58 protein-coding genes and 1 pseudogene (2 of these 59 running past the window's edge) are annotated in these 55,279 nt (G+C 62.6%); 11 read left to right on the top strand and 48 right to left on the bottom strand.

The genetic code is table 11. The features are described from left to right. Positions 1-1,263: the 5' portion of a potassium transporter Kup gene (locus ACTORR_RS20915; RefSeq protein ID WP_313365643.1), read on the bottom strand. It extends 648 nt beyond the left edge of the window; 1,263 of the gene's 1,911 nt are visible here — the first part of the coding sequence; it begins with the start codon at positions 1,261-1,263; its stop codon lies beyond the left edge, outside the window. Between the two features lie 233 nt (positions 1,264-1,496). Between ACTORR_RS20915 and rimO the strand changes: the two genes are divergently transcribed. Further along, a complete protein-coding gene (rimO, locus tag ACTORR_RS20910; protein WP_054883416.1) occupies positions 1,497-2,828 on the top strand; it encodes a 30S ribosomal protein S12 methylthiotransferase RimO in 1,332 nt (443 codons plus the stop codon). Positions 2,829-2,898: 70 nt separating this feature from the next. Here the strand turns inward: rimO and ACTORR_RS20905 are convergent, their stop codons facing one another. The 4 genes from ACTORR_RS20905 to ACTORR_RS20890 all read right to left on the bottom strand — a co-directional run bounded on the left by ACTORR_RS20905 (position 2,899) and on the right by ACTORR_RS20890 (position 6,913). Beyond that, complete coding sequence (locus ACTORR_RS20905; protein ID WP_441343847.1) at positions 2,899-3,648, bottom strand: hypothetical protein; 750 nt, start codon at positions 3,646-3,648, stop codon at positions 2,899-2,901. A gap of 54 nt (positions 3,649-3,702) precedes the next feature. Continuing rightward, entirely contained in the window at positions 3,703-5,265 is a 1,563-nt protein-coding gene (locus ACTORR_RS20900) for a DUF5666 domain-containing protein (RefSeq protein ID WP_313365645.1), read from the bottom strand. After that, positions 5,262-6,107, bottom strand: coding sequence for a DUF6502 family protein (locus tag ACTORR_RS20895; RefSeq protein WP_099814865.1), 846 nt, complete (start codon positions 6,105-6,107; stop codon positions 5,262-5,264). Before ACTORR_RS20895 ends, ACTORR_RS20900 begins: the two co-directional genes overlap by 4 nt. Before the next feature lie 182 nt (positions 6,108-6,289). Then, on the bottom strand, positions 6,290-6,913 hold the full coding sequence (locus ACTORR_RS20890) for a hypothetical protein (RefSeq protein WP_441344128.1): 624 nt from the start codon (positions 6,911-6,913) through the stop codon (positions 6,290-6,292). 208 nt (positions 6,914-7,121) lie between these two features. Between ACTORR_RS20890 and ACTORR_RS20885 the strand changes: the two genes are divergently transcribed. The 4 genes from ACTORR_RS20885 (at position 7,122) to tsaA (ending at position 9,618) form a co-directional block, all read left to right on the top strand. Beyond that, positions 7,122-7,577, top strand: a complete 456-nt coding sequence (locus tag ACTORR_RS20885) for a GNAT family N-acetyltransferase (RefSeq protein ID WP_054883421.1) — start codon at positions 7,122-7,124, stop codon at positions 7,575-7,577. Between the two features lie 119 nt (positions 7,578-7,696). Further along, on the top strand, positions 7,697-8,407 hold the full coding sequence (locus ACTORR_RS20880) for an rRNA pseudouridine synthase (RefSeq protein ID WP_313365479.1): 711 nt from the start codon (positions 7,697-7,699) through the stop codon (positions 8,405-8,407). Between the two features lie 47 nt (positions 8,408-8,454). Further along, positions 8,455-8,916: a DUF1456 family protein gene (locus ACTORR_RS20875; RefSeq protein WP_054883423.1), complete on the top strand. Its 462-nt coding sequence runs from the start codon at positions 8,455-8,457 to the stop codon at positions 8,914-8,916. A 6-nt stretch (positions 8,917-8,922) separates the two neighbouring features. Then, positions 8,923-9,618: a tRNA (N6-threonylcarbamoyladenosine(37)-N6)-methyltransferase TrmO gene (gene tsaA / locus ACTORR_RS20870; RefSeq protein ID WP_313365480.1), complete on the top strand. Its 696-nt coding sequence runs from the start codon at positions 8,923-8,925 to the stop codon at positions 9,616-9,618. A 69-nt stretch (positions 9,619-9,687) separates the two neighbouring features. Here tsaA and fpr read toward each other — a convergent pair whose 3' ends face one another. After that, positions 9,688-10,467, bottom strand: a complete 780-nt coding sequence (gene fpr, locus ACTORR_RS20865; protein ID WP_054883425.1) for a ferredoxin-NADP reductase — start codon at positions 10,465-10,467, stop codon at positions 9,688-9,690. A gap of 118 nt (positions 10,468-10,585) precedes the next feature. On the opposite strand from fpr, the gene finR reads away from it, so the two are divergent. Beyond that, positions 10,586-11,512, top strand: a complete 927-nt coding sequence (finR, locus tag ACTORR_RS20860) for a LysR family transcriptional regulator FinR (protein ID WP_176506524.1) — start codon at positions 10,586-10,588, stop codon at positions 11,510-11,512. Here the strand turns inward: finR and ACTORR_RS20855 are convergent. The 3 genes from ACTORR_RS20855 to ACTORR_RS20845 form a co-directional block, all read right to left on the bottom strand. Further along, complete coding sequence (locus tag ACTORR_RS20855) at positions 11,509-11,874, bottom strand: diacylglycerol kinase (protein WP_010952700.1); 366 nt, start codon at positions 11,872-11,874, stop codon at positions 11,509-11,511. The genes finR and ACTORR_RS20855 overlap by 4 nt on opposite strands. Positions 11,875-11,947: 73 nt before the next feature. Continuing rightward, the gene (erdR, locus tag ACTORR_RS20850; RefSeq protein ID WP_313365481.1) at positions 11,948-12,598 is read right to left on the bottom strand and encodes a response regulator transcription factor ErdR; all 651 of its coding nucleotides are present in this window, start codon (positions 12,596-12,598) and stop codon (positions 11,948-11,950) included. A gap of 179 nt (positions 12,599-12,777) precedes the next feature. Continuing rightward, complete coding sequence (locus tag ACTORR_RS20845) at positions 12,778-13,488, bottom strand: tRNA-uridine aminocarboxypropyltransferase (protein WP_313365482.1); 711 nt, start codon at positions 13,486-13,488, stop codon at positions 12,778-12,780. A gap of 225 nt (positions 13,489-13,713) precedes the next feature. Here ACTORR_RS20845 and ACTORR_RS20840 point away from each other — a divergent pair, with 225 nt between their 5' ends. Next, positions 13,714-14,133 (top strand): quorum-sensing-regulated virulence factor family protein, encoded by a 420-nt coding sequence (locus ACTORR_RS20840; protein WP_054883430.1) that lies wholly within the window; start codon positions 13,714-13,716, stop codon positions 14,131-14,133. On the opposite strand, the gene ACTORR_RS20835 is transcribed toward ACTORR_RS20840, so the two are convergent. Further along, the gene (locus ACTORR_RS20835; protein WP_054883431.1) at positions 14,134-14,337 is read right to left on the bottom strand and encodes a hypothetical protein; all 204 of its coding nucleotides are present in this window, start codon (positions 14,335-14,337) and stop codon (positions 14,134-14,136) included. Positions 14,338-14,629: 292 nt separating this feature from the next. Between ACTORR_RS20835 and ACTORR_RS20830 the strand changes: the two genes are divergently transcribed. Beyond that, positions 14,630-15,748, top strand: coding sequence for an LOG family protein (locus tag ACTORR_RS20830; RefSeq protein ID WP_054883432.1), 1,119 nt, complete (start codon positions 14,630-14,632; stop codon positions 15,746-15,748). Between the two features lie 64 nt (positions 15,749-15,812). Here ACTORR_RS20830 and recX read toward each other — a convergent pair whose 3' ends face one another. The 23 genes and pseudogenes from recX to ACTORR_RS20715 all read right to left on the bottom strand — a co-directional run bounded on the left by recX (position 15,813) and on the right by ACTORR_RS20715 (position 34,000). Continuing rightward, positions 15,813-16,283: a recombination regulator RecX gene (recX, locus tag ACTORR_RS20825; protein WP_054883433.1), complete on the bottom strand. Its 471-nt coding sequence runs from the start codon at positions 16,281-16,283 to the stop codon at positions 15,813-15,815. 11 nt (positions 16,284-16,294) lie between these two features. Beyond that, positions 16,295-17,362, bottom strand: coding sequence for a recombinase RecA (gene recA, locus ACTORR_RS20820; RefSeq protein WP_054883434.1), 1,068 nt, complete (start codon positions 17,360-17,362; stop codon positions 16,295-16,297). Between the two features lie 103 nt (positions 17,363-17,465). Continuing rightward, entirely contained in the window at positions 17,466-17,948 is a 483-nt protein-coding gene (locus tag ACTORR_RS20815; protein WP_054883435.1) for a CinA family protein, read from the bottom strand. Positions 17,949-18,514: 566 nt separating this feature from the next. After that, on the bottom strand, positions 18,515-18,997 hold the full coding sequence (locus ACTORR_RS20810) for a lysis system i-spanin subunit Rz (RefSeq protein WP_313365211.1): 483 nt from the start codon (positions 18,995-18,997) through the stop codon (positions 18,515-18,517). Further along, entirely contained in the window at positions 18,994-19,542 is a 549-nt protein-coding gene (locus ACTORR_RS20805) for a glycoside hydrolase family 19 protein (protein ID WP_262109419.1), read from the bottom strand. Before ACTORR_RS20805 ends, ACTORR_RS20810 begins: the two co-directional genes overlap by 4 nt. A 27-nt stretch (positions 19,543-19,569) precedes the next feature. Then, positions 19,570-20,604, bottom strand: a complete 1,035-nt coding sequence (locus ACTORR_RS20800) for a phage late control D family protein (protein WP_054885333.1) — start codon at positions 20,602-20,604, stop codon at positions 19,570-19,572. Between the two features lie 4 nt (positions 20,605-20,608). After that, a complete protein-coding gene (locus ACTORR_RS20795; RefSeq protein WP_262109417.1) occupies positions 20,609-20,815 on the bottom strand; it encodes a tail protein X in 207 nt (68 codons plus the stop codon). Then, positions 20,790-21,635, bottom strand: a complete 846-nt coding sequence (locus ACTORR_RS20790) for a phage tail protein (RefSeq protein WP_313365212.1) — start codon at positions 21,633-21,635, stop codon at positions 20,790-20,792. The genes ACTORR_RS20795 and ACTORR_RS20790 overlap by 26 nt, the downstream gene beginning before the upstream one ends. A gap of 9 nt (positions 21,636-21,644) precedes the next feature. Beyond that, positions 21,645-23,771, bottom strand: coding sequence for a hypothetical protein (locus tag ACTORR_RS20785; protein ID WP_313365213.1), 2,127 nt, complete (start codon positions 23,769-23,771; stop codon positions 21,645-21,647). Between the two features lie 125 nt (positions 23,772-23,896). Further along, positions 23,897-24,199, bottom strand: a complete 303-nt coding sequence (locus tag ACTORR_RS20780; RefSeq protein WP_099814868.1) for a phage tail assembly protein — start codon at positions 24,197-24,199, stop codon at positions 23,897-23,899. 10 nt (positions 24,200-24,209) lie between these two features. Then, positions 24,210-24,719 (bottom strand): phage major tail tube protein, encoded by a 510-nt coding sequence (locus tag ACTORR_RS20775; RefSeq protein WP_027920000.1) that lies wholly within the window; start codon positions 24,717-24,719, stop codon positions 24,210-24,212. Positions 24,720-24,732: 13 nt separating this feature from the next. Further along, positions 24,733-25,899: a phage tail sheath family protein gene (locus tag ACTORR_RS20770; RefSeq protein WP_313365214.1), complete on the bottom strand. Its 1,167-nt coding sequence runs from the start codon at positions 25,897-25,899 to the stop codon at positions 24,733-24,735. 96 nt (positions 25,900-25,995) lie between these two features. Next, positions 25,996-26,367, bottom strand: coding sequence for a phage tail assembly chaperone (locus tag ACTORR_RS20765; RefSeq protein WP_262109407.1), 372 nt, complete (start codon positions 26,365-26,367; stop codon positions 25,996-25,998). Positions 26,368-26,409: 42 nt separating this feature from the next. Further along, on the bottom strand, positions 26,410-27,075 hold the full coding sequence (locus ACTORR_RS20760; protein WP_441344127.1) for a glycine-rich domain-containing protein: 666 nt from the start codon (positions 27,073-27,075) through the stop codon (positions 26,410-26,412). 276 nt (positions 27,076-27,351) lie between these two features. Then, positions 27,352-28,387, bottom strand: a pseudogene (locus ACTORR_RS20755) (phage tail protein); the annotation flags it as partial. Next, positions 28,380-28,988 (bottom strand): phage tail protein I, encoded by a 609-nt coding sequence (locus ACTORR_RS20750; protein WP_313365216.1) that lies wholly within the window; start codon positions 28,986-28,988, stop codon positions 28,380-28,382. The pseudogene ACTORR_RS20755 and the gene ACTORR_RS20750, both read right to left, overlap by 8 nt. Position 28,989: 1 nt before the next feature. Beyond that, positions 28,990-29,871 carry a baseplate assembly protein gene (locus ACTORR_RS20745; RefSeq protein ID WP_262109404.1) on the bottom strand — a complete coding sequence of 294 codons (882 nt, stop codon included), beginning with the start codon at positions 29,869-29,871 and terminating at the stop codon, positions 28,990-28,992. Next, a complete protein-coding gene (locus ACTORR_RS20740; RefSeq protein ID WP_054885343.1) occupies positions 29,868-30,194 on the bottom strand; it encodes a GPW/gp25 family protein in 327 nt (108 codons plus the stop codon). Before ACTORR_RS20740 ends, ACTORR_RS20745 begins: the two co-directional genes overlap by 4 nt. A gap of 72 nt (positions 30,195-30,266) precedes the next feature. Beyond that, the gene (locus tag ACTORR_RS20735; RefSeq protein ID WP_313365217.1) at positions 30,267-30,827 is read right to left on the bottom strand and encodes a phage baseplate assembly protein V; all 561 of its coding nucleotides are present in this window, start codon (positions 30,825-30,827) and stop codon (positions 30,267-30,269) included. Beyond that, the gene (locus ACTORR_RS20730) at positions 30,824-31,321 is read right to left on the bottom strand and encodes a hypothetical protein (RefSeq protein ID WP_054885345.1); all 498 of its coding nucleotides are present in this window, start codon (positions 31,319-31,321) and stop codon (positions 30,824-30,826) included. The genes ACTORR_RS20735 and ACTORR_RS20730 overlap by 4 nt, the downstream gene beginning before the upstream one ends. 11 nt (positions 31,322-31,332) lie before the next feature. Then, positions 31,333-31,671, bottom strand: a complete 339-nt coding sequence (locus ACTORR_RS20725; protein WP_054885346.1) for a phage holin family protein — start codon at positions 31,669-31,671, stop codon at positions 31,333-31,335. Between the two features lie 479 nt (positions 31,672-32,150). Continuing rightward, the gene (locus ACTORR_RS20720) at positions 32,151-32,897 is read right to left on the bottom strand and encodes a LexA family transcriptional regulator (RefSeq protein ID WP_441343842.1); all 747 of its coding nucleotides are present in this window, start codon (positions 32,895-32,897) and stop codon (positions 32,151-32,153) included. Between the two features lie 35 nt (positions 32,898-32,932). Further along, complete coding sequence (locus ACTORR_RS20715) at positions 32,933-34,000, bottom strand: hypothetical protein (RefSeq protein WP_441343841.1); 1,068 nt, start codon at positions 33,998-34,000, stop codon at positions 32,933-32,935. Positions 34,001-34,162: 162 nt separating this feature from the next. Between ACTORR_RS20715 and mutS the strand changes: the two genes are divergently transcribed. Beyond that, the gene (mutS, locus tag ACTORR_RS20710; protein ID WP_099814877.1) at positions 34,163-36,736 is read left to right on the top strand and encodes a DNA mismatch repair protein MutS; all 2,574 of its coding nucleotides are present in this window, start codon (positions 34,163-34,165) and stop codon (positions 36,734-36,736) included. 140 nt (positions 36,737-36,876) lie between these two features. Next, positions 36,877-37,200 carry a ferredoxin FdxA gene (gene fdxA / locus ACTORR_RS20705; RefSeq protein WP_054885350.1) on the top strand — a complete coding sequence of 108 codons (324 nt, stop codon included), beginning with the start codon at positions 36,877-36,879 and terminating at the stop codon, positions 37,198-37,200. 610 nt (positions 37,201-37,810) lie between these two features. Here the strand turns inward: fdxA and rpoS are convergent. The 8 genes from rpoS to ACTORR_RS20665 form a co-directional block, all read right to left on the bottom strand. After that, a complete protein-coding gene (gene rpoS / locus ACTORR_RS20700; RefSeq protein ID WP_016392283.1) occupies positions 37,811-38,818 on the bottom strand; it encodes an RNA polymerase sigma factor RpoS in 1,008 nt (335 codons plus the stop codon). 109 nt (positions 38,819-38,927) lie between these two features. Next, entirely contained in the window at positions 38,928-39,791 is an 864-nt protein-coding gene (locus tag ACTORR_RS20695) for a peptidoglycan DD-metalloendopeptidase family protein (RefSeq protein ID WP_054885403.1), read from the bottom strand. A 160-nt stretch (positions 39,792-39,951) separates the two neighbouring features. After that, positions 39,952-40,590: a protein-L-isoaspartate(D-aspartate) O-methyltransferase gene (locus ACTORR_RS20690; protein ID WP_176506620.1), complete on the bottom strand. Its 639-nt coding sequence runs from the start codon at positions 40,588-40,590 to the stop codon at positions 39,952-39,954. A gap of 41 nt (positions 40,591-40,631) precedes the next feature. Further along, positions 40,632-41,381, bottom strand: a complete 750-nt coding sequence (gene surE / locus ACTORR_RS20685) for a 5'/3'-nucleotidase SurE (RefSeq protein ID WP_054885352.1) — start codon at positions 41,379-41,381, stop codon at positions 40,632-40,634. After that, the gene (gene truD, locus ACTORR_RS20680) at positions 41,369-42,427 is read right to left on the bottom strand and encodes a tRNA pseudouridine(13) synthase TruD (RefSeq protein WP_313364352.1); all 1,059 of its coding nucleotides are present in this window, start codon (positions 42,425-42,427) and stop codon (positions 41,369-41,371) included. The genes surE and truD overlap by 13 nt, the downstream gene beginning before the upstream one ends. After that, on the bottom strand, positions 42,424-42,897 hold the full coding sequence (gene ispF, locus ACTORR_RS20675; protein ID WP_054885354.1) for a 2-C-methyl-D-erythritol 2,4-cyclodiphosphate synthase: 474 nt from the start codon (positions 42,895-42,897) through the stop codon (positions 42,424-42,426). Before ispF ends, truD begins: the two co-directional genes overlap by 4 nt. Positions 42,898-43,072: 175 nt before the next feature. Then, positions 43,073-43,927, bottom strand: coding sequence for an S-formylglutathione hydrolase (fghA, locus tag ACTORR_RS20670; protein WP_313364351.1), 855 nt, complete (start codon positions 43,925-43,927; stop codon positions 43,073-43,075). 8 nt (positions 43,928-43,935) lie between these two features. Continuing rightward, positions 43,936-45,048, bottom strand: coding sequence for an S-(hydroxymethyl)glutathione dehydrogenase/class III alcohol dehydrogenase (locus tag ACTORR_RS20665; protein WP_054885356.1), 1,113 nt, complete (start codon positions 45,046-45,048; stop codon positions 43,936-43,938). Between the two features lie 108 nt (positions 45,049-45,156). On the opposite strand from ACTORR_RS20665, the gene ACTORR_RS20660 reads away from it, so the two are divergent. After that, the gene (locus tag ACTORR_RS20660; protein ID WP_054885357.1) at positions 45,157-46,053 is read left to right on the top strand and encodes a LysR substrate-binding domain-containing protein; all 897 of its coding nucleotides are present in this window, start codon (positions 45,157-45,159) and stop codon (positions 46,051-46,053) included. Between the two features lie 126 nt (positions 46,054-46,179). Here the strand turns inward: ACTORR_RS20660 and ispD are convergent, their stop codons facing one another. From ispD to dnaE, 7 genes are all read right to left on the bottom strand, one after another. Continuing rightward, positions 46,180-46,887, bottom strand: a complete 708-nt coding sequence (gene ispD / locus ACTORR_RS20655) for a 2-C-methyl-D-erythritol 4-phosphate cytidylyltransferase (protein WP_054885358.1) — start codon at positions 46,885-46,887, stop codon at positions 46,180-46,182. Then, complete coding sequence (ftsB, locus tag ACTORR_RS20650; protein WP_054885359.1) at positions 46,884-47,165, bottom strand: cell division protein FtsB; 282 nt, start codon at positions 47,163-47,165, stop codon at positions 46,884-46,886. The genes ispD and ftsB overlap by 4 nt, the downstream gene beginning before the upstream one ends. Positions 47,166-47,334: 169 nt before the next feature. Next, positions 47,335-48,624 (bottom strand): phosphopyruvate hydratase, encoded by a 1,290-nt coding sequence (gene eno, locus ACTORR_RS20645; RefSeq protein WP_054885360.1) that lies wholly within the window; start codon positions 48,622-48,624, stop codon positions 47,335-47,337. 200 nt (positions 48,625-48,824) lie between these two features. Then, positions 48,825-50,453, bottom strand: a complete 1,629-nt coding sequence (locus ACTORR_RS20640) for a CTP synthase (RefSeq protein WP_054885361.1) — start codon at positions 50,451-50,453, stop codon at positions 48,825-48,827. 269 nt (positions 50,454-50,722) lie between these two features. Continuing rightward, the gene (tilS, locus tag ACTORR_RS20635) at positions 50,723-52,006 is read right to left on the bottom strand and encodes a tRNA lysidine(34) synthetase TilS (protein ID WP_313366036.1); all 1,284 of its coding nucleotides are present in this window, start codon (positions 52,004-52,006) and stop codon (positions 50,723-50,725) included. Positions 52,007-52,147: 141 nt separating this feature from the next. Further along, positions 52,148-53,095, bottom strand: coding sequence for an acetyl-CoA carboxylase carboxyl transferase subunit alpha (accA, locus tag ACTORR_RS20630; protein ID WP_441343838.1), 948 nt, complete (start codon positions 53,093-53,095; stop codon positions 52,148-52,150). A gap of 105 nt (positions 53,096-53,200) precedes the next feature. Then, positions 53,201-55,279, bottom strand: partial view of a DNA polymerase III subunit alpha gene (gene dnaE, locus ACTORR_RS20625; RefSeq protein ID WP_262109397.1) — the 3' portion only. Its footprint extends 1,446 nt past the window's final position; 2,079 of the gene's 3,525 nt are visible here — the last part of the coding sequence; its start codon lies beyond the right edge, outside the window; its stop codon occupies positions 53,201-53,203.

Genomic DNA, 55,279 nt, shown 5'->3' with positions numbered 1-55,279 from the left:
GACCAACAGGAAACAGACCACCAGCGGCACCGCCAGCATCGGCGGCCACTTCCACAGCAGCAGCATCACCGCGGCCACCAGGATGGTGGTCATCAGCATGGTCCCAGTCACGGCCACACCGTAGGCCGCGGCCAGTGCGCCGGACGACTCGAAGCCGATCACCAGCAGCACCACGCCAACCATCAATGTCCAGTTAACTGCGCCGATGTAGATCTGCCCCTGCTCGTCGCTGGACGTGTGCTGGATCTGCATGCGGGGGATATAGCCAAGCTGGATGGCCTGACGGGTCAGCGAGAAGGCCCCCGAGATCACAGCCTGCGAGGCAATCACCGTGGCCATTGTCGCCAGCCCGACCATCGGCAGCAGGGCCCAGCCCGGCGCCAGCAGGTAGAACGGGTTGCGCGCCGCGTCCGGGTTCTGCAACAGCAGCGCGCCCTGGCCAAAATAGTTGAGTACCAGCGCCGGCAGCACCAGGGCAAACCAGGCACGGGCTATCGGTTTGCGGCCAAAGTGGCCCATGTCGGCGTACAGCGCCTCGGCGCCAGTCAGTGCCAGCACCACCGCACCGAGTATGGCCACCCCCATGCCGGGGTGAACGATGAAGAAATTGACCGCCCAGACCGGGTTGAACGCCTTGAGCACTTCCGGGCTCTGGCTGATGCCATGCACGCCCAGGACGGCCAGCGCCAGAAACCAGGTGACCATGATCGGGCCGAACAACTTGCCGATCTTCTCGGTGCCATGCTTCTGCGCCACGAACAGCGCCACCAGCACCACCAGCGAGATGGGCACCACCCAGTGGTCGATACCTTCGAACGCCAGGCCCATACCCTCCACCGCCGACAGCACCGACACGGCCGGGGTGATCATGCTGTCGCCGTAGAACAGCGAGGCGCCGATCAGCCCACAGATGAGCATCAGCGAACGCAACCGCGGGTACGCAGTCGTTGCCCTCAGGGCCAGGGCGGTGAGCGCCATGGTACCGCCCTCGCCCTGGTTGTCTGCGCGCAGGATGAACATCACGTACTTGAACGACACCACCCACAGCAGCGACCAGAGGATCAGCGAGAGGATCCCCAGCACACCGTCATGGTTGACCGGCACCCCATAGCCGCCAGTAAAGACCTCTTTCAGGGTATACAACGGGCTGGTACCGATATCGCCATACACCACCCCGACCGCTGCCACCAGCAGCCCCAGTGACCGTGTCGCGCCTTGCTTCCCCGCGTGCCCGCCTTCGGCGTGACTGCTTGCCTGAACCATCGAACACTCCCGCAGATGGCCTTGAAGGCCGGTAGAATTCACTCCTGCGTCAGGGACATGCAGTGCCCCCACGCAATGGCGCGAAGCATAGCGCAGCGTTCGTCGCTTTTCTGCTGGTCAAGCGACCGTGCGCTCGCTAGAATTGCGCACTTTTTGATCAGAGGCGCCAAAAGCGCCCGTCAAGATCGCCCCCTTCTGCTGCGGGCGAACTGCATTCAATACCGAGGTTAGTCATGTCCACCACTCCCGCCACCCCCAAGGTTGGTTTCGTCAGCCTGGGTTGCCCCAAGGCCCTGGTCGATTCCGAGCGCATCCTGACCCAGCTGCGCATGGAAGGCTATGAAGTCGTGCCCACCTACGAGGACGCCGATGTGGTGGTGGTCAACACCTGCGGCTTCATCGACAGCGCCAAGGCCGAGTCGCTTGAGGTGATCGGTGAAGCGATCAAGGAAAACGGCAAGGTCATCGTCACCGGCTGCATGGGTGTCGACGAAGGCAATATCCGTGACGTGCACCCAAGCGTGCTGTCGGTCACCGGCCCGCAGCAGTACGAGCAGGTGGTCAACGCCGTGCACGAAGTGGTGCCTCCCCGCCAGGACCACAACCCGCTGATTGACCTGGTGCCACCGCAGGGCGTCAAGCTGACCCCGCGCCACTACGCCTACCTGAAGATTTCCGAAGGCTGCAACCACAGCTGCAGCTTCTGCATCATCCCGTCGATGCGCGGCAAGCTGGTCAGCCGCCCGGTCGGTGAAGTGCTGAGCGAGGCCGAGCGCCTGGTCAAGGCCGGCGTCAAGGAAATCCTGGTCATTTCCCAGGACACCAGCGCCTACGGCGTCGACGTCAAGTACAAGACCGACTTCTGGAACGGCCGCCCGGTCAAGACCCGCATGCTCGAACTGTGCGAAGCGCTGAGCAGCCTGGGTGCCTGGGTACGCCTGCACTACGTCTACCCGTACCCGAATGTCGACGACGTGATCCCGTTGATGGCCGCCGGCAAGATCCTGCCGTACCTGGACATCCCGTTCCAGCACGCCAGCCCGAAAGTACTCAAGTCGATGAAGCGCCCAGCCTTCGAAGACCGGACCCTGGCACGCATCAAGAACTGGCGCGAGCAATGCCCCGAGCTGGTGATCCGCTCGACCTTCATCGTCGGCTTCCCTGGCGAAACCGAGGAAGACTTCCAGTACCTGCTGGACTGGCTCACCGAAGCCCAGCTCGATCGCGTCGGCTGCTTCCAGTACTCGCCAGTCGAAGGCGCCCCGGCCAACGACCTGGGCCTGGAAGAAGTGCCGGATGACATCAAGCAGGACCGTTGGGACCGCTTCATGGCTCACCAGCAGGCCATCAGCGCCGCTCGCCTGCAACTGCGCATCGGCAAGGAAATAGAAGTGCTGATCGACGAAGTCGAGGAACAGGGTTCGGTTGGCCGCAGCTTCTTCGATGCTCCGGAAATCGACGGCAGCGTGTTCATCGACGGTAACCATGGCTTCAAGCCGGGCGATAAAGTCCGGTGCCGCGTGGTGGATGCCGACGAATACGACATGTGGGCCGAGCCGGTTTAAAGCCGTCGGCGCATGGAAAACCCCTGCCGGGTATTCCCACTGTGGAAATACCCGGCAGGGGCTTTTTTCGTCAGAAGGTGTGAAAAACCATCATTCCAGCCTCTGCATCGGGGCTGGCATCGGAAAAACCCTTCACCGCATACAACTGCACTTTCCATTCCCGGTTGAGTTTGTGGGTGAGGAACAGTGTCAGTTCCTGAATTTCCGACCCCGTCGAGACGACCTTTTGCCGCCAGTCGTACGAGGCACCAGCCGACGAACTTTTCCCCACGGGAATGGCAAAGCCCAGGCTGGTGAATATCGGATCTTTGAAATCGCTGCCAGGCGGGTCACCGAACTTCTTCCAGCCGAGGGTCGCGAAGCCGGTGACCGGGCCGAATGCCTGGGCGATATCGACCTGGCCGGTGTAATCGTACTCCCCCGTGCCCAGGCACTGCTTTTCATCGGCAGTGGGAAATTTGACCTTGCCGATGAGGTCCAGCATCAGGCCACCGTCACGGCCATCGAGCAGCGCATAAGCCGCGCTGGCTACCGTGTCACCCAGCCCACTCTCCACCGCATGGCATCCACCGGGCAAGGGATCACCATTGGGCCCCACTTCAGGGTTGGTAATGCGTAGCCAGGGCACGGTGACTTTGTAAGTCATGGGGCCGGTTTCATACTTGCCGACCACAGGGACATACCAGATTTCCGAAGTGGTACCCGTGCCATAGTCGCCACTCGAATAGTCCATGCCAATCGAGGCGCTGAAGGTATCGGCCAGGGCCGAGGCACTGCTACAGAACAACAAACAGGCGAAAAGAGGGAGCGCGGGTCTCATTTGCACCTCGGTATTGCGTCGGGAAGTGTGAACGGACTAACCCAGCCTAGTTGCCTAATGCCCGGACCGCTCCGGATGCTCGACTTTTTCGACCTTCTCTGCCGTCTCAGGCCTTTCGACCTTTTCGACTTTTTCTACCGTTTCAGGCTTTTCGACCCGTTCGATCTTTTCTACCTTTTCGACTTTCTCGACTTTTTCAGGCTTCTCGACCCTATCTACTTTTTCAGGACGTTCGACTTTTTCCACTTTCTCGACTTTCTCGGGCTTTTCGACCTTCTCCACTCTTTCCAGCTTCTCGAGCTTTTCCACGCGATCGGAACTACCACTGTTGCTGGTCTCGCGTTGCTCCACGGTATCGACCTGTACCGACTTACCGGACTTGTCCTCAACGTCCATGCTGCCATGATCATTGGCGCCGCCACCGGCACTGCGCCCATCGTGGTCATCACCGCTTTGGCTGCGGATGCTGGAGGTCCCACGCTCACCCTGGCTGCTGTTGCCCGAACTGCCCGAGCTGCTTGTAACGTGCACGCTGTTACCCCCGGAATGCCCTGCGCCCGAATGCTCTGCGCGGTCGTCATCGAGCTCGACGCGGGATGCCCGCAGCTCGTGGGTAGCACTGAATACGCCGATTACTCGCACCCGTTGGTCGAGCGCGATGGACGCGGGCTGCTTGCCGACGACCACGGTATCCTGCCCCAGGGTCACGTTGATGCCGCCGACCACCAGCTGACGCGCCTGCGTGCGCTGCACCAGCCCTTCGATCACCATCGTCTGCCCCCGCCCGGCAAACGCCAGGCTCGGGTCAGGGCGCGTTTGCGCCACTTCCAGCTGGCTGCCGGTCCATTGGCCGCGCACCAGCATTTCCCGCGCCGGTGCCACAGGAATGCCCAATTTGAGCCCCTGAAGGCTTCCGGGGTGATCGATTGCGCCAATGGCACTGGCCTCGCTGAGCCCTGGCGCCCGCTCGATACGGCTAGCGACCACTTCGCCTGCAGCATCGCGCAGGCCGCTGACCCTGACCGGTTCGCCCGGTCGCAGCCCTTCTGCCACCCGCGCCCCGGCTGCCAGGCGCACGGGCTGGCCCATGACCCGCAGCGGCCCCGAAGCATTCGGCAGTGCCGTCAGCGGCCCCTCGTAAACGTTGAGGATCGCGATGCGCCCGGCTTGCAAGCCGCGCTGTGTGCCATACGCCTCCACCGCGACCACCTGGCCGATCGCCAGATGAGCGCTGCTGGCAGGGGCACCATTTTCACTGACAGGTACATCCTTGGCGTAGTGCACCTCCTGGCCATTGACGCAGATCGATGCGAACCCGGTGATGGTGCCGACGATACCAGTACCACCAGTGCCGCCCGGGCGCTCGATCGGCGCGCCTGTGCCCCCCGTGCCACCGGGGCGCTGCTGAAGCGGCGCACCCGTGCCACCCATACCACCGGTTCTGGCGCCGGTGCCGCCAACGCCCCCCGGCAACTGCATGCTCGCAGCACCCGCCATGCCCACTTCATCACGGCTGACGCACACTGGCGCTGCTACCACATTGGCAGGCGCCCCCAGGTCCAGCCCGAAAACAAGGACCAGTGCAACGAGATTGAGGCAGCGCACGAAAGGCGTCATGAGTCGGCGGCCTTCGACGAATCGGGGTCAGTGGCTTCAGAATAGAAATAGAGCCCGACGGTGATGCGCTGACGCTGCCCTTGGCTTGGCTCGTCGGTGCTTTCCAACTCGGCTGCCAGCCGGCTGAAGGCCAGCAGGGTTTGCATGCCATCCTGGCTGACGGCTTCGCGCAGCGTGTCGACGCTGGCCGGGGTCAGGGCGTCGTAGTGCACGCTGCGTTCGAAAAACGGCAGGCCTTCGCCACTGAGGTTGTGCACCGCTGCGCAGGCGTGATCGTGCAGGTTATGGCCAAAATATGCGGCTTTCTCATCGAAGCCCTTCTGCGGTACGAATGCCTGGGCCTCGAGGTGGACGCGGTCCTGATCATCGAGGCGGACGACGCCCAGGCGCAGCCATTCATCCAGCACTACCCGCCCACGGATATCCGTGCTGACCTTCGCCACCAAGGCGTCGAAAGAACAATCGCCGCCAACGCTGGCCAGCCTTGGCAGGGCCAACGCCTGGCCGGCCTGCGAGCAGAAGGGCGGGCTACGGGTCCATACATTCACCAATTGCGCACCTAAGGTGATGTTTTCCGGCAGCGCCGCGGCAGACGCGTCACTTTCACTTCGCAGCCGCCGCACATCCTTGCGATGCACCCCGGTCAGCAGGCTGATGCGACTGTCGGTCGGCACCTTGTCGTCCAGGCGAAACTCGCGATGCGCCACATCGACGAATACTTCCTTGAGCACGTCGGTGAACATCGTATAGGTCACCCCTTTGCGCAGCATCAGACGCACCAGAGGGCGCATGATCCTGCGCAGTGCACTCAACATGGATGGAGGGATAGAGGGCGATTGCATGGAGCGCATTCCTTGAACTGTGAACCCAGTATGCGGGAAAACATCCCACACGACTGTAACCACTTCTCACCGAGGATGAGAAAAAGCTGTCAGCGCTCACTGCAAACGCATGATGGGACCGGACCTGGGGCCGCACATACAAAACCCGTCCGTTGGGTCTTGTATGGGCTTTTCACTGCCAATCAGCTCCTGTCATCCCCGACTTCACCGCCGGCATGAGCACCGCGGTCATCAGCCTGTTCGCGACCCACATGGTTGCCGTTATCGTCACCAGGTTCACCACCAACGTGATTGCCACGATCGTCGCCAGGTTCACCGCCGACATGATTGCCATGATCGTCACCGGGCTCACCGCCAACGTGGTTGCCATGATCATCACCCGCTTCAGCATGGTTACTGCTGCGACCGGAATTTGCATTGCCATCGTGACCCTGGCCTGCGTCACCATGGCCACTGCCACTATTGCCGCCATGGCCGCCACCACCGCTGCCGCCGCCGTGACCACCGCCACCGCCACCGCCACCACTACCGCCGCCGCCGTGACCACCGCCACCGCCACCACTACCGCCGCCGCCGCCGTGACCGCCGCCACCGCCACCACTACCGCCGCCGCCGTGACCGCCGCCACCGCCACCACTACCGCCGCCGCCGTGACCACCGCCGCCACCGTGACCACCGCCGCCGCCGCCGCCGCCATCCTTGGCATATGCGCTGGAGCCATGAGAAATCGAATCTGGAATCAACACGATGGCCGTCGACAGCACGCCTGCAACGGCGACTGCCAGTAGAGCCCTTTTGAACAGCATGTGGATTTGCATTTTCCGTCTCCAGGTCTTCGCCATGAGAACGCTAATCAAGCGGGAATCTGTTGTAGGTAGTTTCTCTTCATCGCGTGGGATTTTTTCCCACGCATTATTAATAGACCTATCCCTCCCACGCTTCAAGCTGCGCACAACGCAGCTGACCAGTGGTTGGCCTGCTATGTTTTCCCTATCGCCTTGGAGGAATACCGGCATGCATTCGGCCCTCACGCTGCAGACACCCCGGTACAGCGACTACAGTGAGTTGGTGCAGATCTGGGAAGACTCGGTGCGCGCAACCCATGACTTCCTGCCAGAGGCCTATATCCTGTTGCTCCGCGAACAAGTGCTGCGCCGCTACCTTGATGCCGTGATGCTGATCTGCTGCAAGGATCGCCAGCGCATCTGCGGCTTCGCCGGCGTCGCCAATGGCTGCGTGCACATGTTGTTCGTCGCACCGAACTACCGGGGCAAGGGGGTTGGCAAACGCCTGCTGCGTTATGCGATCGACGAATTGAATGCCGAACGCCTGGACGTCAACGAACAGAACCCGCAAGCCCTGGGCTTCTATTTGCACGAAGGCTTCCAAGTGGTTGGCCGTTCGGAAACAGATGGCTTGGGGCAGCCCTATCCCCTGCTGCACATGAGGCTGATTCCTACAGTGTCCTAGTACGGCGTCCGAATATGCCGTGGTCTGCGTGCCAAATGGCGCATTTGACACACATTCCCATCATCAACCGCGCACAGGCAGGTACAATGTCAGTCTTTCCCTGCCTTGCGAATTGCCCCATGTCCGAACCCGTCCGCCTGTCCAAACGCCTCATCGAGCAGCTTGGTTGCTCCCGCCGTGAGGCCGAGCTTTACATCGAAGGAGGCTGGGTCACGGTCGATGGCGTGGTGGTGGAGCAGCCCCAGTTCAAGGTTGACAGCCAGCGGGTAGAACTGCTGCCTGGGGCACGCGCCGAGGCATTGGAGCCAGTCACGCTGCTGATGCATCAAGCAGCCGGTGTCGACAGCGAAACTGCCCGTGCCAGCATGAACATGGGCAACCTCAGCGAGGCTCACCGCGAAGGGGTACGGCCCCTGCACGGGCATTTCGCCCGGCTATCCTGCCTGGCGCCGCTGGAACGTGGCGCCAGCGGCCTGCAGGTGTTCACCCAGGACTGGCGGGTTACCCGCAAGATCGACGCCGACCTGCGCCGCATGGAGCAGGAATACATCATCGAAGTGCGCGGCGAGACCACACCCCAGGCCCTGGAGCGCCTGGCGCGCGGTGCGATGCGCAATGACCGGGAACTGCCCAAGGCCAAGGCCAGCTGGCAGAACGAGACCCACCTGCGCCTGGTGGTGAAAAACCCGCAACCCGGGCAGATCAGCGAGCTATGCGCCTACCTGCGCCTGGAGGTGCTGGGCATGCGTCGCATTCGCCTGGGCGGTGTGTCCATGGGCAAGCTGCCCGTGGGGCAGTGGCGTTACCTGGCAAACACCGAACGATTCTAAGCAATGCGCCACGCCCCGACGTGGCTACTGAACAGGATTTTGCAGCAATGAACCACAACGATGTCCTGCGCAGCTTGCGCTACATGCTCAAGGTGAACGACGCCAAGATGGCCGAAATCATCGCGCTGTCCGGCCTCGAAGTTAACCCGATCGTGCTCGCCACCTACTTGAAGAAGGAAGACGAAGCCGGTTTCGTGCGCTGCCCGGAACGGGTCATGGCGCACTTCCTTGACGGCCTGGTGATCCACCGCCGTGGCAAGGACGACAGTCGCCCGGCGCAGCCCGTCGAGTTGCCGGTGACCAACAACACCATCCTGAAAAAGCTGCGGGTAGCCTTCGAGCTCAAGGAAGAAGACCTTCACGCGATTCTCAAGGCGGTAAATTTCCCGGTGTCCAAGCCTGAGCTCAGCGCGCTGTTCCGCAAGGTCGGGCATGACAACTATCGCCCCTGCGGCGACCAGTTGCTGCGCAACTTCCTCAAGGGCCTGACCCTGCGCGTGCGCGGCTGAGTGGCCATGCAGCATACGGTTGCACCTGTCGGCATCGTCCGCTCCTGCTTCAAGGAGAAATTCGCCATCCCGCGCCAGCCACAACTGGCGCCAGCCGCCCGTGGGGTGCTGGAGCTGCTGCCGCCGTTCGACCAGGGCGATGCGGTGGCCGGGCTGGAGCAAGTCAGCCATGTCTGGTTGCTGTTCCTGTTCCACCAGGCACTGGAAGACAAGCCACGCCTGAAAGTGCGCCCGCCGCGCCTGGGCGGCAACAAGAGCATGGGCGTGTTCGCCACCCGCGCCACTCACCGCCCCAATGGCATTGGCCAGTCGGTGGTGCGCCTGGAGGGGGTGGAGCCAGGGCGTCTGCTGCTGTCCGGGATCGACCTGCTGGACGGCACGCCGGTACTGGATATCAAACCGTATGTGCCTTACGCCGACAGCGTTGCCGGGGCAACCAACCTGATGGCAAGTGACGCGCCGGTCGCGATTGCCGTTGGCTGGAGCGACACTGCCCTGCCCCAGGCCCACGCGCATGGGTTGCGCCTTGGCGAGCCGTTGGTGGAGCTGATCGAGCAATGCCTGGCGCAGGACCCGCGCCCGGCCTATCAAGTGCCGCCACCGGAGCGGGTGTACGGCGTGAAGCTCTGGGACGTGCAGGTCCGTTGGCATTACCCGCAACCGGGTGATATCCAGGTCCTGGAAGTCGTGCGCGAAGACTGAGGAGGCCCCGCCTTGCAGGCATAAAAAAACGCAGACCCGGGTCTGCGTTTTTTCGTTGCTTCGTTCGTCTTATTTCTCGACGAAGGCACGCTCGATCAGGTAGTCACCCGGCTCGCGCATACGTGGAGAAACCTTCAGGCCGAAGCTGTCGAGCACTTCGCTGGTCTCGTCGAGCATGCTCGGGCTGCCGCAGATCATCGCGCGGTCGTCCTCTGGGTTGATCGGTGGCAGGCCGATATCGGTGAACAGCTTGCCGCTGCGCATCAGGTCGGTCAGGCGGCCCTGGTTTTCGAACGGCTCGCGGGTCACGGTCGGGTAGTAGATCAGCTTCTCACGGACCGACTCACCGAAGAACTCGTTCTGCGGCAGGTGCTCGGTGATGAACTCGCGGTAGGCCACTTCGTTGACGTAACGCACCCCGTGAACCAGGATCACTTTTTCAAAGCGCTCGTAGGTTTCCGGGTCCTGGATCACGCTCATGAACGGCGCCAGGCCGGTGCCGGTGCTCAGCAGGTAGAGGTGCTTGCCCGGCTTCAGGTCGTCGAGCACCAGAGTGCCAGTCGGCTTCTTGCTGATGATGATCTCGTCGCCTTCCTTCAGGTGCTGCAACTGCGAGGTCAGCGGGCCGTCCGGGACCTTGATGCTGAAGAACTCCAGGTGCTCTTCCCAGTTCGGCGAAGCGATGGAATAGGCGCGCATGAGCGGACGGCCGTTGTCCTGTTGCAGGCCGATCATCACGAACTGACCGTTCTCGAAGCGCAGGCCCGGGTCGCGGGTGCACTTGAAGCTGAACAGGGTGTCGTTCCAGTGGTGCACACTGAGGACACGTTCGTGGTTCATGTTGCTCATCTAAGGGGCTCCTGAAGAAAAACGCAGCGCGCAAGACGCGCAGTTGCGCGATAGTTTAGGGGTAGCCACAATATCTGTTAACTGAATTATCAAGATATGTGTTATCGGTTATATAGATATGCGATTTACACTTCGTCAGCTTCAGGTATTTGTTGCCGTGGCCCAGCACCAGAGTGTGTCGCGGGCGGCCAGCGTGCTCGCGCTTTCACAATCGGCAGCAAGCACCTCCATTACCGAGCTTGAGCGGCAGTCGAGCTGCCAGCTTTTCGACCGAGCCGGCAAGCGCCTGGCGCTCAATGCCTTGGGCCATCAGTTGCTGCCCCAGGCCGTCGCGTTGCTTGACCAGGCCAAGGAGATCGAAGACTTGCTCAATGGCAAGTCCGGCTTCGGCTCGCTGGCGGTCGGCGCCACGCTGACCATCGGCAACTACCTGGCCACCCTGCTGATCGGCAGCTTCATGCAGATTCATCCGGAAAGCCAGGTGAAACTGCATGTGCAGAACACTGCACATATTGTGCACCAGGTCGCGCAATACGAAATTGACCTGGGTCTGATCGAAGGTGACTGCAACCATCCGGACCTTGAGGTACAGCCGTGGGTCGAGGACGAACTGGTGGTGTTCTGCGCACCGCAACATCCCTTGGCCAAGGCCGGCCGCGCCGATGTCGAAGCCCTGTCGCAGGAAGCCTGGATTTTGCGCGAGCAGGGCTCCGGCACACGCCTGACTTTCGACCAAGCCATGCGCCATCACCGTACCAGCCTGAACATTCGCCTGGAACTGGAACACACCGAGGCGATCAAGCGTGCCGTGGAGTCGGGGCTGGGTATCGGCTGCATTTCCCGCCTGGCCCTGCGCGATGCCTTCCGCCGCGGTAGCCTCGTGGCGGTCGAGACGCCGGAACTGGATTTGATGCGCCAGTTCTATTTCATCTGGCACAAGCAGAAATACCAGACCTCGGCGATGCGCGAATTCCTGGAATTGTGCCGCAGCTTCACCGCGGGCTTTACCCGCAGTGACGAGATCGTCTTGCCGCCAATCGCTTAGAGCAGAATCACGCCCCACACCAGTGCGACCATGGTCAGCGCCACCAACTGTGCGGCGCTGCCCATGTCCTTGGCGTTCTTCGACAACGGGTGGCGCTCCAGCGAGATGCGATCGATGGCGGCTTCCACTGCCGAGTTGAACAGTTCGACGATCAGACCGAGCAGGCATACGGCGATCATGATTGCCCGCTCGGCACGGCTGACCGGCAGCCAGAAAGCGATCGGGATCAGCAGCACGTTGAGCAGCACCAGCTGGCGGAAGGCGGCTTCGCCCTTGAAAGCGGCGCGCAGGCCGTCCAGTGAGTAGCCGGCGGCGTTGAAAATGCGTTTCAGGCCGGTCTGGCCTTTGAATGGCGATGTCATGTGAGTCACTTCACAGCGGAAAGGCCAGCAGACTAGTGCGGCGCGGGTCAAAAAAGCGTGAATCCGGGCACCCTCAGTTACTGGCAACCGATTCAAGTTGTTGCAGCAACAGCGCGGCCTGAGTGCGGGTGCGCACACCCAGCTTGCGGAAGATGGCCGTCACATGAGCCTTGATGGTCGCTTCCGACACGCTCAGCTCATAGGCGATCTGCTTGTTCAACAAGCCTTCGCAGACCATGGTGAGCACGCGGAACTGCTGTGGGGTGAGGCTGGCCAGGCCTTCGCTGGCGGCCTTGGCTTCCGCCGAAACATCGACCTTTTCGAAGGCTTGCGGTGGCCACCAGACCTCGCCATCAAGCACTTTTCTCACGGCATCCTGAATGACTTCAAGGCCGCTGGACTTCGGAATGAAGCCGCTGGCTCCGAACTCGCGGGATTTGACCACCACCGCGGCCTCTTCCTGCGCCGAGACCATTACCACCGGAATCTGCGGGTACTGGCCACGCAACAGCACCAGCCCGGAGAAGCCATAGGCACCGGGCATGTTCAGGTCCAGCAGGACCAGGTCCCAGTCGGCCTTTTCGCTCAGGCGGGTTTCCAGTTCGGCGATGCTCGCCACTTCAACCAGTCGCACCTCGGCGCCCAGGCCGAGGGTAACGGCCTGGCGCAGCGCGCTACGAAACAGTGGGTGGTCATCGGCAATCAGGATTTCGTATGTGGCCATCGATCTATGGATCCTGTTCTGTGCCAGGCGCATGCGGAGTAGTAAAGCGCCGGGCGGGGAATCGGCGCCAAGGATGCCGAGCACGGCCGGAAGTGGTCAAGCCGACTACCCTGCCGTCTCGCCTACCCTGGCTGCCAGCCCCGACATTATGAACCAAAGTGAGCCATATGCCCCTTGGACTATAGGAAGGTATGCAAACGCTGGTGGGTGTCGTCCTGATCATCCAGTGGCAGGCGACGCTTGCCGCTCAGGTAATGCAGGCTGAATACATCCAGGTAGGCGTCCAGCGCCTGGGACGCCTGGCTGTCACCCGCCAGGTCCAGGCACATGGCCGCGACTTCGGCGGTGCAGAAATGGTCGTCACGCTTGGACCGACGCAGGCGATAGCGCGACATCTGCTCGGCTTGCAGGCTCAGCACCGGGAAGCGATCAAGATACGGGCTCTTGCGGAACATCTTGCGGGCTTCGGTCCAGGTGGCATCGAGCAGGATGAACAACGGGCGCTTGCCCGGCTCGCGCACGACCTCGCTGACCACCCGCTCCCGGGCGACGAACTCGCCCGGAAAAACAATGTAGGGCTGCCACTGCGGATCGTCGAGCAACGCCAGCAGGCGCTCGTCCACCGAAGTGCGCAGCCAACCGAAGGCGCTTGTGTCTTCGATCAGGTCGGCGATCAGCCAGCCGGTGTTGGTTGGCTTCAACGGCTCGGTGTCATGCATGAGCAGACACACGCCTGAGTCGGCCTGCACCGTGGGCTTCCACGCACACAGGCAGTGGGTGGCAATTACACGGCAATCGGGGCAACGCTCGGCGCGTGAACCACGGGCAATAAAAGGCTTGTTGCTGCGTGCCAGGCGCTCGGCACGCAGGCGTGCTACCGCGTGGCTCATGCTGGCAAGCCTGTGGACGGGTTGTGACTGGACACTGCAGGGACTCGGAAGGTGCAAAACGCCAGTCTACCAGAGCAGGCGCCATTTGGCCGTGCAGCGGAGCCAACCGGTCCCTTATAATCGGCGGCACTGGCCACCATGAATTTGCCCGCGATGCAGCCGGCTTCATGGAACGCCCGCCGCCGGCGCATGTCAAAGCGCCAGTCATCGAACCAGGAGAGATTCATGCTGCGTCTTATCGTCCCGACCCTGAGCCTGTTGCTCGCCCTGCCGTTGGCAGCCCAAGCTGCCTCCAAGCAGGAGTTCGAGCTCAACAAGTTGCTGCAGAAGGTCGCCACGGAAAGCAGTGTCGGCACCCCACGCGCGATCAACGAAGACATTCTCGATCAGGGCTATACCGTTGAAGGCAAGGCGCTGATCAACCACCTCAGCGTCCGCGCCGAGCATGCCGCACGCATGCAGCAGAACCCGGAGCAAGTGCGCAGCCAGCTTGGTGACAGCGTTTGCCGCAACAGTGGTTTCCGTAACCTGATGTCCAAAGGGGCGGTGATGGTCTACCGCTTCAGCGTGTATAAGACCAACCAACCGGTCATGGACCAGGCCTTCGATGCGGCCAGCTGCACCGCTGGCAACAAGAAGAAGTGATTAGGTAACCCGCTCTCCCTCGGCGCGCCGCGACTCTTCGTCGGCGCGCATCTCCGCCAGTAACGCCTGCAGGTAGCGTGACTGGCACTCGAGCGCTGCCAGCCTGCGGCGGCACTCTGCTTCCAGGCTTACATGGTGATCCTGGGCTGCATTTTCCAGCTGCTGATAGAGCTGCCGGTCTACCTCGATGACCAAGCGATGCATACCGCCACCTCCTGCATCGACACGTTTCGCTTCTCCAGTTAACCAAACCCACCACAAGGCTGGTCGCAGGCCGACGAGTGGCCACGGTGATCCCGTCTGCACGATCAGGCGCAACGGTCTAGATTGATAGCGAGGACTCGCAAAACAACAAGATCCTGCACCAAGGCCTTGAAGGCCTACTGCAATGCTCGGGATGCACACTCGAGTCACGGCAGCCAGCGACACACGCAGTGTCGCGGCCGTGCCACACCATCGGCCCGGTCAGAGGTTTTGCTGCAGAAGGAGACGTTGAATGCCTTACCAATCCAATGAACACCTGTTCAATCACTTCAGGGACCATGGCATCGACCTGGGCAAGATCGACCAGCAGCTGCAACTGGTCGCCCCGGACAGCCCCAACCTGCCGCTGTACCGCGACATGATGCTCACTGTCTTGCGCATGGCCCATGACGACAGCGACCGCTGGAGCGCCAAGATCACCCTGCAGGCCTTGCGCGAACTGGACCACTCGTTTCGCATGCTTCAGCGCTACCGTGGGCGACGCAAGGTCACCGTGTTCGGCTCGGCACGCACCCCGGTGGAACACCCGATGTACGCCCTCGCCCGTGAGCTGGGGGCGACCCTTGCCCGCTCCGAACTGATGGTCATTACCGGGGCCGGCGGCGGCATCATGGCGGCGGCGCACGAAGGTGCCGGCAGTGACCATAGCCTGGGTTTCAACATCACCCTGCCCTTCGAGCAACACGCCAATCCCACGGTGGATGGCACCGACAAGCTACTGCCCTTCCACTTCTTCTTTATTCGCAAGTTGTTCTTCGTCAAGGAAGCCGATGCACTGGTGCTCTGCCCCGGCGGCTTCGGCACCCTGGATGAAGCGCTAGAAGTATTGACGCTGATCCAGACCGGCAAAAGCCCATTGGTGCCGGTGGTACTGCTGGACTCACCGGGCGGTACGTTCTGGCAGGACTGCCTGGCGTTCATCAGCCGTCAGCTCGAAGAAAACCGCTACATCCTGCCCAGTGACCTGAAGCTGCTGCGCCTGGTGCACAGTGCCGATGAGGCGGTGGAAGAAATCAACCAGTTCTACAGTAACTACCACTCCAGCCGCTGGCTGAAAAACCAGTTCGTGATCCGCATGCACCATCGGCTCAGCGAGGCTGCACTGCATGACATACAGGAGGGGTTTGCCGACCTGCGCCTGAGTGGCCGTTACCACCAGCACGCCGACAGCGGTGCCGAACACGAGGTGGGCAACTTCAGCCATCTGACGCGACTGACATTTGCCTTCAACGGGCGTGATCAGGGACGACTGCGCGAATTGGTCGACTTCATCAACTTGCCGGAAAACTGGGCCAAGCCGGAGCCAATGCATACCACCCAGCGGGCTCGGGAAGCGTTGAAGGTCAGCTGAAGAGCAATTGCAGGACAAAGCAAAATGGCCTCATCGCCGGCGTACCGGCGATGAGGCCATTTGACTAGTAATCATCCAGATCCCGGCCGCTGAGCAGCCTGCCGATCATGTCCATGGGGAAACCGCGGTAAGCAAGAAACCGGGTCTGCTGGGCACGAGTTCGGGGATCCTGGGGGCGTTGCCCAGCGAATTTGCGCTGCCAGGTATCTCGCAACAGTGCCGCCCAATCCACTTCGCTTTCACGCAGGGCCTGCTCGATATCACTGCGGTTCAGCCCGCGCTGGCCAAGCTCTTCGCGAATACGCGCAGGGCCATAACCGGCACCTGAACGGTATCGGATGAAACTCTCGAGGTAACGGGCTTCGCTAAGCAGCCCTTCTTCGGCGAGCCGATCGAGCGCGGGCTCGATCAGTTCATCCGGGGCACCGCGCTGACGCAACTTGCGTGTCAGCTCGAAGCGACCATGCTCGCGGCGTGCGAGCAGGTCCATGGCTGTCCGCCTGACGGCAACGGGGGTGTCGAGTACGGCGGACATACCAGCTGCTATCAATAACCGGCGTCGGCGTCAGCCATGTCGTCGGCATCGGCTTCAGCGGCAGCAGCCTTACCAGCTTCGGCAACGGCACCGGCCTTGAGCAGCTTCTCGCGAATCTGCTTCTCGATTTCGGCACCAATGGCCGGGTTCTCTGCCAGGTACTTGGCCGCGTTAGCCTTGCCCTGGCCGATCTTGTTGCCTTGGTAGGCGTACCAGGCACCGGACTTCTCTACCAGGCCTTGGGAAACACCCAGGTCGATGATCTCGCCGTTGCGATAGATACCCTTGCCGTAAAGGATCTGGAACTCGGCCTGACGGAACGGAGGCGAGACCTTGTTCTTAACGATCTTGACGCGGGTTTCGCTACCGACCACTTCATCGCCTTCCTTGACCGCGCCGGTGCGACGGATGTCCAGGCGCACCGAGGCGTAGAACTTCAGGGCGTTACCACCGGTGGTGGTTTCCGGGCTACCGAACATCACGCCGATCTTCATACGGATCTGGTTAATGAAGATGACCAGGCAGTTGGCGTTCTTGATGTTACCGGTGATCTTGCGCAGCGCCTGGGACATCAGACGGGCCTGCAGGCCGACGTGCATGTCGCCCATTTCGCCTTCGATCTCGGCCTTCGGCACCAATGCAGCCACGGAGTCGACGATGATCACGTCAACGGCATTGGAGCGCACCAGCATGTCGGTGATTTCCAGGGCCTGTTCGCCGGTGTCCGGCTGCGAGACCAGCAGGTCATCAACGTTGACGCCCAGCTTGCCGGCGTATTCAGGGTCAAGGGCGTGTTCGGCGTCGACGAAGGCACAGGTTGCGCCGTTCTTCTGGGCTTCGGCGATGACCGACAGGGTCAGCGTGGTTTTACCCGAGGACTCCGGGCCGTAGATTTCGACGATACGGCCTTTTGGCAGACCGCCGATGCCGAGCGCGATGTCCAGGCCCAGGGAGCCGGTGGAAATGGCCGGGATGCCTTGGCGCTCGTGGTCGCCCATGCGCATGACTGCGCCTTTGCCGAATTGGCGTTCGATTTGACCCAGGGCCGCAGCCAAGGCGCGCTTCTTGTTGTCGTCCATTGAAATCCTCACGTGTTCGACTTGGCCCTGACGGCCGGAATACCTGTATAAGTAGCCAGTATTATTCCACAGGCAAGCGCGCGCGCAAACCCCTGTCGTCGATTTACTCGGCACCAAGCTGTAACAAGCCGTCTAACGCAGCGATCACCGTCTGTCGGCGCACCGCTTCGCGGTCACCGTCGAAGTGCCGGCGCTCGCTGCTGACATGGCTACCATCGGCCCAGGCGAGCCACACGGTCCCCACCGGTTTGGCCGGCGAACCGCCGTCCGGCCCGGCCACGCCGCTGACCGCCACGGCAAAGCGTGCACCGCTGGCGGCCTGGGCACCGCGGGCCATGGCCTCGACCACCTCCTGGCTGACCGCGCCAACCTCGGCGAACAGCGCCTCGGGCACATTCAGCAGGCGGGTTTTCTGGGCATTGGAATAGGTCACGTAACCGACCTCGAACCAGGCCGAGCTGCCAGGTATACGGGTGATGGCCTCGGCGATGCCACCGCCGGTGCAGGATTCGGCGGTGGTCACTTGCGCGCTGAAGCGGCGCAGGTGTTCGCCAAGGCGAGTGGCGAGAACGGTGATCGGGTCCATGGGTGGGTCCTTGAAGGGCCTGAGGAGGATGGGGACACCGTAGCATTTGGGGAAAGGAATGGGGATGGTTGATGATTGATCGATGTCGGCTGAGTGCATGCCTTGAAAGCTTCAGCGCCTGTGAGATCGAGCGCCGCCCGCGCGGCGCATCGCGGGCAAGCCCGCTCCCACATCTGTTTCGGGCCAGTTACTCCTGTACCGCCAACAGGATCCGCCTTGGTGCATGACTGGAGACCGGTGGAGCGGCATCAGCGCCCACCGAGAAATATCGCCATGCCCCTGTTGGCTTCCGCCGATGCATCGCCATGCTCCTGTTGGCTTCCGCCGATGCATCGCCATGCCCTTATTGGCTTCCGCCGATGCATCGCCATGCCCCTATTGGCTTCCGCCGATGCATCGCCATGCCAACAAGGCGGTCCCTGTTGGCTTCACAGGAGTAACTGGCCCGAAACAGATGTGGGAGCGGGCTTGCCCGCGATGCGCCGCGCGGGCGGCGCTCGATCTCACAGGCGCTGGAGCTTTCAAGGCATGCATATCCACAGGCGCTGCAGAACCCAAGGCCTGAACTAAGGCCCCCCACGCACTTCCCGCACATAATCCTGACAAGCCCGCAACGCCATCAACCCCCGGTCCCCTTCATCGGTGATGGCGATAATTCGTCGAGCATGCGCCGGGTCAAGTCCGGCGCGTACGGTTGCATGATCCACGCCGCCGGCGCTGGCGGCGGCAGGCACTGCGCTGTAGATGGCGTCGCGCTCGACCAGGACCGACAAGCGCAGATCGGCAGTAGCAAGGCGATCACGCAGGCGTGCCTGAGACTGTTGCGCATCAGCAAGTTCCTTGAAATGACGGGTTTCACTTTCATCCAGGCGCTGCTCAAGTGCTTGGCGCTGCCCACGCTCGACGAGCAGCCGGTCAGCCTCGGCATCGGCCTGTGCTTGCGCCAGCTGCGCCAGTTGCCGCCCGTAGCGCCAGCCCTGCACCTGCCAGGCCAGCGCTACGCACAGCACCATCAGCAATGCACCAAGGCCAAGCTGCAACCGGCTCAACACAACACCTCCCGCGCCCGCGCCCAGAGCTTGAGACGATCCTCCAGCCCATTGAGCCCACCATTGATATGGCGCGTGATGCGGTTGAACTCACCGCGATCAGCCAAGGCATTGAGCCCCCGCGAATGCCAGAACCACGCCGCCGACTCGCAGGCCCAGCGCGGTTGTTCGAGCAACTGCGGTTGCGCCAGCAAGCGCTCGTCGCCGAACAGCGCACGGCTGCAGGCCTGATAGTTGTTGCGCCCTGTGACCTGGATCAGGCCGCGCCCGCAGTACAACTGGCCATCGCCATCGGCCTGCGGCGTGTTGCCCAGGCGCAAGGCCTGGCTGCCGGTGTCATAGCGCGCCAGGTAGCGGTCGTTGCCCAGCTCCTTCACATAGCGGAACTGGCCGGACTCATGGCCGACCTGGGCGATGAACGCTGCCACACGCTTGGGGTTGTCGATTTCCCAGCGCGGCAGGGTAACGTTCAGTGCCGAAAGAAAAACGCCCGCAACGGGGCGGGCGTTCGGCAAAATCTGTAGCAATTGCGTTTCAGTGAGCATGTCTGACACTCCTTCCCTGTATCGTCCTCAAGCCTTGATCGCAGCCTTGCGACGGGGCGCTGCGCCCTTGGCCTGTACCTTGCCCGCCTTGCCGCCATTACCCAGCAGCGTGGTGCGCCAGCCCGAGGCGGTGAACACCTGCTCCACCGAGTCGATCTGGTATGGCCCGTCGAGGCCATCGACAAAGCCCTGCAGGTCGATGCTGCGTTCGGCGAACAGGTCGGTGCGCCCAGGCAGGTCGAGGCGCACATGGGCGGTGCTGCGGTTGAAGCTGGCCAGCCGCGCCCTGGCCGCCTGCTCGGCGGCGGCGCGGTTGGGGTACAGGTGACGGTCGGTGTGCACCGGCCGCTGGCCGTCCGCAGCGCCGTCGTTGGCCAGTTCGACCGTCACCAGCTCACCGCTGGCACTGTCCTGGTGACGGGTGCGTACGGCCTTGCGGGCGGATTTGTCGTCCAGGCGGAAATACCACTGGCTGACATCGCTACGGGCGATAGCGACTACATCCAGGGGCTTGCCACTGGCGCTTTGCCCGCCCTGGCGCGGCAGCACCAACAGCTGGCCGTTGGCGAGCTTGGCGGTGCTGTCGTACTGCAGGGCCAGACGGGTGATGAAGTTGAAATCCGATTCGTTGTACTGATCGACTCGCGGCACCAGGGTGAGCACCGGGCAGATCGCCTGCCAGCCATTGCGCGCACCAATTTCAGCGACGATGCGCTGCAACGGCACGGCCTCCCAACTGCCGCTGCGGATGGTCCGGCCCGTGCCACGCAGGTCACTGGCCTTGCCTCGGATCACCAGGGTGTCAGGCGGGCCGGACAACTCGACCTCATCGACGGTGTAACGCCCCAGCCGGGTCAGCGGCTGGCCGGCGTACCCCAGATGCACCTCGATCAACGCGCCGCGCGCGGGCAGCGCCAAGGCGCCGTCACGGGCGTCGATGCGCAGTTCGAAGTCGTCCGACTCCATGCCCGGCTTGTCGGTGGTGCGCAGCAACAACAGGCGGTCGTTGATCAGCGCAGTGATGTCCTTGCCGTCGGCCTGGATGCGAAATTGCGGTTGCATGGCATCAATCCCACAGCTGCACGACGTTGGCCTGCGCCAGCGCCAACATCGGCAAACGAATCATCACCCCGCTGCGAAACGGCTGGGCCTCGTCGGCCAGCCCCTGATTGGCTTGCAGCACCGCTTCGACACTACCTTCGAGGTGCCCGTAATAGTGGTGGCAGAGGGTATCGAGCACATCGCCCTCAGACGTTTTGCAGGTCTTGTCCATAGCTGACGAACTCCAGTGAGAAGCCTTGTTTGCGGGGAATGCCGCCGGCCAGCAAGACGCCCTGGTCTTCCTCGATGCTGGTCAGGCACCAGGTACCGAGCACTTCGCCGTAACCGGTGGTCAGCGACAGCGGCAGCAACTGGCGGCCAATGCCGCGCAGGGCCTGCAACTGGCCGAGGCCACCTTTGAAACCGGGGAATATCGCGCCGTGGATGCTGATGGTTTCTTCACCCAGGCTGACCGCCTGCTGGGCGTTTTCCCGGCTCAGGCGCTCCTGCCCCGCCCAGCGAAAACGCGTTTGCCGGCGCAGCTGGTCGAAAGCGGCGGTGTCGAGGTTGAAGTAGTAAGGCGCGGCGTTGGCCTTCAAGGGTTGCAGCACCAGCAGGTGCGGGAACGGCTTGATCGCCTCGGCCGCCGGCGTGGCCTCGGGCGCGAAGCCAAAGGTCGACAGCACACCCTTGGCCACCGCCTTCACATCGCCGACCACTCGGCGAATGGCCGCCCCGGCCTTGCCCAGGTGCTCGGCAAAGGCATCGACCTGGTCACGCACCTTGCGCACCACCGCCAAGGTCTGGTCGTACTTGGCGACCACCTTTTCGACGCGCTGCTTGGCCGAGTCGATGGCGCGCATCGTGCGTTGCAGGCGCTTGCCGATTTCCTTGCCGATCCATGGCAGGGCTTCGAGTTCCGCGGCCGCCTCCTTGGCGTGGCCGACCGCCTGCTGCATCGGGTCGAGCATGGCGTCGGCACGCCGACGCCCCTCCTCGCCCGCCTTGACCAGTGCATGCAAGCCGCCTTGCAACTGTTCCAGGTAGGTCATGGGTCCTCCTCAGGGTTGGGGTTGATCGGCCATCTGCACCGAACGCGCCTGGCGCATCAGGTCTTCGAGCATGCGCCGGGCGATGGCTTCCAGTTGTTGCAGGGTGGTCGGGTCGTCGAGGCTGTTGTTGAAGGTCACCGGCATGTTGGCGGTGAAGGTGAATTGCTGGTTGATGGTGGGAGGGGCAACAGGCTGCGCGGTTTGCCCCGCCATGCCGATCGGCGGAGCGGATACGTCAGCGCGTTCCCTGGCTGTCTTGAGTTGACCTGCAGCGTCATTGCTCGAACCAGGCGCAGCGTTGCCGGTGATGGACGCCACCGTGCGGCCCAGCCAGCCACCTGCGGACTCACCGCCCATGCCGCCCAGCACACCACCGATCAGCCCACCGATCGCGGTGCCGATGACCGGCACCACCGAGCCAATCGCAGCACCCGCTGCCGCCCCTGCGAGCGTTCCACCCAAGCCTCCGGCAGCACTGCCGTACGCGTCCATCTTCTGAGCAGGCGTGCCGTCGCTGTTGTAGGTTTCCACCATCTGCAGCGACGCATCCACCAGCGCGGCACCGGGTACTTTCTTGAACAGCTTGCCAAAGCCGGGCAACCGAATGCCTGCACCTTTCTTCAGCAACGAGGGCAAGCTAAGGCCTACAGGCATTCCTGCCTCATCATCCTGCCCGGTGAGTTGTGGCGTTGCGGCTTCTTGAGCCTGCGGCTGCGCCTGAACTTGCGAGCCTTGGATAGCGCTTGCTGTTCGCGCGGCAGCCGGGTCAGGCGTAACTTCGGCATCCGGCTCAGCCTTGGCATCCTGGTTCACCCAGCCATACAGCTTGCCACCGACCAGCGAGCCGAAAGCGTCGCCCAGATAGGCGCCGGCTTCGGCGCCATGTTTTCTGGCCAGTCGACTTTTGGTCAGCCTGGCCAGTACGGCACCCAGAACACGACCGCCGACTTCGCCGACCGCAGCACCAACACCCTGTGCCTGTTCTTCACCACTCTCACCTTCGACCAGCGCCTTGCCGGCCTTGCCGATGGCATCGACACGGTGTTTCTGCCACTCCTTGCCGGCGACCCTGGCAATCCTTCGCTGAGTGTTACGGGGCTGACGACGCATGACTGCTCGAGCGCCGCGACGACTAGCCAGCGCTGTCAACCCGAGCCCTGCGGCGACCACCGCGCCTCTGGCCACAGCCAGTTGCGGTGGTTCCTGGTCTTGCTCAGCAGGCAATGCGCTTGCCGCTTGCGGGTCAGGACTGGCCGGTGCCGCACCCGTGTCCGGTTGGGCAACAGTAGCCTGGGTTACCCAGCCATACAGCTTGCCACCCACCCACTTGCCGAAAGCGTCGCCCAGATAGGCACCGGCTTCGGCGCCATGTTTTCTGGCCTGCCGGCTCTTGGTCAGCCTGGCCAGCACGGCACCCAGCACACGACCGCCGACTGCGCCGACCGCAGCACCAGCGCCCTGCGCCTTTTCCTCACCACTCTCGCCTTCAACCAGCGCCTTGCCGACCTTGCCGATGGCATCGACGCGGTGTGCCTGCCATTCCTTGCGGGCGACCCGGGCGATCCTTCGCTGGGTATTGCGAGGTTGGCGCCGAATGACTTCGTGAGCACCACGACGGCCGGCCAGTGCCGTCAATCCCAGCCCGGCGGCTACTGCAGCGCCTTTGACCAGAGACACCTTGGGATCAGCTGGGGCAGCTTTGCCCGGCGTCGCAGCATCTGACTGCGGGTCCGTTGCTTCACCCTTTTCCTCTCGCGCCACAGAAATCGACGCGCGAAAAATACTGAGGATCAAGCTTGCCTTGAACGGCTTCAACCGGGCCAATCCGGCAATCACCCGGTCCAGCATCAGGTAATGCTGACGTAAACGCTCGACGGCCTCGGTCTCATCGCCCAGCCGGGCGATCTGGTCTTCATGTTGCTGTTCCTGGTCCAACGCCAGCTGACGTTCGACCTGACGTACCTTGCCGAGCTCCAACCCCAGGCGGATCACCTCGCCGATGAGCCGGCCCAGCCGGGTGCCGTCGGCCTGCCTGCGCAGGCGTTCGACATCCCGGCGCAGCAGGTCGATGGCCTGGCCCAAGGGGTTGATGACGGTGACGCCGAGCCCGAGGGTGAACACCTGTGTGTTCGCCATAGGTTCCTCCTTGTCACGGCGCGAGCCACCAGACCATGTCGCCATACGACATGGTCATGATTTCGCTCGCGGAAAAGTTCAGCTCCTTGGCCAGCCGCCTGGCGGCGGCCTTCTGCCGGGCCGGGTCAAAGTTCGTCGTCCTGCACCAGGCGAAAATAGCCGCTCTGCAAACGGCTATAGTCCTTCAGGGCAAGGCCTTCGAGGTCCTTGATGCCGACTTCGGCCAGCGACGCGAACAGGTTCAGCTCGCGCTGCTCGTCATCCGCCGCGCCGCCGGCCTGGGCATTGCGGATATCGCGCACGGTCGGCGCCCGCAGCGACAGGCTGTCGACCTGCACGCCGTTGGCTTCGCTGGGGCGTGACAGGCGCACGGTGACACGGTCGGCACTGAGGGTCAGCCAGTGCGGCTGTTTTTTCGCTTGAGCCATGGTCGCCTCCTTACAGGCCAAGCGCAGCGCGCTGGGCGGCCAGTTGGTCGACGCCGTCGATCACGCGCTTCATGCCCAGCGCGTCGATCTCGTAGATCAGGCGGCCATCGACCTCGAGCTTGTAGTAGGTCAGGCCGACGCTGTGCTTGATCTCGGCCTTGTCGCCGGACTTCCAGTCGCCCATGTCGATTTCTTTGAGGGTGCCACGCAAGGTGACCACCACCGGGTTGATCTTGCCCTTGAGGCCCTTGAAGGCGCCGCGGAAGGTGCCGTTGAAACCACTGCCGTCGGCCAGGCCGAAGAATTTCAGCGCTTCACGGCGCACGCCTGTAGTGGTGAAGGCCGCTTCCTGTTTCTCCATGCCCAGGTCCATCTCGACCGGCATGTCCATGCCACCGGGGCGGTGTTCTTCCATCTTGAGGGTGAGTTTGGGCAGGGTCAGGCTGGGTACATCGCCCTGGAAGCTGACGCCATCGACGAACAGGTTCAGGTTGGCCAGGGTTTCGGGAATCATTGCCATGTAAGTGCGCTCCTTAAGCAGCGGAATCGAGGACTTCGGTCAGCCACTGGTTAGTGACTTCAACGCGGAAATTGGGGTTTTCGGCAGGCGGCACGTCGGTGAAGCGGATGTTCCAGTACACCTTGCCCTGCTCAAGCTGGCTGGCCGTGTTCAGCTCCGGGTCGGCGAAGACCTCGAAGTTGATGATCGCGCCCTGGTTCTTCAGGTCGCGCATGAAGGCCTGCAGGCCCTCGGTGACGTCCTTGACGTAGGTGGCAGTGATGGCGCGGTCGACGGCCCACTTGTGGCCGTAGAGGATCGCGTCCATGACGATATCCATGGTCCGCACACGGGTGACAAAGGCCCACTTCGGGTCGCTGGACAGGGTGCGGTTGCCCCACAGGCGGAAGCCGTCGTCGCGGATGATGGTGGCGATGTTGGCGTTGTTCAGCAGGTTGGCGCGGCAGCTGTCGTCGCCATCGAGGAACTCCACCGGGCGGACAGTGCCGGTAATGCCGACGAACTCCTTGTTCGACGGCGAGGCCCAGAAGCCGTATTCGCTGTCGGTCCAGGCGAACAGGCCGGCCACCCACGCCGAGCCTGGCGCGTCGACAGTCGCCTCTTCGCCGTTGTCCCAGTACTGCACACCCGGGTCGACCAGGAAGGCGCGCTTGGCGCCGAAGTTCTTGGCGTAGTCCAGGGCTGCCTCGTCGGTGGTGTTGGGGCCGTCGATGATGGCGATGCCACGCAGCTTGTCGGCCAGGGCTACCAGCGCGGTGCCGACCGCCTGGGTGGCGCTGTGGCGAGGTGCGGCAAGCAGACGCGGCTGGGCGTTGAAACGGCTCTTGCCGTCGAGTAGCGCCTGCAGGCCAGTGCGTTTGCCATCGGCCTGCACACTGCCAATGATTGCGGCGGTCTGCTCCGCGGCATCTTCCAGCTTGGCCACGCCACAGGCGACGATGACCGCCTTGGCGCGGGTGTAGATGGCGCGGCAGGCCTTGGTGATGGCGGCATTTTCGCCGAAGGCGGCGACAGCTTCACGCTCGCTGGTGATCAGCACGAGGTCGTTGGCCTTGGCTGTGACGCCAGCGCCTTCGGTGAAGGTGTCGACCAGGCCGATGATCGAGGCAGAAGGCAGCGCGATGCTGCGGGCGCCGGTGTCGACGTTGGTCACGGTGACGCCGTGGAAGAATCCACTCATGTAGGTTTACTCCAGGTTCAGGTACGAAAAGGCCCTGCGGGTGCAGGGCCGGGTAGAAAACTTGCAGATAGAAAAAAGCCCCGGGGAGACGGGGCTTTACTGAGCTTGTTGAACTAGCCAAACCGGTGGCTCTGGTCTCGATGAGGAATCAGGAAACATTGAAGAAGTTGGCCAATCACGGAGGCTCTGTCGATAGACGAGTAGTTCACTGTATTGCGCCGATGACAGCGAGCTGTTGATACTCATTGCCAGCTCGTCACGATGACGCATCACTAGCCACTCGCTAGTTTGCAGTTGATAGTCGCGCCACATGCGCATAGCTTGAATCAACTGACCTTCAGTCGTGCCCGAGGGAGGAGCATATCCGCCCTCGACAACTTCCCAACCGGGTCTTGTCTCAATCGAGCATTTTTCCCAGACAAGCTCGGAATGATAGCGGTCGAGCGGATTTATATCGGTAACTTCCATTACCCGACCGTTTGCAATTCGTGCCCACATTATCAATTCTCTTCAGTAAGTAATGAAGACACAGCCATCGGCGCCCGGCTGCGAAGCGATAACCGTACGACCGCCGCCGCCCATGCCCGGCTGTGTCGGTGTGGAAACGTCAGAGGCGGCGTAAATCGACTCCCCACCGCCGCCAGGCCCGCCCCACGCACCAGAGTTGTTCGTGTTGCGTACCGGCGGGGAGCCAGCCCCCAAGGAGGCATTGAAGTCGCCACCAACACCCATGCCGCCGCCTGCACCGTTAAATAGCGTTCCCCCCTCTCCCCCGGTTGCGGAACAGAACGAACCGAACGACGATGTACCTCCCCATGAGCCAGCCGTATTTACGACATTTACGGCTTTGCCGCCTGCAGCCACCGTTACAGTGATGCTTTCTCCAGGGGCAACAGCGCAGATGCGGCTGCAGATTCCTCCGCCACCGCCGCCACCCGCGCCAGTCTCAACAGGCCCGAACGCACCGCTGCCTCCCCCCCCGCGTATATCGACAAGCACTCGAGTTACATTGGCAGGTACTTTCCATTGGTAAGTACCTGCCTTGGCATAGAGCGCTCGACCGCGAAAAGGAAAGTTTGCGCTGGTAGCACTTGTTGCTCCGCCCGCAACGACCCCGTAAATACCGTCGGAAAGACACGCCAAAATCAATGGCGGGTCGAGATGCGTAACGGTCACCGCCGCATAAGACGTTGAACCAACGGCAACATACCCTTTGCCAGAGCGAGGCGCATTTATCGTTAGCGTTCCATTACCGGAGCCTACCGACACAATGAAAATCGACCCGCTTGTTACTCCCGAATCGGGAAGATTTAAGGTTCCTTCCCAACTCCCTACTCCGGCTATCGTGCAATACTTGCCAGCATGCGCCTGACTCAAGGTTTGCCCGTTAGATAATCCGACTACAGGGCCTGGCAAGTTAAAACCCAGCTGCCTGACGAACTCCGTTGTAGCCAATTGAGTACTATTGTCATCCCGAGCAGCGGTTGGAGCGCGGGGAAGCCCCGTAAACACTGGACTGGCCAGATTAGCCTTGAGACTAAGCGCGCTGTTAACTTGAGAGGTCGTCAGAACATCTGTGAGGCCGTAATCTGCTACCGTGCTTGGATTAGTAGCAGCAAACACACGACCATACTTATCGACCGTCACACTGCGATAAGTGCCCGCCGAAATTCCGCTGCGCCCGAATGCCATTTCGTACTGCTGGGCACTGACACCCAATGTAATCGGCCCGTCGCTGACTAGCTGCCAGGCGCTGTCGCTATTGGCTTCCCCCCTCTCCACCAATATCAAAAGTCCAGGGGTCACTTTTGCATCGGTGTCAGCGTCGCTGCTGCGACTCCACCCCCCCCGCAGCAGCCAGATAGATGCCATTGTCCTTAGCAGCCGCCTGGTTCTTGACCAAGACTCGCGCTCCCGCGACAAGCGCTACGCCATCTATAGTCTGCAACCCGCTCAAGGCAATGTTTGCCGTTGTCGCTACCAACACCGAATGCTTGAAATCCTGCTTCGCCAACTCTTCGGTCACCCATTCCCGAGTAGCCAGCACCACCGCCGGATCAATCTTCAACTGCACGTTACTGGCACTGCTCACCACCAGGTTCATCCGCACCACCTGGGTACGTCCCGAACCCTGGCTCAGTAACGGTTTATAGGTCGGCGCACAGTTGGCCACGGCCACCATGTCGCCATCGGCATCATAAAGCGCGATCTCGCGGATCCACTTGCCGCCGACATCCGCCGGAATGACCTGCTCGGCAATGATGATCGCGCTGTTCTTGTCATCCACCTTCAGCTGGTTCAACGGCGCGCGGCGCCATTCGTTGATCAGGCTGGTCTGGCTGGCGTTGGGGGTGGGGTCGGAGCCGTTGGCGTCGCCGACACCCATCCGGGTGATTTTCCAGGCAACGCCCAAGGCATCGGCATTGGCCTGTTTCGCCGCGCCCACATTGGTGAGGATGGCGTAGAACTGAGAAGTCTGGTCAACCATGTGCAATGTCCAAGGTATCGATTGTATGTTCGCGGCCGCCCCGCCCTACGACGCCAATGACCTCGATGTCACGTGGCGTCAGCGGGTAGATGTCCAGTTCGTCGCCGTCCTGGATTGCGCAGCCGACATGAAGGGCGCCTCGGCTCTCGAGGCTGATCACCAACCCGGTCAGGTGGCGGCTGACGGGCCGGGCGTCATCGATCAGCGATGACAGTTCCTGATAGGTGCTTTCACTGATGCCCGCATCGGAAACGCCGATCTTTAAGGCAAAGGTGCCCGCCTGTGCGGGGGGCGTGGTTTGCCACCACTCCTCCACCTCGATCAGGTAGCCGAACGGCTCCACCACACGCCTGAGCGCACCGAGGGTGCCTTTATGGGCGTGGACGAAGAACGCAGCGCGTATCACCGAACGCTTGATCTCGTCGCTCCAGCTGTCTTCCCAGCGATCCACCGACCAGGCCCAGGCCAGGTGATAAAGCAGGTGCGCGGGGCAGCTGTCGGGGCTGTAGAGCCGGCGCAGGCTGACTTTCAGGTCCTCATCGGCCGCCACTTCGATGGCTCGCTCCAGCGCTGTGCGATTGAGCGGCAACAAGCTCTGCATGTCAGCCACCCCGCTTGAGCGTGTAGCCCGCGCACCAGGCCGCCTGCGCCTTGCTTGGGCGGATGTCGGTCCATCCGCTCAACTCGACCCGGCTGACACCGTCGATATGCAGCTGGGCATCGATGCCCGAGCGGGCCACTTCCACGCCCAGGCGACGCCGTGGATTGATCCAGGCCTCGAGACGGCGCTGGCACTCGGTGAGGATCGCCTCGTACTCAGGACCGCTGTCGGCCAGGTACAGCACAGCATCGATGCGATAAGGCAGGATTTCGGCGCTGCGCACGTTGACCCGATCGGCGACCGGGCGGATGTCGTCGTCATTAAGGTAGCTGGCCACCTGCGCCAGCAGCTCGGCACTGGCCTGGCCATTGCCCTCCAGCCCCAGCACGGTGACATCCACCACCGCCGGCGACGGGCTTTCGGCGGTGGCGTCAGCCACCTGCCCCGAAGCGTTGCGGGCGTGCAGGATGTAACTGTTGCGTGGACCGGCCGTGGTCAGGCCTTCGTAGACCAGTTGAACCCGCTCACGCAGGGCATCGTCGGACTCCAGCAAGGCCTCGACGGGCGGCACGCTGGCCAGGTCCTCGGCCTGGATCACCAGGCGCTGCAGGCTGACGTTGGCCGCCAGTTGGTCCAGGTCACTGCCTTGGGCGTAGGCCAACAGCAACGCCTTGGCAGCGTCGTTGATACGGGCCCGGTTGAGCAGCTTGCGATAGGCGCCGACCTCGAGCAGTTTGGTGACCGGATCGCTCTCCAGGCTGGCGGTCCAGCCGTCGCCCAGGTATTCGCGAAAGGTCTGCAGATCGGCCTGATAGAGGGCTTCGTAGTCGAGGTCCTCCAACAGTTGCGGAGCTGGCAGTTGTGACAGGTCGACCTGGCTCATACACGCACCTCCAGCAACGCTTCATCGCCCAGGTAGCGCCCCTTCAAGGCCAGGCTGACCTGGCCATCGAGCACGGCGACGACCTTGACCCGATCCAGTTGCAAACGGGGCTCCCAACGGCCCAGTGCGCGAGCCACTTCGGCCTGCACGGCACTCTTCCAGCCCTCGTTGACCGGCAAGTCGACGAAACGCCGCAGCTGGCTGCCGTATTCAGGGCGCATGCGCCGGCTGCCCAGCGGCGTGGTCAGGATGTCTTCAATGGACTGGCGCAAATGATCGATGCCGGCCAGCGGCTGGCCGGTGCGGCGGTCCATGCCGATCATGGTGCACCGCCCTGTTCATGGGTATGCATGGCATTCTCCTGTTATGAAAAAGCCCGCATGCGCGGGCTTGATTCAATGTTTGTGGTTGGCCGTGTTGCCGGCGGTGTCGATGATCCGCCCACCGCCATTGATGTCGCCGCTCACCTGCAGTGGGCCGTCGACCGTGACATTGCCTGTGAGATGTATCGCTGCCGCCTGCAGGCTGATCGCCGCTTCACTGACCTGCACGGTGCTGGCGCCGACCTTGATCGTCGCGCTGCCGCCAGGTAGTTCGATGTCGTAGTGGCTGGCCTGCCAGTCGTAGCTGAGCGAACCGCCATCGGCGAAACGCCAGACCTCGACATGCGCGCGGGTGTCCGGCGCACTGCCGGCATTGCCATAAAGCCCTGGCAGGAAGGTGCCCTGGGCCGGCTCGCCGCTGGGGCTGAGCAACACGCCCTGCTCGCCCAGGCTGGGGGCTCGCCAGTGCCGCGCCTGGCCGGCCGCCTGGGCGTGCCAGCGCAGCCAGGCGCTGGTCCAGCCGCTGCCGTCCGACACCCGCACCCGGGCGGCGGCAAGGTCAACCGCCACCACCCGGCAGGGAATGACCAGGCAGGCCAGCATGCGGTCATGCATGGCGCTGACATAGCTCATGACAGCTCCTCGGGGGCGATGTACTGCGCTTCATTGCCCACGCCGACTTCCGGCGCGAAACCCAGCACCAGGCTACCGGGAGGCTGGTCCGGCCAGTTCCAGCGGGCCTCGCCAAGCAGCACCGGCTGGTCCCAGCGCACGGTCCAGGCGCTGCCCTCGAACTGCGCCTGCACGTTGCGGCTGGCCTCGACGAAGTCCAGTGCCCAATGCTGCTGGCGCAGCAGGTCCATCAGTTGTGCGGCGAGCAGGCTGCCCTGCAGGCGCGCTTGCGGGTTAGCACTGTCGGCGGTGATGTCCGCCTCGAAGGTGGCGATCAACACCGAGCGGCCATCACGCGGCGCTGCATCTGCCGTCATTTGCACGATGCCGTGGCGCAGTGCCGGTCGTTCCGGGGCATTTCCTACAGCTGTATAGGCATCGACCGATGCCAGTTCCGGCATTGCCTCACGAATGGTTGCGGTCACGGCCGCATGCAAAGTGGCCAGTTCGCTCATGCATATTCTCCTTATCGCTCGTCGGCCTGGGTGCTGTCGCGCAAGCCCAGGCGTCGAATCGCCCAGCGTTCGTACAGGCGCATGGCGACATCGGCGCCGCCAACCGCAGTCATGCAGCCCAATGCACTGGCCGCCCAGATCGACAGGCCGCCGGCATACAGCAGCATCACCGTCGACACGCCGCAGACCATGCAGGCCCCGGAGCGCAGCGCCAGCCGTCGCAGCAGCGACCAGCCCGTGGCACCGGCCTTGTCAGCCCGCCACATCTCTCCGCTGAGGCCCCCCAGCAATGCCAGGACGATTACCAGCCAGAGCGGCATTTCCAGCAACGCTTGTTGCTCGTTCGTCACTGTCCTGTCTCCTGTGTTATGCCTGTTGGCGGAGGCCAGCAGGCGGGTTGTGGGTACTCTGTCTCTTTCAAAAGCCTCGGCATTCCAAAAGGTCCGGCTCGCAGGCCTTTCAGTAATGCGTTGTCGAACCGCCGGACACGACTGGTGACGCCGCGCGGTTCCGCTACAAATTGGTGACTCCGACCGCGGCCGCCTGCCCGCCGGATAACTGTTCGTGGTGCTTTACGCTGCACACCCGGGCCAGTTGCCAACCCTCTGGACAGTTGAGGCCTGTCCATCGCTGCCTGTGTAACAACCGGTTTCCGTCCGGCTTGAGACACAGGCTATGCATTCATGCATATGCAGTCAATGCATTTCTTCACTTTTCTATGCATTGATTTTTGCTGATATGCATGCAGGCCATGCGCGGCCTGGTTTGTAGGGCTTTTCTGCAGACGAAAAAAAACCCGCCGAAGCGGGTTTGTTTGGCAGTGAGACTGTCAGCGAGCGTACATGCCCCACCAGAATACATGCCCAAGCAGGCTGATCTGCTCGTCCTGCATCTGCTGGAAGCTGTAGTCCTCGTCGGGATGCTCATCGCGGTTGAAACTGCGCAGGCGGATGCCGGTAGGCAGGCGGTAGACCTGCTTCACCCGCAGCTGGCCATTATGGTTGATGGCGTAGAGGTCACCATCGATGATGTCGCCAATCGAACATTTGCCGGTATTCACCCCGACCGTCGCCCCGTCCCGCAGCACAGGCAGCATGCTGTTGCCACGCACGGTCACACACTTGGCCTGGTCGAACTGCACGCCATTGTGACGCAGGCTGCGCTTGCCGAAACGCAGCCGCGCACGCTCGCTCTCTTCGATGACGAATCTTCCTGATCCTGCTGCCAATTCGACCTCACGAAGGAAAGGTACCGACACCTCGTCATCCTCGACGGGGGGTTCATCGTCCCACAGGCTGATGTCGCTGAGGTCCGCGTGGCCGTGGGCCGGCAGCGCGGCTTCGCGCGACTCGCCAAGCTCGGCACGACCGCGCAACTGTTCGGTGCTCACGCCGAAGTATTCGGCGATCTTCGACACGTGCTTGTCGGAAGGGTCGACGATCTTGCCGCCGAGAATCCGCGACAAGGTGGATTGAGGGACACCCGTGCGCCGGTACAGCTCCGTCGGGGACAGGCCGTGGCGGTCGAGCAGTTCTCTGAGTACGGAGGCTACGTTGCGTTTTTGCATAGCGTGCATAATGCAGGCATAAGGCAGTGAATGCAATGCAGCGTTCAGCACACCTCGAGGCTTTCACGAGCCATTGCCATGACCACTTGCTCGTCGGTCTCTGGCAGACGTGGCAAGCCCCGGGGCCAACCGGTCGACCAGTCGCAACCACCCAGCCGGCGCATGTCCTCGACCGCCGAGCGCCACCAGATCACCTTGCATGCCTGTTGATACTCGTCGTTGCCGATGAAACTGCCGTACAGCAGCTTGCGGCCGATGCCACGCATTTCTGGCGGTAGCCGCTTGAGACTCCACTTGGCGATAAGGCGATCGAACCACGAGGGTTCTGGCCTTTGCACCGGCACCTGCAACGCCAGCTCGAGCATGCGCGCATCGAAGCGATCACCATAGCGCGCGAAGAAGACTTCAAGAACGGCATGAATAAACGGCTTCATCGCGAAGTAGTGGCTGATGACGCCCCGCGCCTGGTTGATCTGCCTGCCATGTAGCTCGAATGAAAAGGCGATCTGCTCAATGGTATGCAGGGTAGCAGCATAAGGCGTCCAGGCGTCTATGCGATGCACGGCACGCTCGGCGATACCGGCGTTTTCCAGGGAAAAGCCCAGTACTCCGCTGTTACAAAGCCGCAAGTCGCTTGCCGGCGCGTCCCCGCAGTCGGTCAGCGCCTGGGTGAAACTTGCGTAGTAGTTGGCGCGTGAAGCCTCTAGCCAGCTCATCTCGATTTCATCCACCAGGAACTGGCGAGCATCGACCTGCCGGAACAACTGCATCGGTGACTGCAGGAACACCGTATCGGTATCGATGAAGATGGTCTTTTCTGCCCACGGCGCAGCATGGGCGATTGCGCATGCCTTGCGGCGGTGAATATAGCCACCGTCGCCGCTCCAGGCCTGGAGCTGTTCAGCCTCAAGAGTGATCACTTCCACCGGCCAGCCATCGAAGGCCTGTGGCTGGTCGGTCAGCACGCGAATGGTCGGCAGCTCCCCAGGCTTGTTGCGCGCCAGCGCAGTGAGGATGCTCAGCTTCGCCTCCAGCTGGTAGATCCGCCGCTCACCATAAAGTAGGTAGATCAGCTGCTGTTTGGCAAAAGAGACCGTGCTGGAAACATTCATCGTGAAATTCAGGAATCGCGCTGCAAAGGGGGGGCATTGTAGGGAAGTGCGCGGCGCTTAACCACACTGCTTGCCGCGCGCCTCGCCTGCAACTCGGCGAAAAAGCCTGTACCATTGCCGGTTTCACAATCGCCAACCAGATCACCCGCTGTAAGGCCCCGAATGTCTGATCTTTCCGCACACACACCGATGATGCAGCAGTACTGGAAGCTGAAAAACCAGCACCCGGACCAGCTGATGTTCTACCGCATGGGCGACTTCTACGAAATCTTCTACGAAGATGCGAAGAAAGCCGCGAAGCTGCTGGACATCACCCTGACCGCGCGCGGTCAGTCGGCCGGCCAGTCGATCCCCATGTGCGGGATTCCGTTCCATTCGCTGGAGGGCTATCTGGCCAAGCTGGTCAAGCTTGGCGAGTCGGTGGTGATCTGCGAGCAGATCGGCGACCCGGCCACCAGCAAGGGCCCGGTGGAACGCCAGGTGGTGCGTATCATCACCCCCGGCACGGTCAGTGACGAGGCCTTGCTCGACGAGCGCCGCGACAACCTGATTGCCGCCCTGCTCGGCGACGAACGCCTGTTCGGCCTGGCGGTACTGGACATCACCAGCGGCAACTTCAGCGTCCAAGAGATAAAAGGCTGGGAAAACCTGCTGGCCGAGCTCGAGCGCCTGAACCCGGTGGAGCTGCTGATCCCCGACGACTGGCCACGCGACCTGCCCGCCGAGAAGCGCCCGGGTGCCCGTCGCCGCGCGCCGTGGGACTTTGACCGCGATTCGGCGCGCAAAGCCTTGTGCCAGCAGTTCGCGACCAAGGATCTCAAGGGCTTTGGCTGTGACAAACTGACCCTGGCCATCGGTGCCGCCGGTTGCCTGCTGACCTACGCCAAGGAAACCCAGCGCACGGCCCTGCCGCACCTGCGCAGCCTGCGCCACGAGCGCCTGGACGACACGGTGATCCTCGACGGCGCCAGCCGCCGTAACCTGGAGCTGGACATCAACCTGGCCGGTGGCCGCGACAACACCCTGCAATCGGTGATCGACCGCTGCCAGACCGCCATGGCCAGCCGCCTCTTGACGCGTTGGCTGAACCGCCCGCTGCGCGACCTCAAAGTGCTGCAGGCACGCCAGGACTCGATCCGCTGCCTGCTCGACGGCTACCGCTTCGAAAAGCTGCAGCCGCAGCTCAAGGAAATCGGCGATATCGAGCGCATCCTCGCGCGTATCGGCCTGCGCAATGCCCGACCGCGAGACCTGGCGCGCCTGCGCGATGCTCTCGCTGCCTTGCCCGAACTGCAGAACGCCATGAGCGAACTGGAAGCACCGCACCTGGCACGCCTGGCCGCCATCACCGGCACCTACCCGGAGCTGGCCAGCCTGCTGGAGCGCGCGATCATCGACAACCCGCCAGCGGTCATCCGTGATGGCGGCGTGCTCAAGGCCGGCTACGACAGTGAGCTGGACGAGCTGCTGGCGATCAGCGAGAACGCCGGGCAGTTCCTCATCGACCTGGAAACCCGCGAGAAGGCCCGCACCGGCCTTGCCAACCTCAAGGTCGGCTACAACCGTGTGCACGGCTACTTCATCGAGCTGCCGACCAAGCAGGCCGAGCAGGCACCGGGCGACTACATCCGCCGCCAGACCCTCAAAGGCGCCGAGCGTTTCATCACGCCCGAACTCAAGGCCTTCGAGGACAAGGCGCTATCGGCCAAGAGCCGTGCCCTGGCGCGCGAAAAGATGCTCTACGACGCGCTGCTGGAAACCTTGATCAGCCACCTGGCTCCGCTACAGGACAGCGCCGCCGCGCTGGCCGAGGTCGACGTGCTGAGCAACCTTGCCGAACGTGCGCTGAACCTCGACCTGAACTGCCCGCGCTTCACCGACGAGCCGTGCCTGCGCATCGAGCAAGGCCGCCACCCGGTGGTCGAACAGGTGCTGACCACGCCGTTCGTGGCCAACGACCTGAGCCTGGACAACAGCACGCGCATGCTGATCATCACTGGCCCGAACATGGGTGGTAAGTCCACCTACATGCGCCAGACCGCCCTGATCGTGCTGATGGCGCACATCGGCAGTTTCGTTCCGGCCGCCAGCTGCGAGCTGTCACTGGTCGATCGCATTTTCACCCGTATCGGCTCCAGCGACGACCTGGCCGGTGGGCGTTCGACGTTCATGGTCGAGATGAGCGAAACCGCCAACATCCTGCACAACGCCACCGACCGCAGCCTGGTGCTGATGGACGAAGTCGGCCGCGGCACCAGCACCTTCGACGGCCTGTCGCTGGCTTGGGCTGCAGCCGAGCGCCTGGCCGAACTGCGTGCCTACACCCTGTTCGCCACCCACTACTTCGAACTGACCGTGCTGCCGGAGAGTGAACCGCTGGTGGCCAACGTGCACCTGAATGCCACCGAGCACAACGAGCGTATCGTCTTCCTGCACCACGTGCTGCCTGGCCCGGCCAGTCAGAGCTACGGCCTGGCCGTGGCGCAGCTGGCGGGCGTGCCGGCGCCAGTGATCCTGCGCGCACGCGAGCATTTGGGCCGGCTGGAAACCACCAGCCTGCCCCATGAAGCCCCGCTGAGCAAAAAGGCCAAGGACGAGCCGCAAGTCCCGCACCAGAGCGACCTGTTCGCCAGCCTGCCACACCCGGCCATCGAGAAGCTGGGCAAGCTGGACCTGGACGACATGACCCCGCGTCAAGCTATCGAAACGCTATATCAACTAAAGAACCTGTTATAACGGCGCCCACTACAAGCTGGTAGAATCCGCCGCGGTTTGCTGGTGCTGCAGGCTATTAGCCTGGCCTGCAGCCACATGCCCGTAAACCGCGCGGCCCTGAGAGGAAGGGCCGCCGCCGTCGCCTGAGGAGAGAACTAGAAATGACCTTCGTCGTCACCGACAACTGCATCAAATGCAAATACACCGACTGCGTGGAAGTCTGTCCGGTGGACTGCTTCTACGAAGGCCCGAACTTCCTGGTGATTCACCCGGACGAGTGCATTGACTGTGCACTGTGCGAGCCTGAATGCCCGGCCCAGGCGATCTTCTCTGAAGACGAGATCCCCGCAGGCATGGAAAATTTCATCGAGCTCAACGCCGAGCTGGCAGAAATCTGGCCAAACATCACCGAGCGTAAGGACGCCCTGCCCGACGCAGAAGAATGGGATGGCAAGCCTGGCAAGATCGACGCTCTGGAGCGCTAAGCGCCCGGACACGAAAAAGGCCCGCAATGGGCCTTTTTTCATTTTCTGCAGGCGAAAAAAAGGGGCGGTTTGACCCGCCCACATTTTTTCCGTAGTCCCTGCTTGTCCCAAACATCGTCCTGATGAAATCGCTTCTTGCGATGTCCTTGGCTTTCTTCCTGAAAGCCTGTGCATGTCCGTGTGCACAGTTCGAATACTAGCGAGTTCCCCAAGCCGGGCAACTGCCAGATATCTCAGGATATTACTGGGGACACATTTCCACATAGCCAAAAAATTCATGAATTTCAGATGGTTACGAAAAAACCTGATGTGAAAACGGCTTTGATTTACTGGCAGTTACACTGATGGCTTACATAAAGAGTAAGCAAAGGCTTACACGACATGCATCAAGGGTAGCGCCGTACATAGTGCTCGGCTCCGGATTACCGCCAGTCTGTCCCGGCCTCTTCGCGGGTAAACCCGCTCCCACAAAGGGAGTGCGAGACCTGAAGACTTTGCAAAACCAGTGGCAGCGGGTTTACCCGCAAAGAGGCCGGAACAGGCTGGCTCAATCTTGAATACAAAAACGCCCCGAGGTGATCGGGGCGCTTCAGATGCGGTGAAACCTGTCTTACTGGAACAGCGACTCGCTGGAAAGCCCGTTCTTCTCAAGGATCTCCCGCAGGCGCTTAAGCCCCTCCACCTGAATCTGCCGCACGCGTTCACGGGTCAGGCCGATCTCCAGGCCAACATCTTCGAGGGTGCTGCTCTCATGCCCACGCAGACCGAAGCGGCGCACCACCACCTCACGCTGCTTGTCGGTCAGCTCACCCAACCACTGATCGATGCTTTGCGACAGGTCGTCATCCTGCAGCAATTCGCACGGATCGGTCGGGCGGTCGTCGGTCAGCGTATCGAGCAGGGTCTTGTCCGAGTCCGGGCCGAGCGACACGTCCACCGAAGACACTCGCTCGTTCAGGCCCAGCATGCGCTTGACCTCGGCGACCGGCTTTTCCAGCAGAGTGGCGATTTCTTCGGGCGAAGGCTCGTGGTCGAGCTTCTGGGTCAGTTCCCGCGCGGCACGCAGGTAGACGTTGAGCTCCTTGACCACATGGATCGGCAGGCGGATGGTGCGGGTCTGGTTCATGATCGCCCGCTCGATGGTCTGACGGATCCACCAGGTCGCGTAGGTCGAAAAACGGAAGCCGCGTTCCGGGTCGAACTTCTCCACCGCGCGGATCAGGCCCAGGTTGCCCTCCTCGATCAGGTCGAGCAGTGACAGACCACGATTGACGTAACGGCGGGCGATTTTCACCACCAGGCGCAGGTTGCTTTCGATCATGCGCTTGCGGCCGGCAGGGTCACCCTTTTGCGACAGGCGCGCAAAGTGCACTTCTTCTTCCGGCGAAAGCAGAGGCGAGAATCCGATCTCGTTGAGATACAGCTGGGTGGCATCGAGCGCCCGGCTGTAATCGATGTACTTGTGTTGCTTGAGCGAAGAGCCCGATTTCGCTCTGGTCCGAACCGAAGGTACAGCAGGTTCGTCTGACACCACATCCGTTTCCAAAACGATGCCCGTCTCCATGAGGAGGACGTCATCGTCGATGTCAAACTCCGGCGCTTCTTTACTGAGAGCCATTGTTATAGTCCTTTGCTGAGTTCGAACTCAGACTCTTGCGGCGCCTGTCTCCCTGGCATCGCAGGAGCCTGTCCCCTCTACATCCAAGGAACAGGCCGGGGTACAACGATCAACGGCGAGGCAGGAACTGGAGCGGATCGACGGGTTTGCCCTGGCGGCGAATCTCGAAATGCAGCTTCACCCGATCTGTGCCCGTAGACCCCATTTCAGCAATCGACTGCCCTGCTTTGACCTGCTGCCCCTCCCGAACCAACAGCCTGCGGTTGTGACCGTAGGCACTGACGTAGGTGTCGCTGTGCTTGATGATGATCAGTTCGCCGTAGCCCCTCAAGCCACTCCCGGCGTAGACCACCGTACCATCAGACGCAGCAAAAACAGGCTGTCCCAAATCACCGGCGATATCAATGCCTTTATTCAAACTACCGTTTGAAGCAAATTTTCCAATCAGCACGCCATTGGCCGGCCACGTCCAGTTCCCCACCGCACGCTCTGCGGCGGGCACCGTGGTAACCACCGGAGCAGGCGTGGCGGGGGTTGTTGGCGTCGACTTTCCGCCGTTTCCAGCGGGGCTGATAGGTGTCCCGGCAGGGCGACGAATGACCGTTGTCCGGCTCGATGAGGACGGGCTGGAGACCACGGTACTGCTGCCGGAGGAGCCGCTGCTGAAACGAATGGCCTGGCCCGGGCGAATGGTGTAAGGCGCGGCAATGCCGTTACGTGCCGCCAGCTCCTTGTAGTCCCATCCATAACGGAAGGCGATGGAGAACAGCGTATCGCCAGGCTTGACCACGTACTGCCCCGACGTCACGGCCGGCCGCTTGGGCGCTGCAGCGTTTCGATCGACCACGCGCGCACCGCTGGAACTGCTGCTGGTGCTGGAGCAACCTGTCAGCAAGGTGCCCATGGCCAGTGCAATCAGCAGAAGCTTGAAAGCCGACCGATCCTTGCGCTGCCGAATGACTGTGTGCCCCACCCGCGCTCCCCTCATGGTGCCGAAAATCGATAAGACGAAAAGAAATGCAATATTGTTGCAATTATAACCAAGCCACACGACATTGGCAGGGCTCTGGCCCCGCCAGATAGACAGGGCCGTGCCGCAAGAATTCGTTGCTGCTGCAAATATTCCCGGCGCTTCAGGCCAGTGGGCCGTTGAGCAGCGGCACGAACCGGACCGCGCCCAGGACGCGACGGGAGAAACCGTGCTCTTCGCGCACGATCAGCATCAACTGCTGCACCTCACCGGCCTGGCCTACCGGGATCACCATGCGCCCGCCCGGCGCCAGCTGATCGAGTAGCGCCTGCGGCACTTCCGCCGCCACCGCCGTGACGATGATGCCATTGTAGGGCGCCAACGCCTGCCAGCCGTCACAGCCATCCCCCCAGCGAAACACCACGTTACGCAGGTTGAGTTCGACCAGGCGCTCCTTGGCTCGATCCTGCAGCACCTTGATCCGTTCCACCGAGAACACCCGCTCGACCAGCTGGGCCAGGATCGCGGTCTGATAGCCGGAACCGGTGCCGATCTCCAGCACCTTGTCTAACGGCCCGGCTTCCAGCAGCAGCTCGCTCATGTGCGCCACCATGAACGGCTGGGAGATGGTCTGGTTGTGCCCGATCGGCAGCGCCGTGTCTTCATATGCCCGATGCGCCAGCGCCTCGTCTACGAACAGATGGCGCGGGGTACGGCGAATCACCTCGAGCACCTTGGCGTTCGACACGCCTTCCTCGTAGAGGCGCTGGATCAGCCGCTCGCGGGTGCGCTGAGAGGTCATGCCGATACCGCCACGGCGCTGCAGATCGTCCTGTTCACGCATCAGAGCAGGCCCTCCAGCCAGCCGTCGAGCTGTTCGAAGGCATCGTTGAACGTGCGGTCCAGCTGCAAGGGCGTTATCGACACATAGCCTTGCATGACCGCATGGAAATCGGTGCCAGGCCCACCGTCCTCGGCATCGCCGGCCACGGCGATCCAGTAGCCTTCCTTGCCGCGCGGGTTGACGACCTTGGTCGGTGCCGCCGCCCGCGCCCGATGGCCGAGGCGGGTCAGCTGGATGCCGCGGATGTGCTCCAGCGGCAGATTGGGGATGTTGACGTTGAGCACGGTGCGCGGCGGCAATTGCAGGCGTGGCAGTGCCTCGACCAGGCGCCGGGCGATGTGGGCAGCAGTCGGCAGGTTGTCGGGCTGGCGCGACAACAGCGAGAACGCCAGCGAGGTACCGCCCAGGAAGCGGCCCTCCAGCGCGGCGGCCACCGTGCCGGAATAGATCACGTCATCACCCAGGTTGGCCCCCAGGTTGATGCCCGAAACCACCAGATCAACCGGCTCGGGCAACAACCCATTGAGCCCCAGGTGCACACAGTCGGTCGGCGTGCCGTTGAGGCTGATGAAGCCGTTGGACAGGGTCTGCGGGTGCAGCGGCCGGTCCAGCGTCAGCGAACTGCCGGCGCCGCTCTTGTCTTGATCCGGGGCGATCACCACGCACTCGGCATAATCCGCCAGCGCACCGTGGAGCGCGGCGAGGCCAGGTGCCGTAACACCGTCGTCATTCGAAATCAGAATACGCATGGGCTGTCCGTCTGCCCTGCCGGCACCAGATCGACGAGTTCGCGCACCACCACGGTGGCGAAGCATCCGGCCGGAAGGACGAATTCCAGTTGCAGGATATCAGGCTCGGGATAATGCCACGTCAGGCCGCCAATAGGGAGCCGCAGGATGCGCCGTTCGTGACTCATGCCCGCATATGCCAGCCATTGGCATAGCGCCAGGTGCTGCTCGCCGATCGCCGCTTCCCGCTCGAAAGTCGCACCGGTTGCGGGCGACGGCCCTTCTCCCCACATCGGGCCGGTGGGATGCAAGTCAAGTATTGCCAGGCGAGGATCAGAACACTCCTGCTCACCCGCCAGAAAGAAACTACGGCTGTCGGTGAATGCCAACAGATCCCCGACCTGAGCGCTTTGCCAGCTGCCATCGGCGACTCGCGCCGCCAGGACCTGGTTGAACACGTAGCTGCGTGCTGCCGAAAGCAGGCGTGAACGCACGTTGCGCTGCTCTGGCAGGGCCTTGCGCGATGCCCAGTCCTGAGCATCGTGGACATTGCCACCGCCGTAGCCGAAACGCTGGCTGCCAAAGTAGTTCGGTACGCCCTGCACCTTGAGCTGTTGCAGGCGTGCATCAAGGGCCTGGTGGTCGGCTGCCAGGGCGGTCAGGCGCAGGGTGAAGCCGTTCGCCGAATGAGCGCCGCGCTGCAGCTTGCGCTGGTGGCGCACTTGCTTCAATACGCGCAGGCTGTCGTCTTCGGCCCGCGACAGGTCCGGGTCGGCCTTGCCCGGCAGGTGCAGGCTGAACCACTGGCGGGTCAGGGCCTGGCGGTCCTTGAGGCCGGCATAGCTGATGGCACGCACCGGTACACCAGCAGCACGGGCCAGGCGGCGCGCGGCTTCTTCGGTGTTGAGGTCACGCTTCTCTACCCACAGCCACAGGTGCTCGCCCTGGCCGGACAGCGGTATGTCCAGCACCTCGTCGACCTGGAAGTCTTCGGCGACGGCTTTGAGCACTGCGCTGCCCAATGATTCACCCGACGCGCGCGGGCCCAGCAGGTCCAGTTCGGTCATGCTGGCAGCAGCAGGGCGACCGCATGCACGGCGATGCCCTCCTCGCGACCGGTGAAACCAAGCTTCTCGGTGGTGGTGGCCTTGACGTTGACCTGGTCGAGTTCGACCTGCAGGTCTTCGGCAATCAACTGGCGCATGGTTTCGATATGCGGAGCCATTTTCGGCGCCTGGGCGACGATGGTGGCGTCGACATTGCCGACCTTCCAGCCCTTGGCCTTGACGATAGCGACCACATGACGCAGCAACACGCGGCTGTCAGCGCCCTTGAATTGGGGGTCGGTATCCGGGAAGTGCTTGCCGATGTCGCCCAGCGCCGCAGCACCGAGCAAGGCATCGCTCAAGGCGTGCAGCAGCACGTCACCGTCGGAATGGGCCAGGAGGCCGTATTTGTGAGGGATACGCACCCCACCCAGGGTAATGAAATCACCGTCGCAGAAACGGTGCACATCGTAGCCGTGGCCAATACGCATAGAAAAACGCCCTGATTGAGTCAGGGCGTGATTCTACCTGCTTTGGCCGCTATTGGGGCCGTCATGTAGGAGCGGCCTTGCGTCGGGAAGGGCTGCGCAGCAGCCCCAGCGACTGAAGCGGTGGCGCCGAAATCCCGCGGCCGCTTTGCGGACCATTCGCGACACAAGGCCGCTCCTACAGCCGTCCGAGTGCCATCGCGTGATGGCGCAGGTGCTCATCGATGAAGCTGGCGATGAAGTAGTAGCTGTGGTCGTAACCAGGCTGCAGGCGCAGGGTCAGCGCATGTCCACCTTTGCGTGCAGCCTGCTCCAGCGTTTCAGGCTTGAGCTGCTTCTCGAGGAAGTCGTCACGGTCGCCCTGGTCCACCAGCAACGGCGGGCATTCGCCTGCAGCGGTTTCCGCCAGCAGCACACTGGCATCCCACTCGCGCCAGCGCGCACGATCTTCACCCAGGTAGCGGCTGAAGGCCTTTTCGCCCCATGGGCAATCCATCGGGTTGCTGATCGGCGAGAACGCCGACACCGAGCGATAGCGCCCTGGGTTGCGCAAGGCACACACCAGCGCGCCATGGCCACCCATGGAGTGGCCACTGATGCTGCGCTGGCCGGACGCCGGGAAGTGCGCCTCGATCAGTGCCGGCAGCTCCTGCACGACATAGTCGTGCATGCGGTAATGCTGCGCCCAAGGCTGCTGGGTGGCATTGAGGTAGAACCCTGCGCCGAGGCCGAAGTCCCAGGCGCCTTCAGGGTCGCTTGGCACCTGCTCGCCACGCGGGCTGGTGTCGGGGGCGACGATGATCAGGCCGAGCTCGGCAGCCAGGCGCTGGGCGCCGGCCTTCTGCATGAAGTTCTCGTCGGTGCAGGTGAGGCCGCTGAGCCAGTACAGCACCGGCAGCTTCTCGCCCTGCTCGGCCTGCGGCGGCAGGTAGACGGCGAACACCATGTCGCAGCCCAGCACCTTGGAGTGATGCCGGTAACGCTTGTGCCAGCCGCCGAAGCTCTTCTGGCAGGAGATGTTATCCAGGCTCATGGCTCACCTCAGAAGTGGATCACGCTGCGGATGCTCTTGCCTTCGTGCATCAGGTCGAATGCCTTGTTGATGTCTTCCAGGCCCATGGTGTGGGTGATGAAGGTGTCCAGCGGGATCTCGCCCTTCTCGGCCATGTCCACGTAGCTTGGCAGTTCGCTGCGACCACGTACGCCGCCAAATGCCGAACCACGCCAGACACGGCCCGTCACCAGCTGGAACGGACGGGTGGCGATTTCCTGGCCAGCACCGGCGACACCGATGATCACCGACTCGCCCCAGCCCTTGTGACAGCATTCCAGGGCCGCGCGCATCAGTTGCACATTGCCGATGCACTCGAAAGAGAAGTCCACGCCACCGTCGGTAAGGTCGACGATCACTTCCTGGATCGGGCGGTCGTAGTCTTTCGGGTTGATGCAGTCGGTGGCCCCCAGCTGGCGGGCGATCTCGAACTTGGCCGGGTTGATATCGATGGCGATGATGCGCGAGGCCTTGGCCTTGACTGCGCCGATCACTGCCGACAGGCCGATGCCGCCGAGGCCGAAGATGGCCACGGTGTCACCGGGCTTGACCTTGGCGGTGTTGAGCACGGCGCCGATCCCGGTGGTGACGCCGCAGCCGAGCAGGCAGACCTTCTCCAGCGGCGCTTCCTTCTGGATCCTGGCCACGGAAATTTCCGGAAGCACGGTGTACTCGGAGAAGGTCGAGGTGCCCATGTAGTGGAACAGCTGCTGGCCTTTGTACGAGAAGCGAGTGGTGCCGTCCGGCATCAAGCCCTTGCCCTGGGTGGCACGGATGGCCTGGCACAGGTTGGTCTTGCCCGAGAGGCAGAACTTGCACTTGCCGCATTCGGGCGTATACAGCGGGATCACGTGATCGCCCACCGCCACCGAGGTCACGCCCTCGCCCACTGCTTCGACGATCGCACCGCCTTCATGACCCAGGATCGACGGGAAGATGCCTTCCGGGTCAGCGCCGGACAAGGTATAGGCGTCGGTGTGGCAAACACCGCTGGCGACCACGCGCAGCAGCACTTCGCCGGCCTTGGGCATGGCCACGTCGACTTCGACGATTTCCAGGGGTTTCTTGGCCTCGAAGGCTACGGCAGCACGGGACTTGATCATCACAGGGTCTCCAGACAGAGGATCGGTTCAGTTCCGCAGTGTAATCCAGGCGCTTTTGGTGAATAATCCAGGTAAAGCCAAAACATTATTGCCATACAGGGATAATCCATGAGCAGCCGTTGGGAAGGCATCGACGAATTCGTCGCCGTGGCCGAGTCGGGCCAGTTCACGGCGGCAGCCGAGCGCCTGGGCGTGTCGTCGTCGCACATCAGCCGGCAGATCGCCCGCCTGGAAGAACGCCTGCAGACCCGCTTGCTGTACCGCAGTACTCGCCGGGTGGCCCTGAGTGAAGCCGGGCAGACCTTTTTGCAGCATTGCCAGCGCCTGCAGGACGGCCGCGAGGAAGCGCTGCGCGCCATGGGCGACTTGGCCAGCGAACCCAAGGGGCTGCTGCGCATGACCTGTGCGGTAGCCTATGGTGAGCGTTTTATCGTGCCGCTGGTGACGCGTTTCATGGCGCTGTACCCGCAGCTGCGGGTCGAAGTGGAACTGAGCAACCGTACCCTCGACCTGCTGCACGAAGGCATGGACCTGGCGATCCGCCTCGGCCGCCTGGCAGACTCACGGCTGGTGGCCACGCGCCTTGCACCGCGGCGCATGTACTTGTGCGCGTCGCCAGCGTACCTGGAGCGTTACGGGCGGCCGCACAGCCTGTCGGAACTGGCCCGGCACAATTGCCTGATCGGCAGTTCCGACCTGTGGGCCTTGCAGCAGGATGGCCGCGAGATCAGCCAGCGGGTGCAGGGCAACTGGCGCTGCAACAGCGGCCAGGCAGTGCTGGATGCGGCGCTGCTGGGGATGGGGTTGTGTCAGTTGCCGGACTACTACGTGCTTGAGCACTTGAACAGTGGCGCACTGGTATCGTTGCTGGAAGGGCATCAGCCGCCGAATACGGCGGTGTGGGCGCTGTATCCGCAGCAGCGGCATCTGTCACCGAAGGTCAGGCGGCTGGTGGATTATCTGAAGGAAGGGTTGGCGGGGTTACCGGAGTATCGGCATGGCTGATGTACTGGCTTTACCGCCCTCTTCGCGGGCACGCCCGCTCCCACAGGATCTGCACCGGTTCTGAACTCTGTGCAATCCCTGTGGGAGCGGGCGTGCCCGCGAAGAGGCCAGAACCGATCTGAAGATTCAGCGCCGCCCGGCCCAGCGCTGGCGCAGCCATTCCAGGTCTTCCGGCCGGGTGACCTTGATGTTGTCACTGCGCCCTTCGACCAGCCGCGGCGCCTGCCCCGACCATTCGATGGCCGACGCTTCATCGGTCACCACCACATCGGAAACCAGGCTCTCGGCCAGGGCCCGATGCAGCGCACCCAGGCGGAACATCTGCGGCGTATAGGCCTGCCAGATGGTGCTGCGGTCGACCGTCGCGGCCACCCGCCCATTGGCATCGGCACGCTTGAGGGTGTCGCGCGCCGGCACCGCCAGCAGCCCGCCTACCGGGTCGTCGGCCAGTTCCGACAGCAACTTGTCGAGGTCGCTGCGCGCCAGGTTCGGCCGCGCCGCATCGTGCACCAGCACCCAATCGTTGTCCGACGCCCCTTGGGCATGCAGCAGCAACAAGGCATTGAGCACCGAGTCGGCACGCTCGTCACCACCCGCCGCCCGCTGGATACGCGGGTCGCTGGCACAACGCAGGCCTGGCCAGTAAGGGTCGTCTTCGGCAATGCTGACCACCACGCCCTTGAGCGAGGGGTGGCCAAGAAAACAGTCGAGGCTGTGCTCGAGAAGGGTCTGCCCCGCCAGCTCCAGGTATTGCTTGGGGCGGTCGGCAGCCATGCGGGCACCGACGCCCGCTGCAGGAATCACGGCCCAGAAGGCCGGCAGTGTTTCAGTCATTTTTGCGGCAACTGGAAGAGGGTTTCGCCCTCTTTGACCATTCCCAGTTCATGACGAGCCCGCTCTTCGACGGTCTCCATACCTTTCTTCAACTCCATCACCTCGGCATCGAGCACACGGTTACGCTCCAGCAGCCGTTCGTTCTCGGCATGCTGTTCGTCGATCTGCTGCTTGAGCTCGGCCACTTGCGCCAGGCTGCCGTTACCCACCCAAAGGCGGTACTGCAGGCCACCGAGCAGCAGGAGCAGGACAAGGAACAACCAATAGGGACTGCGCATCAAGGTATCCAGGTTAAAGACCGCCGCACACGGGCGTCATATAGCACGAAGCCTGGCCGAGGCCAGGCTTCGTTGACAGAAACCCGCATGAAGCGTCAGATGATTACGTACGAAAGCTCAGTACGGAAGATCCGACAACCTCGGCAGCTGTCTTTTTACCATCTCTTGCTTAGCCGCGAAACTCGGCACGACCACGGTAAACCGCTTTGGCGCCCAGCTGCTCTTCGATGCGCAGCAGCTGGTTGTACTTCGAGACGCGGTCGGAACGGCACAGCGAGCCAGTCTTGATCTGGCCAGCAGCGGTACCCACGGCCAGGTCGGCAATGGTCGAGTCTTCGGTTTCACCGGAACGGTGCGAGATCACCGCGGTGTAGCCGGCAGCCTTGGCCATCTGGATGGCTTCCAGGGTTTCGGTCAGCGAGCCGATCTGGTTGAACTTGATCAGGATCGAGTTACCGATGCCCTTCTCGATGCCTTCCTTGAGGATCTTGGTGTTGGTCACGAACAGGTCGTCGCCGACCAGCTGGACCTTGGCACCGATCTTGTCGGTCAGGATCTTCCAGCCAGCCCAGTCGGACTCGTCCAGGCCGTCTTCGATCGAGATGATCGGGAAGCGCTCGGTCAGGCCTTTCAGGTACTCGGCGAACCCTTCGGCGTCGAACGACTTGCCTTCACCGGACAGGTTGTACTTGCCGTCTTCGTAGAATTCGGAAGCCGCGCAGTCCAGGGCCAGGGTCACGTCGGTGCCCAGCTTGTAGCCGGCTTTCTCGACCGCTTCGGCGATGGCAGCCAGTGCGTCTTCGTTGGACGCCAGGTTAGGGGCGAAACCACCTTCGTCACCCACGGCAGTGTTCAGGCCACGGGCCTTCAGCACGGCTTTGAGGTGGTGGAAGATTTCGGTACCCATGCGCAGGCCGTCGGAGAAGGTCTTGGCGCCAACCGGCTGAACCATGAACTCCTGGATGTCGACGTTGTTGTCGGCGTGTTCGCCACCGTTGATGATGTTCATCATCGGAACCGGCATCGAGTACTGGCCCGGGGTGCCGTTGAGGTTGGCGATGTGCGCGTACAGCGGCAGGTCCTGATCCTGTGCAGCGGCCTTGGCGGCAGCCAGGGACACGGCCAGAATGGCGTTGGCGCCCAGCTTGGCCTTGTTCTCGGTACCGTCCAGTTCGATCATGGCGCGGTCCAGGGCTTTCTGGTCGGAAGGATCCTTGCCCAGCAGCAGGTCACGGATCGGGCCGTTGATGTTGGCGACGGCCTTCAGCACGCCCTTGCCCAGGTAACGGCTCTTGTCGCCATCACGCAGCTCCAGCGCTTCGCGCGAGCCGGTGGAAGCACCGGACGGCGCGCAAGCGCTGCCGATGATGCCGTTGTCGAGCAGTACATCGGCTTCCACGGTGGGGTTGCCACGCGAATCGAGAACTTCACGACCTTTGATGTCGACGATTTTTGCCATTGTTGTAAGCACTCCAGAATTGACGAAAACAACGCAACTGTAGGGAATTCTTGCCTTGCACCAGGCGGGGACGTAGCAGGCAGGCCTGGCAGAAGCAACCCCTGACCGAGCGGTCAGGGGTAGATCGGGGCGTACTTTACCCGAGAAATGAGCCTTGCGCGGCTTTAACCGTCGGAAAACTCATCAAAGACCTGAAAAAATCAGGCCTTGTTCTTCTGCGCCAGGGCCGCCTTGACGAAGCCGCTGAACAGCGGGTGACCGTCACGCGGGGTGGAGGTGAACTCCGGGTGGAACTGGCAGGCAACGAACCATGGATGGTCCTTGGACTCGACCACTTCAACCAGCGCGCCGTCTTCGGAACGACCGGAAACCACCAGGCCAGCGTCCACCAGCTGTGGCAGCAGGTTGTTGTTGACCTCGTAACGGTGACGGTGACGCTCGGTGATCACATCCTTGCCGTAGCAGTCGTGTACCTTGGAGCCGGCAGCCAGTTGGCAATCCTGCGCGCCCAGGCGCATGGTGCCGCCCAGGTCGGAGGCTTCGGTACGGGTCTCGACGGCACCGGTGGCATCAGCCCACTCGGTGATCAGGCCGACCACGGGGTGGCCGCTGTTGCGGTCGAACTCGGTGGAGTTGGCGTCTTTCCAGCCCATCACGTTACGGGCGAACTCGATCACGGCTACCTGCATGCCCAGGCAGATCCCCAGGTACGGCACCTTGTTCTCACGGGCGTACTGCACGGCGGTGATCTTGCCTTCCACGCCGCGCAGGCCGAAACCACCCGGTACCAGGATGGCGTCGGCGCCTTCGAGCAGGCCGGTGCCCTGGTTCTCGATGTCTTCGGAATCGATGTAGCGCAGGTTGACCTTGGTACGGTTGGTGATGCCGGCGTGGCTCATCGCTTCGATCAGCGACTTGTACGCATCCAGCAGCTCCATGTACTTGCCGACCATGGCGATGGTGACTTCCTGCTCAGGGTTGAGCTTGGCATCAACCACCTTGTCCCACTCGGACAGGTCGGCGCTGTTGCACTGCAGGCCAAAGCGCTCGACGACGAAGTCGTCCAGGCCCTGGGCGTGCAGCACGCCTGGGATCTTGTAGATGGTGTCGACGTCTTCCAGCGAAATCACCGCACGCTCTTCGACGTTGGTGAAGAGGGCGATCTTGCGGCGCGACGATGCGTCGACCGGGTGGTCGGAACGGCAGATCAGCACGTCAGGCTGCAGGCCGATGGAGCGCAGCTCCTTGACCGAGTGCTGGGTCGGCTTGGTCTTGGTCTCGCCAGCGGTGGCAATGTACGGGACCAGGGTCAGGTGCATCAGCATGGCGCGCTTGGAACCCACTTCGACACGCAGCTGGCGGATCGCTTCGAGGAACGGTTGCGACTCGATATCACCCACGGTACCGCCGATTTCCACCAGGGCCACGTCGGCATCGCCGGCACCCTTGATGATGCGACGCTTGATTTCGTCGGTGATGTGCGGGATGACCTGGATGGTTGCGCCCAGGTAGTCACCACGGCGTTCTTTACGCAGCACGTGCTCGTAGATACGACCGGTGGTGAAGTTGTTGTTCTGGGTCATGGTCGTGCGGATGAACCGCTCGTAGTGGCCCAGGTCAAGGTCGGTTTCGGCGCCATCGTGGGTGACGAACACCTCACCATGCTGGAACGGGCTCATGGTGCCCGGGTCGACGTTGATGTACGGATCCAGCTTGAGCATGGTGACCTTCAGGCCCCGCGCTTCCAGGATGGCCGCCAGGGATGCCGAGGCAATGCCTTTCCCCAATGAAGAAACAACACCGCCCGTGACGAATATGTAGCGCGTCATGAAAAACCCTAGAAGTCTGCGTTAAGGCGGCCAGCGCCGCCGGAGAAAGCGAAGGAAGGCCGAAGCCCCCGATCACCTGCGTCAATCACAGTGCATCTCGAAAAACTGCCGCGTCTGTACAGACCAGGGGTATCCCCGGCATGGAGCTCGCTCGTCATTTCCAGAATCAGCCCAGCAAAAAACTGCTTGGTAATCGGCAACTGCTGTGTTTCCGGGGAAGCCACAGAAGTTGTATCAAGAAGGGAGGGTAGTCTACCGGAATGTACCCTTCAGCTCAAACCTTGCGCGTTCGTCGGCGGCTGCCAGTGAAGCTGGCAATCGGCCTGCGCCAGTGAAGGCAGATTGGCCACCGCCAGCAGGCGCTCGCCACAATATAGCAACGGCAGTCGCGGGCGCACGAAGTGCGGGACCTGCAGCTCGTTGAGCAGGCGCTTGAGGTCGCGCCGGCCGCGGCCGGGGATGTCCAGCACTTCGCCGCCCTGGCGGTAGGCGATACGCAGTTCGCCCAGCGGCGCGGTGACATCAAGACGCACACTGCCATTGCCCGGCAATGCCAGGACCGCTCCGGGGTCGGCCCAGGCGTACTCGCCCATGGGTTGCTGCAGCCAGTCACCACTCAACCACCAGATACGGCCATGACTACGCAGCAACCGACCGTCGGCCAGCCGCCAGACCGGCTGCGCATCTGCCGCAGCATCGCGCAGATCGGCCCAGCCGGCCCAATGACGGGTATCGGGCAAGCGGGTTCGCGGGCGTAACCAGTGCTGCAGGGCATTGCGCTGCCGAGCAGGCGACAAGCGGGTGAGCGCCGCCAGGTCGAGTGACGGCAAGGCTGCCCAGGCGGGTGCAGCGCCCTCCCCGGCCTCGGCCAGATCGCCCTGCGCCAGTTCGTCGAGCAGGCCCAGTGCCTCACCCAGATGCTCCGCACAACGGGTGAAGTTCTGGCTGGCCTGTGGCCAACGCTGGTGCAAATGCGGAAACACCTCTGCGCGCAGATAGTTGCGGTCGAAGGCGGTATCAACGTTCGTCGGGTCTTCGATCCACACCAGCTCATTGACGTGGGCGTAGTCATGCAGCTGCTGGCGCGCGGTGGCCAGCAGCGGCCGGACCAGGCTGCCCAGCCCTAGCCTGCGCTGCCCGGGCATCGCCGCCAGGCCACGCAGGCCGGCACCGCGCAGCAGGCGGAAGAGCAAGGTCTCGGCCTGGTCGTCGCGGTGCTGGGCAGTAAACAGGATGTCGCCAGGACCGAGGACTTTCCCCAAGGCGGCATAGCGGGCATCACGGGCGGCCTGTTCGAGGCTGGCGCCGGGGGTGACCTGGACGTGGATGACCTGTAGCTCGATACCGAGCTGGTCGCAGATGGACTGGCAGTGGGCAGGCCACGCGTCGGCGGCGGATTGCAGGCCGTGGTGGATGTGCAGGGCGCGTAGCGGGGGGGATGCGTGGTTGCGGGCGTGGTTGGCCAGCAGATGCAGGAGGACGGTGGAATCGAGGCCGCCAGAGAAGGCGATGTACCAGGCGGGGGCGTTGAGCCAAGGGGTGAGGTTGATCATCTGGGCCTCACTTGGCTTGAGATTGCCGGGGGTACTTTGCACCCCTTTCGCGACACAAGGCCGCTCCTACAGGCGATCGCGTACCCATGTAGGAGCGGCCTTGTGTCGCGAAAGGGCCGCGAAGCGGCCCCCCAGGGCATATCAGAGGCCGTAGCTCATCAGGCGCTCGTAACGACGGGCCAGCAGCGCATCGTTATCGAGCCTGCCGAGCATGTCCAGCTGCTGCACCAGGTCGGTGCGGATGCTTTCGGACATCTTGACCGGGTCGCGGTGGGCGCCGCCCAGCGGCTCCTGGATGACCTTGTCGACAATGTTCAGGCTCTTCAGGCGCTCAGCGGTGATGCCCATGGCTTCAGCGGCGTCGGCCGCCTTGTCTGCGGTCTTCCACAGGATCGAGGCGCAGCCTTCCGGCGAGATCACCGAGTAGGTGGAGTACTGCAGCATGTTCAGCTGGTCGCACACGCCAATGGCCAGTGCACCGCCGGAACCACCCTCACCGATCACCGTGGCGATGATCGGGGTCTTCAGGCGGGCCATGACGCGCAGGTTCCAGGCGATGGCCTCGCTCTGGTTGCGCTCTTCGGCGTCGATGCCCGGGTAGGCGCCCGGGGTGTCGATGAAGGTCAGGATCGGCATCTTGAAGCGCTCGGCCATTTCCATCAGGCGGCAGGCCTTGCGGTAGCCCTCCGGGCGCGGCATGCCGAAGTTGCGGCGCACCTTCTCGCGCACTTCGCGACCTTTCTGGTGGCCGATGACCATGACTGGCTTGCCGTCCAGACGCGCCGTACCACCGACGATCGCGGCGTCGTCGGAGAAGTGGCGGTCACCGTGCAGTTCTTCGAACTCGGTGAAGATGTGATCCAGGTAGTCCAGGGTGTATGGACGACGTGGATGACGGGCCAGGCGGGCGATCTGCCAGCTGGTCAGGTTGCCGAAGATGCTTTCGGTCAGGGTGTTGCTCTTGTCTTGCAGACGGGCAATTTCATCGCTGATGTTCAGCGAGTTGTCGTTGCCTACCAGGCGCAGGCCTTCGATCTTGGCTTGCAGGTCGGCAATCGGCTGTTCGAAATCGAGAAAATTCGGGTTCATAGTCATCCGTCTTGGGTCTACGGCCAGGCGGCCGGCCGGTTGATCCGTTTGGCGCCCTACCTTAAGGGATCAGGCGCATATAGGTCGAGATTAAATTTCGTCGATTCAACGATATTGCAGGAAGACGTTCTCACGCCCGAACTGGTCACGCAGCGCCTGAATCAGGCCATCAGCCGGGTCGATCTTCCACTGCTCGCCGAACTGCAACATGGCCTTGGCATCGCTGCCGGTGTACTCCAGCGTGATCGGGCAAGCCCCACGATGGCGGGTGATCAGTTCGCCCAGCCACTTCAGGCGGTCGCCCTTGAGCGCCTCGTGTGCCACTTTCAGGCGCAGGCTTTCGGCCAGCTTGGTGCGTGCGTCCTCCATGGTCATCACCTGCTTCACCCGCAGGCGCAGGCCGCCAGAGAAGTCATCGTTGCTGACCTCGCCCTCGACCACCACCATCGCATCCGTCTGGAGCAAGGACTGTGCCGCCATGTAGGCGTCGGCAAACAGCGAGGCCTCGATGCGCCCGGAACGGTCATCGAGGGTGACGAAGCCCATCTTGTCGCCTTTCTTGTTCTTCATCACCCGCAACGCAATGATCATCCCGGCGATGGTCTGGGTCTCGCGCGACGGCTTGAGGTCGATGATGCGCTGGCGAGCGAAACGGCGAATCTCGGTCTCGTATTCGTCGATCGGGTGGCCGGTAAGGTACAGGCCCAGCGTGTCCTTTTCGCCCTTCAGGCGTTCCTTGAGGGTCAGTTCGCGCACCTTGCGGTGGTTGGCGTAGACATCGACATCCGCCGCGTCGAACATGCCGCCGAACAGGTCGACGTGGCCGCTGTCAGCGGTATGCGCCGCCTGCTCGGCGGCCTTGATGGCTTCGCCCAGTGCCGACAGCAGGGTCGCGCGATTGCGGTCGATATTGGCCTGATAGGCCTTGATCTCGTCATGGAAATACGGGCCCAGGCGGTCCAGCGCACCACTGCGGATCAACGCATCGAGGGTGCGCTTGTTGACCCGCTTGAGGTCGATGCGCTCGCAGAAGTCGAACAGGTCCTTGAACGGGCCTCCCTGGGCACGCGCCTCGACGATGGCCTCCACCGGGCCTTCGCCGACGCCCTTGATCGCACCCAGGCCGTAGACGATGCGCCCGTCGTCGTTGACGGTGAACTTGAAGTCGGAGAAGTTCACGTCCGGCGCATCGAGGCGCAGTTTCATGCTGCGCACTTCCTCGACCAGCACCACCACCTTGTCGGTGTTGTGCATGTCCGCCGAGAGTACCGCAGCCATGAACGGCGCGGGGTAGTGGGTCTTCAGCCAGGCAGTCTGGTACGACACCAGGCCATAGGCAGCGGAGTGGGACTTGTTGAATCCGTACCCGGCGAACTTCTCTACCAGGTCGAAGATGTTACCGGCCAGATCCGCATCGATGTTGTTGGCCACGCAACCTTCGATGAAGCCGCCGCGCTGCTTGGCCATCTCCTCCGGCTTTTTCTTACCCATGGCTCGACGCAGCATGTCGGCGCCACCGAGGGTGTAGCCTGCCATCACCTGGGCAATCTGCATCACCTGTTCCTGATACAGAATGATGCCGTACGTCGGTGCCAGTACCGGCTTGAGGCCTTCGTACTGGTAGTCGGAATGCGGGTAGGCCAGCTCGGCGCGGCCGTGCTTGCGGTTGATGAAGTCGTCCACCATGCCGGACTGCAGCGGGCCCGGGCGGAACAGTGCCACCAATGCGATGAGGTCTTCCAGGCAGTCGGGCTTGAGCTTCTTGATCAGCTCCTTCATGCCGCGGGATTCGAGCTGGAACACCGCCGTGGTCTCGGCTTTCTGCAGCAGCTCGTAGGTCTTGCGGTCGTCCAGCGGGATGAAGTCGATATTGACGTTGGGCAGGTTCTTCTTGGCCTGCTCGCGGTTGATGATCTCCATCGCCCACTTGATGATGGTCAGCGTCCGCAGGCCGAGGAAGTCGAACTTCACCAGGCCGGCAGCCTCGACATCATCCTTGTCGAACTGAGTCACCAGGCCGCCGCCTTCTTCGTCACAAGCGATCGGCGAAAAGTCGGTGAGCTTGGTCGGGGCAATCACCACGCCACCGGCGTGCTTGCCGGTACCACGGGTGACACCTTCGAGCTTGAGCGCCATGTCCCAGATCTCGCGGGCATCCTCGTCGCCCTTGAGGAAGTCGCGCAG

Origin of the sequence: Pseudomonas sp. SAR267 (assembly GCF_052077595.1) — a bacterium.
Classification (GTDB): Bacteria; Pseudomonadota; Gammaproteobacteria; order Pseudomonadales; family Pseudomonadaceae; genus Aquipseudomonas; species Aquipseudomonas vlassakiae.
This window is presented reverse-complemented; position numbering and strand designations above follow the sequence as displayed.

Excerpts from the sequence above, each read along its gene's own strand:
- rimO (WP_054883416.1), top strand. The coding sequence starts at position 1,497 with ATGTCCACCACTCCCGCCACCCCCAAGGTTGGTTTCGTCAGCCTGGGT.
- ACTORR_RS20905 (WP_441343847.1), bottom strand. The coding sequence starts at position 3,648 with ATGAGACCCGCGCTCCCTCTTTTCGCCTGTTTGTTGTTCTGTAGCAGT.
- ACTORR_RS20900 (WP_313365645.1), bottom strand. The coding sequence starts at position 5,265 with ATGACGCCTTTCGTGCGCTGCCTCAATCTCGTTGCACTGGTCCTTGTT.
- ACTORR_RS20895 (WP_099814865.1), bottom strand. The coding sequence starts at position 6,107 with ATGCAATCGCCCTCTATCCCTCCATCCATGTTGAGTGCACTGCGCAGG.
- ACTORR_RS20890 (WP_441344128.1), bottom strand. The coding sequence starts at position 6,913 with ATGCTGTTCAAAAGGGCTCTACTGGCAGTCGCCGTTGCAGGCGTGCTG.
- ACTORR_RS20885 (WP_054883421.1), top strand. The coding sequence starts at position 7,122 with ATGCATTCGGCCCTCACGCTGCAGACACCCCGGTACAGCGACTACAGT.
- ACTORR_RS20880 (WP_313365479.1), top strand. The coding sequence starts at position 7,697 with ATGTCCGAACCCGTCCGCCTGTCCAAACGCCTCATCGAGCAGCTTGGT.
- ACTORR_RS20875 (WP_054883423.1), top strand. The coding sequence starts at position 8,455 with ATGAACCACAACGATGTCCTGCGCAGCTTGCGCTACATGCTCAAGGTG.
- tsaA (WP_313365480.1), top strand. The coding sequence starts at position 8,923 with ATGCAGCATACGGTTGCACCTGTCGGCATCGTCCGCTCCTGCTTCAAG.
- fpr (WP_054883425.1), bottom strand. The coding sequence starts at position 10,467 with ATGAGCAACATGAACCACGAACGTGTCCTCAGTGTGCACCACTGGAAC.
- finR (WP_176506524.1), top strand. The coding sequence starts at position 10,586 with ATGCGATTTACACTTCGTCAGCTTCAGGTATTTGTTGCCGTGGCCCAG.
- ACTORR_RS20855 (WP_010952700.1), bottom strand. The coding sequence starts at position 11,874 with ATGACATCGCCATTCAAAGGCCAGACCGGCCTGAAACGCATTTTCAAC.
- erdR (WP_313365481.1), bottom strand. The coding sequence starts at position 12,598 with ATGGCCACATACGAAATCCTGATTGCCGATGACCACCCACTGTTTCGT.
- ACTORR_RS20845 (WP_313365482.1), bottom strand. The coding sequence starts at position 13,488 with ATGAGCCACGCGGTAGCACGCCTGCGTGCCGAGCGCCTGGCACGCAGC.
- ACTORR_RS20840 (WP_054883430.1), top strand. The coding sequence starts at position 13,714 with ATGCTGCGTCTTATCGTCCCGACCCTGAGCCTGTTGCTCGCCCTGCCG.
- ACTORR_RS20835 (WP_054883431.1), bottom strand. The coding sequence starts at position 14,337 with ATGCATCGCTTGGTCATCGAGGTAGACCGGCAGCTCTATCAGCAGCTG.
- ACTORR_RS20830 (WP_054883432.1), top strand. The coding sequence starts at position 14,630 with ATGCCTTACCAATCCAATGAACACCTGTTCAATCACTTCAGGGACCAT.
- recX (WP_054883433.1), bottom strand. The coding sequence starts at position 16,283 with ATGTCCGCCGTACTCGACACCCCCGTTGCCGTCAGGCGGACAGCCATG.
- recA (WP_054883434.1), bottom strand. The coding sequence starts at position 17,362 with ATGGACGACAACAAGAAGCGCGCCTTGGCTGCGGCCCTGGGTCAAATC.
- ACTORR_RS20815 (WP_054883435.1), bottom strand. The coding sequence starts at position 17,948 with ATGGACCCGATCACCGTTCTCGCCACTCGCCTTGGCGAACACCTGCGC.
- ACTORR_RS20805 (WP_262109419.1), bottom strand. The coding sequence starts at position 19,542 with ATGCTCACTGAAACGCAATTGCTACAGATTTTGCCGAACGCCCGCCCC.
- ACTORR_RS20800 (WP_054885333.1), bottom strand. The coding sequence starts at position 20,604 with ATGCAACCGCAATTTCGCATCCAGGCCGACGGCAAGGACATCACTGCG.
- ACTORR_RS20795 (WP_262109417.1), bottom strand. The coding sequence starts at position 20,815 with ATGGACAAGACCTGCAAAACGTCTGAGGGCGATGTGCTCGATACCCTC.
- ACTORR_RS20790 (WP_313365212.1), bottom strand. The coding sequence starts at position 21,635 with ATGACCTACCTGGAACAGTTGCAAGGCGGCTTGCATGCACTGGTCAAG.
- ACTORR_RS20785 (WP_313365213.1), bottom strand. The coding sequence starts at position 23,771 with ATGGCGAACACACAGGTGTTCACCCTCGGGCTCGGCGTCACCGTCATC.
- ACTORR_RS20780 (WP_099814868.1), bottom strand. The coding sequence starts at position 24,199 with ATGGCTCAAGCGAAAAAACAGCCGCACTGGCTGACCCTCAGTGCCGAC.
- ACTORR_RS20775 (WP_027920000.1), bottom strand. The coding sequence starts at position 24,719 with ATGGCAATGATTCCCGAAACCCTGGCCAACCTGAACCTGTTCGTCGAT.
- ACTORR_RS20770 (WP_313365214.1), bottom strand. The coding sequence starts at position 25,899 with ATGAGTGGATTCTTCCACGGCGTCACCGTGACCAACGTCGACACCGGC.
- ACTORR_RS20765 (WP_262109407.1), bottom strand. The coding sequence starts at position 26,367 with ATGGAAGTTACCGATATAAATCCGCTCGACCGCTATCATTCCGAGCTT.
- ACTORR_RS20750 (WP_313365216.1), bottom strand. The coding sequence starts at position 28,988 with ATGCAGAGCTTGTTGCCGCTCAATCGCACAGCGCTGGAGCGAGCCATC.
- ACTORR_RS20745 (WP_262109404.1), bottom strand. The coding sequence starts at position 29,871 with ATGAGCCAGGTCGACCTGTCACAACTGCCAGCTCCGCAACTGTTGGAG.
- ACTORR_RS20740 (WP_054885343.1), bottom strand. The coding sequence starts at position 30,194 with ATGATCGGCATGGACCGCCGCACCGGCCAGCCGCTGGCCGGCATCGAT.
- ACTORR_RS20735 (WP_313365217.1), bottom strand. The coding sequence starts at position 30,827 with ATGAGCTATGTCAGCGCCATGCATGACCGCATGCTGGCCTGCCTGGTC.
- ACTORR_RS20730 (WP_054885345.1), bottom strand. The coding sequence starts at position 31,321 with ATGAGCGAACTGGCCACTTTGCATGCGGCCGTGACCGCAACCATTCGT.
- ACTORR_RS20720 (WP_441343842.1), bottom strand. The coding sequence starts at position 32,897 with ATGCACGCTATGCAAAAACGCAACGTAGCCTCCGTACTCAGAGAACTG.
- ACTORR_RS20715 (WP_441343841.1), bottom strand. The coding sequence starts at position 34,000 with ATGAATGTTTCCAGCACGGTCTCTTTTGCCAAACAGCAGCTGATCTAC.
- mutS (WP_099814877.1), top strand. The coding sequence starts at position 34,163 with ATGTCTGATCTTTCCGCACACACACCGATGATGCAGCAGTACTGGAAG.
- fdxA (WP_054885350.1), top strand. The coding sequence starts at position 36,877 with ATGACCTTCGTCGTCACCGACAACTGCATCAAATGCAAATACACCGAC.
- rpoS (WP_016392283.1), bottom strand. The coding sequence starts at position 38,818 with ATGGCTCTCAGTAAAGAAGCGCCGGAGTTTGACATCGACGATGACGTC.
- ACTORR_RS20690 (WP_176506620.1), bottom strand. The coding sequence starts at position 40,590 with ATGACCTCTCAGCGCACCCGCGAGCGGCTGATCCAGCGCCTCTACGAG.
- surE (WP_054885352.1), bottom strand. The coding sequence starts at position 41,381 with ATGCGTATTCTGATTTCGAATGACGACGGTGTTACGGCACCTGGCCTC.
- truD (WP_313364352.1), bottom strand. The coding sequence starts at position 42,427 with ATGACCGAACTGGACCTGCTGGGCCCGCGCGCGTCGGGTGAATCATTG.
- ispF (WP_054885354.1), bottom strand. The coding sequence starts at position 42,897 with ATGCGTATTGGCCACGGCTACGATGTGCACCGTTTCTGCGACGGTGAT.
- fghA (WP_313364351.1), bottom strand. The coding sequence starts at position 43,927 with ATGAGCCTGGATAACATCTCCTGCCAGAAGAGCTTCGGCGGCTGGCAC.
- ACTORR_RS20665 (WP_054885356.1), bottom strand. The coding sequence starts at position 45,048 with ATGATCAAGTCCCGTGCTGCCGTAGCCTTCGAGGCCAAGAAACCCCTG.
- ACTORR_RS20660 (WP_054885357.1), top strand. The coding sequence starts at position 45,157 with ATGAGCAGCCGTTGGGAAGGCATCGACGAATTCGTCGCCGTGGCCGAG.
- ispD (WP_054885358.1), bottom strand. The coding sequence starts at position 46,887 with ATGACTGAAACACTGCCGGCCTTCTGGGCCGTGATTCCTGCAGCGGGC.
- ftsB (WP_054885359.1), bottom strand. The coding sequence starts at position 47,165 with ATGCGCAGTCCCTATTGGTTGTTCCTTGTCCTGCTCCTGCTGCTCGGT.
- eno (WP_054885360.1), bottom strand. The coding sequence starts at position 48,624 with ATGGCAAAAATCGTCGACATCAAAGGTCGTGAAGTTCTCGATTCGCGT.
- ACTORR_RS20640 (WP_054885361.1), bottom strand. The coding sequence starts at position 50,453 with ATGACGCGCTACATATTCGTCACGGGCGGTGTTGTTTCTTCATTGGGG.
- tilS (WP_313366036.1), bottom strand. The coding sequence starts at position 52,006 with ATGATCAACCTCACCCCTTGGCTCAACGCCCCCGCCTGGTACATCGCC.
- accA (WP_441343838.1), bottom strand. The coding sequence starts at position 53,095 with ATGAACCCGAATTTTCTCGATTTCGAACAGCCGATTGCCGACCTGCAA.